The sequence below is a fragment of the Pseudarthrobacter lactosi genome (assembly GCF_055412785.1).
On the sequence record NZ_JBVAYS010000001.1, the window covers coordinates 114,579 to 172,249 of the forward strand.

Consider the following 57,671-nt stretch of genomic DNA (forward strand, 5'->3'; position numbering starts at 1 on the left):
TCCGGGACAGCATGCTAAACGCCGAGATGGTCTTCCGCGGCAGCAGCGTCGGGCCCGCGCCGGAGGACCAAGGTCCCGCGCCCTTAGCAATGTCGGCGGAGTCCAGGGACCGGCTGCGTGCAGCCGAGGCGGCGTGGATGGTCCCGCTGGATCTCCGCCGGGGCAGCAGGGCACAGTTCGACGCGCTTCTTGACTCGTGGGAACTTCTGTTCCTTTCCGGCCAGTTTCCGGCCGACGTCCTCATCCAAGGTTTCCTCCGCGCATCACTCCGTGTACCTTCCTGGCGGGATGCAGTCCTAGTGATGGCCGCCGCGGGCAGGGCTGCCGCATGTGCTGGTGCGGACCAGTTTGGGATCTTCGACGCCAAATGCCAGCTGGCGCCTGTGTGTCCCCGGGGCGCTGGTGTCCAGGGAATCGGGTCCGGCACCGCGGTTGTCACGCCTGGTCCGGTGCCGGGTTACGGCGAGGTCCTGCTGGGGTTGGAGCCGCCCGTGCCGGACTGGACCAGCATGAACAGCCTGGACCGTGTCCTGGAGCTGTTGGCTGCCGGGGGAGGACAGGCCACGGCCGCGGCCCTGTCTGGACGAGGCTGGATTTCGTGGTGCCGCGGACGTGGCTCGTATGCTGCAGCGCATTTGGGGCAGGCGCTGGACGAGGAACCCGGCTACCGGCTCGCCGAACTCCTGCTCGAACTTGTCCGGCGCGGCACCCTCTGCGGCTGGGCATCACGCAAGGAAGCCGCCTGGCGGAAATTCGAACCGGATGCGGCCTGAGCAGTTCCAGCCTTACCAGTGGGGGACCGGGTCTGGGGCAGCCCTGAGGTCGGGTTTGGGAAAACCGTGAGACAATGGTTGCCGAGACCCGGTTGGGTCCGTGAATCAAGAGCACGTAATGAAGCCCAGTCGGGAACATTATGGCCGCCCCGGCAGTTCTACTTGTAGACTCTGCCGGCCGTGGTTGCACCTGATATTCATCACGGACTTGACAGGGTCATAGTGGTGTTGCCCGTATGGTGATTCCACAGACCGCCGCTAGAAAGGTTTTCTGTGACCCCGTCTTCCGCGAAGAAGGAACCCGCCGCCCAGGACGATTTGTCCCCTGAGGCGAAGCAGGCTGCAACGAACGCCAAGCGAGCAGCGACGCGGGCAGCCAATAAAGCCATCAAGGATGCCACCGGCGACACCGGTTTGGACGGCAAGCCTGAGCCCAAAAAGCGCGGGCCCAAGCCCGGCGCCAAAGCCGCGGCCGAAGCAGCCGGAAAATCCGCGCGCGGCGACGACGATGAGGACGTTGAGGAGGACCTCGACGACATCAATATCGCCGATGACAGCGAGATCAACGCAGCCAAGGCCGCCTCAGCAGCAACGGGCAAGGGCTTTGTCTACTCGGATGCCGATGACGACGACGCCCCTGTCCAGCAGGTAATGTCGGCCGGCGCCACGGCTGACCCTGTCAAGGACTACCTGAAGCAGATCGGTAAGGTTGCGCTGCTCAATGCCGAGCAGGAAGTCGACCTCGCCCTCCGGATCGAAGCCGGCCTCTTCGCCGAAGAGAAGATCAACGCCGACGACGGATCGATGGACCCCAAGTTCAAACGTGAACTTGAGTTCGTCATCCACGACGGCAAGCGCGCCAAGAACCACCTGCTCGAAGCCAACCTCCGCCTCGTGGTCTCACTGGCCAAGCGCTACACCGGCCGCGGCATGCTGTTCCTGGACCTCATCCAGGAAGGCAACCTGGGCCTGATCCGCGCTGTCGAGAAGTTCGACTACACCAAGGGCTTCAAGTTCTCCACGTACGCCACGTGGTGGATCCGCCAGGCCATCACCCGCGCCATGGCAGACCAGGCCCGCACCATCCGCATCCCGGTGCACATGGTCGAAGTCATCAACAAACTGGCCCGCGTGCAGCGCCAGATGCTCCAGGACCTAGGCCGCGAACCCACGCCTGAAGAGCTGGCCCTCGAACTGGACATGACTCCTGAAAAGGTGGTGGAAGTCCAGAAGTACGGCCGCGAACCGATCTCCCTGCACACCCCGCTGGGCGAAGACGGTGACTCCGAGTTCGGCGACCTCATCGAGGACTCCGAGGCCGTGGTTCCGGCTGATGCCGTGAGCTTTACGCTCCTGCAGGAACAGCTGCACTCCGTCCTGGACACCCTGTCCGAGCGCGAAGCCGGCGTGGTGGCCATGCGTTTCGGCCTGACCGACGGTCAGCCGAAGACTTTAGACGAAATCGGCAAGGTCTACGGCGTTACGCGTGAGCGTATCCGCCAGATCGAATCCAAGACGATGTCCAAGCTCCGCCACCCGTCACGGTCGCAGGTACTGCGGGACTACCTGGACTAAGCCGGAACTCAGGCAGCGCGGGTCGCCTTCCGCCCATCATCTTCGGATCGACGGGCGGGAAGGGGGCCCGCGTTTTCCTGTTTGGGATTCAGTGCCTAGTCTCCATAACAAGGAAGTCTCCATAACAAAGAAGAGGACCCCTCCGGCTGGAGGGGTCCTCTTCGAGGTGTACTGGTTGCGGGGTGCGCCTGGTCAGTCGACGGCTACGGGCGCCTTCTCGTGAAGCCTGCCCGTCTCGTCGTGCCAGTCGGAGCTCAACGGCCTCAGCTTGGCCTCGATTGCACGGGCATGGTGGCCGCAGAACAGCAGCTCACCGCCGGAGGACTCGAGTACAACGCGGACGTATGCCTGAGCTCCGCAGCGATCGCACCGGTCCAGTGCGTTGAGTGTGCGGTCTGCCACTGCTGTTGTCATGTCGGCCTCCTTAGTAGATCTGTATGTCTATATAACCAGTATTCGTACCAATCCCATCGCAAGGACGGGTCAAGTTCGCTGTCCGCGTAGCCACAAGAATTGATCAAGGCGCAGGTTTCCGTCACGGAAGGATAACGAGTGGCCCGTCCCATAGTCTCGGGCAAGTGTGGCAGCCACCCGTCAGCTGCCGCGCCGACTAGGCTTGATGGAGCGCCCGCAGCGCCAGCTGTTCCGTCACTGAAGGAGTTCACAACCCGTGGCACCAAGTTCTGATTACACCGCCAGGCATCTTTCTGTCCTGGAGGGCCTCGAAGCCGTCCGCAAGCGCCCCGGTATGTACATCGGTTCCACCGATTCGCGCGGGCTGATGCACTGCCTGTGGGAGATCATCGACAACTCGGTGGACGAAGCGCTTGCCGGCTTCGGGCACGACATCAAGATCATCCTGCACGCGGACAACTCGGTGGAAATTCACGACGACGGCCGCGGCATCCCCGTGGATGTGGAACCCAAGACAGGCCTCACCGGCGTTGAGGTGGTCTTCACCAAACTCCACGCGGGCGGCAAGTTCGGCGGCGGGTCCTACACGGCCTCCGGCGGGCTCCACGGTGTGGGCGCCTCCGTGGTGAACGCCCTGTCGGCTCGCCTGGACGTGGAAGTGGACCGTGGCAGCAAGACCTACAAAATGTCATTCCGGCGCGGCGAACCGGGGCGCTTCAAGGACCAGGGATCCAAGCTGGACCCCTCGGCCGTGTTCGCACCGTTTGTGGACGGTTCCGTGCTGGACGTGGTGGGCAAGGCGAAGCGTGGTGTGACCGGGACCCGGATCCGCTACTGGGCAGACCGCCAGATTTTCACTCCGGACGCCAAGTTCTCCTATGACGAACTGGCCGCACGGGCACGGCAGACCTCCTTCCTGGTGCCCGGGCTCAAGCTCACCGTCCGCGATGAGCGCAGGCTGGCAGGGACCCCCGGTGAAGTGGCGGGCCACGAAGAGGTGTTCCACCACGACGGCGGTCTGTCAGAGTTCGTCGAGTTCCTCGCCGCCGATCCCGCCGTGACCGACGTCTGGCGGCTGCACGGCTCCGGCAAATTCAAGGAAACTGTGCCGGTGCTCGACGAACGAGGGCACAGCCAGCTCGCCGAGGTTGAACGCGACTGTGAAGTGGACGTGGCGCTCCGCTGGGGCATCGGCTATGACAGCACCGTCCGCAGCTTCGTCAACATCATCGCCACGCCCAAGGGCGGAACCCACCAGTCCGGCTTCGAGCAGGCGCTGGTCAAGACGTTCCGGAAAGCAGTGGAGGCCAACGCCCGCAAGCTGAAGGCCGGCAACGACAAAATTGAGAAGGACGACATCTTCGCCGGGCTGACGGCTGTGCTGACGGTCCGGTTGGCCGAGCCGCAGTTCGAGGGCCAGACGAAGGAAATCCTGGGCACCTCCGCCGTCCGAGCCATCGTCGCGAAGGTGGTGGAGCAGGAGATCACCGCGAAGCTGAACTCAGCCAACCGGAACGACAAGGCGCACTCTGCGCTGCTGCTGGAAAAAATCGTCAGCGAGATGAAGTCCCGGATTTCCGCGCGGGTGCACAAGGAGACCCAGCGGCGCAAGAATGCCCTGGAAACTTCGTCCATGCCCACCAAGCTCGCCGACTGCCGGACGGACGACGTCGACCGTTCCGAACTCTTCATCGTGGAAGGCGACTCCGCGCTGGGAACTGCCAAGCTGGCGCGCTCCTCCGACTTCCAGGCGCTGCTGCCCATCCGCGGCAAGATCCTTAACGTGCAGAAGGCGTCCGTGGGGGACATGCTGTCCAACGCGGAGTGCGCTGCGCTGATCCAGGTGGTTGGCGCCGGTTCGGGCCGCAGCTTCGACATCAACGCGGCCCGGTACGGCAAGGTCATCCTGATGACCGACGCCGACGTGGACGGCGCCCACATCCGGACGCTGCTGCTGACGCTGTTCTTCCGGTACATGCGCCCCATGATCGACGCGGGACGGGTCTATGCTGCCGTGCCGCCGTTGCACCGGGTGGAGGTCATCAACGCCGGCCAGAAGGCCAACGACATGATCTACACGTACTCGGAGGCGGAACTGCACGTGCTCCTGGCCCGACTGGCCAAGGAAGGCAAGCGCTACAAGGAGCCGATCCAGCGGTACAAGGGCCTGGGCGAGATGGACGCCGGGCAGCTGGCGGAAACCACGATGGATCCGCGGCACCGGACACTGCGCAAGGTGGGCATCGAGAACGCCAAGCACGCGGAGGACACGTTCGACCTGCTGATGGGATCCGATGTTGCCCCCCGTAAAGACTTCATCATCGCCGGCGCCTCCAGCCTGGACCGGGAGCGGATCGACGCCTGACGCTGCGGGCAGTCAGTCAGCCCAGCAGGCCCGGCACGATCAGCAGGGCGGTGGGCAGGGCCAGTAGCAGGGCGCAGCCGGCAAGCACCATCCCTCGGGCGGCGGCAGGCAGCTGCGGCTGAGGGGAAAGCAGCCGGCTGACCCGGGACATAGTGGTCCGGGCAGAACCTGAGACGGTGCCGGCAGGCGCCTCGAGCCCGTTCAGTGCAAGGCCTGGGTGCGCGGCTGGCACGGCGGCGGCCACGCTTCCGGCAAGGCCCGGCCCCCGGCCCGCGGCCATACCTCCGGTGGGGCCGCTGGCCACGATGGCTATCGCTTTGATGAGCGTGGCTTTGCTTTCCGTCTTCAGCGCAACATCGTCCGCCAGCATTTCGATGAGCGAGTTCACCGCCTCCTGCGCGAGCCGGGTGGTGGGCAGCCAGGGGAGCGCCTGGCGCCACGCGGCAAACGCCCAGAGCAGGAGATGGTGGCGCTGGTTGAGGTGGGCATTCTCGTGGCTCAGGACGGCCCGTAGTTCAGCTGGCTCCAGGGCCGCCATCAGGCCGTCCGAGAGCACCGTGACGGAGCGGGCCCCGCCCGGCAGGCAATAGGCAACAGGTGAATCGTGGCTGATGACCACTGTGCGGGCCGCATCGACGGAGGGGGCGGCCAACAGGGACAGGAGCTCCCGGTGCCGACGCCGCTGCCGTTCGATCTTGTAGTACGTCAGCAAGAGGGTGAAGACCAGGTGGGCGGTGAGCAGCGCCGCGGCGGACAGGGCGAAGAGGTGCCAGAAGCCCAGTGCCGTGGTGGGCGCGTTGAAGAGGACCATAGCCGCCAGCCCGCGGAGCCCGGAAATGAGGTTGTCACCAATCGGTTCGAGCCCGTAGACCAGCATCGCGCCGATCATGGACAGTCCGCCGGCAAGTGCTATGGCCTGCCATAGCAGCATGGCCGTGAACGGTGACCGGGCAGGCCACGAGGCACGTGAAAGCAGGATAGGCACTGGCCACGCCAGGACTATCGCGAGGACCGCCAGCAGGTACGAGGTCCAGAACATGGTCCGCTAGATGTGGCCAAGCAGTTTGCGCAGTGTTTCCGCTTCGCTGTCCGTCACGGAGCCGATGAACCGTGCCAGCACGGCTTCGCGGTCAGGCGCCGAGCCCAGCACTTCATGCATCAGCTCCGCAGTGTGGTCTTCCCGGCTCGAAACAGCCTGGTATCGGTGCGGCCGCATACCGCGTTCCCGCTCCACCAGGCCCTTCTTCTCAAGCCGTGAGAGGACGGTCAGGACTGTTGTGACGGCGAGCTCCTTGCCCTCATGCCCAGCGGCATCCCCGCTTGCCTCGGTGGTGGTTGCCAGTTTGTCGCGCAGGGTATTCGCGGTGGCTGCTTCGTGGCCCGCCCAGAGCAGATCCATCACTGCCCGTTCCAGTTCGCCAAGACTTGCCATTGCGATACATCCTTCGATTTCCCCGCACCGGGCCGTTGGCGGCCGCGGTGACTGCTCCAGCCATACAGATACAAGAACAAATTTACCTGTTTTTCGCCTGAGTTTCTACGTACGGTAGAACACTCGGCGCGCCGCGGCCTTGTGGGCGCCACTTCCGCATGGAACTGTTGGTTTACAGTGCCTTCCGCATTGTTCTACACTCTGTAGAAGTCAAAGTTCTACGAATCGTAGAAAAGTTGCACCGCCAACCCGAGGGACTGCTGTGGAAGCTCTGGAAATCGCACGCTGGCAATTCGGCATCACCACCGTTTACCACTTCATGATGGTGCCCCTCACCATCGGGCTGGGCCTGGTGGTGGCCGTGATGCAGACACTCTGGCACCGCACCGGCAAGGTGGAGTACCTCCGGATGACCAAGTTCTGGGGCAAGCTCTTCCTGATCAACTTCATCATGGGCGTGGCCACCGGCATTGTGCAGGAATTCCAGTTCGGCATGGCCTGGAGCGAGTACAGCCGCTTTGTCGGAGACGTCTTCGGGGCGCCGCTGGCGCTGGAGTCGCTGCTGGCCTTCTTCGTTGAGTCCACGTTCCTGGGCCTGTGGATCTTCGGCTGGAAGCAGCTGAAGCCGGCCATCCACCTGGCCTGCCTCTGGGTAGCCGTGGTGGGATCTGTGTTCTCCGCTTACTTCATCATCGTGGCCAACAGCTGGATGCAGCATCCGGTGGGCGCAGAGATTATTGACGGCCGGCCGGTCATGACGGACGCCTGGGCCGTGTTCACCAACAACACCGCACTGGTGGCCTTCCCGCACACCCTGATGGGCGCACTGGCCGTTGCCGGCGGCTTCCTCCTCGGCATTGCCTGGTACCACCTCTGGCGCAGGCGCACCGACGGCATCGACATTGTCGGTACCGACGGGAAGGTGACTCCCGGCGAGGCGGCCATCCCCGGCCGTGACCGGACCGATTACAAAGTCTGGATCCGCTCGTTGCGGATCGGCGCCGTCGTCGCCATGATCTCGTTCGCCGGCACCGCCCTGACCGGCGACCTGCAGGGCAAACTCATGTTTGAGCAGCAGCCGATGAAGATGGCCGCCGCCGAGGCCGCCTGCCACGACGGCACCGGTTTCTCCGTGCTCAGTGTCGGGAACCTTGGCTCCAAAAACTGCGATGAGATTGTTGCACTGATCGAGGTGCCGGGCATCCTGTCCTTCCTGGCAAAGGGCGATTTCACGACCGAAGTCAAGGGGGTCAATAGCCTCCTGGACCAGTACAAAACCGACTACGGAACGCACCTGCCGGACAACCCGATCTACGGCGAGCGGGCCGGCCAGGAGATCCAGTACGTCCCGGTTATGGAAGTCACCTACTGGGGCTTCCGGATGATGATCGGCTTCGGCGGCCTTGCGGCACTGGCTGCGCTCATCGCGCTCTGGGTGACGCGGAAGGGCACCGTGCCCGCGTCCCGCTGGCTGATGCGCCTCGCAGTGTTCGGCATCCTTGCCCCGTTCGGCGCCAACGCAGCCGGCTGGATCTTCACCGAGATGGGCCGGCAGCCCTTTGTGGTGGCCCCCAACCCTGACCTGAACGGCATCGACCAGGTGTTTATGTTCACGGCGGCCGCAGTCTCACCCGGAGTGTCGGCCGGTGAGCTGCTGACGTCTCTGATCGTCCTGACGGCCGTCTACGCCGTGCTGCTGGTGGTTGAGGTCAAACTCCTGGTCAAGTTCATCCGGGGCGGCGTGGTGTCCGCGATGCCGGAACTTGCCCACACCCCCGACGAGGACAACGAGGAGCACGGGGACGCCCAAAAGGGCCCCGGCACTGGCAAGCCTGCCGACGACGTCCTGGCATTCGCCTACTAAGAAGAGCAGAGGATACTCGAGCATGGAACTGCTGCCCACCATCTGGTTCATCGTCATCGCAGTGCTTTGGACCGGTTACCTCTTCCTTGAAGGCTTTGACCTCGGCGTCGGAATGCTGATGAAGCTGTTTGCGCGGAACAACACCGAGCGCCGGCTGCTGTTGAGCACCGTTGGCCCGGTCTGGGACGGCAACGAGGTCTGGCTGATCACGGCCGGAGCCGCAACGTTCGCTGCGTTCCCGCTGTGGTACGCCTCGCTGTTTTCCGCCCTTTACCTCCCGCTCCTGGTGGTGCTGGTTGCCCTCATCTTCCGCGCCGTGGCATTCGAATACCGCGGCAAGGGTGACACAGATTCATGGCGGGCGCGCTGGGACTGGGCCATCGCCTTGGGCTCCTTCTTCGCCGCGTTCGGCGTCGGCGCGGCCTTGGCCCTGACCACCACCGGCCTGCCCCTGAACGCGAACGGTGACCGGGTAGGCGGTGCGTTCGCGTGGTTCAGCGGCTACGCCGTGCTGGGCGGGCTGGCAGTGGTGGGATTCTCCCTGCTGCACGCGCTGGCGTTCCTCGCTTTGAAGACCGACGGCGACATCCGCCACCGTGCGCGCCGCTGGTTCGTCCGGCTGCTTCCGGTCCTGCTGCTGCCCCTGGCCGGCTGGGCACTGATCCTCCAGTTCCTGGAGGGCAAGCCGTGGACCTGGGCGGCGGTGATCGTGGCCGTGGTGGCCGCAGCAGCCGCATGGCTCCTTGCCCGGCGGGGATCCGAAGGCAAGGCGTTTATGGCCATGGGAGTCTTCCTCCTCCTCGGCAGCGCGTCAATCTTCGGTGCAGTGTTCCCGGTAGTGCTTCCCTCCACCCTGGACCCTGCGTTTGACCTCACCATTGCTAACGCGTCGTCGTCCGATTACACGCTCGGGCTCATGAGTGTGGTGGCAGCCGTAGGCCTGCCCCTCGTGATCACCTACCAGGCGTGGACCTACTGGGTGTTCCGGCGGCGGGTCAGCGCGTCCCAGATCCCCGCAGCGCACAGCTTCCTGCCGGCCATTGCCGTCAGGGCGTTAACCACGAAGGGCTGACCGGCCGTGCGCCCGGATTTTCCGGCCGGACCGGCCACCCGTTCCGCCATCTACTGGCTTGGCCTGCTGGCAGCGCTCAAGGCGCTGTCGCTGGTCCTGATGGGGCAGGCTGTGGCTGCCATGCTGGCCGGCCTGGCCACGGGGAACGGGTCCTGGCCCGAGCAGTTGCCCTTGGGCCTGGCGGGGATTTTCCTGAGGTCCGCCACCGTGTGGGCCCAGGGCATCGCCGCGCGCCGCGCCGCGCTGGGCATCAAGGAAGAACTCCGCTCCGAACTGCTGGCCCGTGCCCTGCGGAACGGTGCACGCAGCACCGGCCCGGCCGATGGCGGGCTGGCCGTGCTGGCCACGCGCGGGCTGGACGCGCTGGACAGCTACTACACGCAGTTCCTCCCCGCCCTCGTGAACTGTGCCGCGATCCCGCTGCTGCTCGGCGCGCGCATCCTGTTCACCGACTGGGTCAGCGCGGTGGTGATTGTCCTGACGGTTCCGCTCGTCCCGCTGTTCATGGTGCTGATCGGCCGGTACACCGAGGACCATGTACGTGAGGCCCAGGAGACCCTGACCCGGCTGTCCGCCCACATGCTGGAGCTGGCGAAGGGCCTGCCGGTCCTGGTGGGACTGGGCCGCGCCACCGCGCAGCGCAAGGCCCTCGAGGAGATTTCGGAGGAATACCGCGCCAGGACCATGGGGACATTGCGCACCGCATTCCTGTCCGCACTGGCGCTGGAACTGATCGCTACGATTTCCGTCGCCGTGGTTGCCGTGTTCATCGGCGTTCGCCTGGTGCACGGCGAGATGCCGCTCGAAGCCGGCCTCCTGGCCCTGATCCTCGCACCGGACTGCTACCTGCCGCTCCGCGAGCTGGGCACGGCCCACCACGCAAGTGATGACGGGCGGGCCGCGCTCGCCGCGACCAGGAAGGTCACTGAAGCGTCCGAGCCGCGGCCGTTGCCTGCCACGGGACGCGATGCTGCCGCGTCCGACGGCGGCAGCCGGGGTTCCGTGCGCGGGTCCGGGGGAGTGACAGTCACCGGCCTCACGGTCACCTACTCCGGACGCTCCGCTCCCGCCGTCGGGCCCTTGACCTTCACCGCCCCGCACGGGCTGATCACCGCCCTGGACGGACCCAGCGGCGCCGGCAAGAGCACTGTCCTTGGTGTCCTGGCCGGAACCGTCGGGGACGGCGGCGGAACCACGGTATCCGGCCGCCTCTCCGGACTGGAGCGCGACGCCATCGCCTGGGTTCCGCAGCATCCGGTGATGGTGGCGGACTCCGTGCTCGACGAGGTCCTGCTGTACCTCAGCGGCGCAATGGACGCTGACTCTCCGGCGGCAGCCGCGGCGGCGAGGGATTGCCTGGCCACTGCTGCTGCCGGGCACCTCGCCAGCCACCATCCGGCCGAACTGAGCCCGGGCGAACTGCGGCGCGTTGCATTGGCGCGCGGCCTGGCCCGCATCAGGACCGGTGCCACCGTTCTGCTGCTCGACGAGCCCACAGCGCACCTTGACGCGGTATCGGCGGCCCACGTGCAGGACTCGATCCGTGCGCTCCGGGGCCAGGTGACCGTCATCCTGGTGGCCCACGACCAACAGACCCGGGAGCTGGCTGACCACCTGGTGCCTGTATCCGCCCGCGGCATCACGGCGCCAACGGACGCCTCAGCGGCGACCCTAACTGGCGCCGGGACCGAGGCGGTCATGAAGCCAGAGCATGCCACAGAAACCGCCGGGCTTGATCCGAGGACGCGCAAGCCCGCGGCCGGAGATCGCCGGCCAGGCCGCACTGCCCGCCTCCTGGCCGGCCTGCTCTCACCAGTGGCCGGCCGGTTCACCGGGGCTGCGGTGGTGGGCACTTTTGCCGCCATTTTCGCCGTGGCCCTGTCCGGCCTGTCCGGCTGGCTCATCATCCGGGCGAGCGAACAGCCGCCCATCCTGTACCTGCTCACAGCCATCGTCGGAGTGCGGTTCTTTGGTATCGGGCGCGCCGTCCTCCGCTACTGGGAACGGCTCCTGCTCCACGACGCCGTCTTCGGCGCCCTCACCCGGCTCCGCGGCCGGCTCTGGGAATCACTGAGCCGCAAGGCTCTCTCGATTCGGCGGCTCCTGCAGGGCGGCAACGTCCTGGGCACCGTGATTGACGACGTCGACACCGTCCGGGACCTGCTGCCGCGGGTTGTCCTGCCGCCCGTCACGGCGCTTGCCGTGGCCGGTTCGGCGCTGGTGGCAACCGCGCTGGTGGCGCCTGCCGCGCTGCCGGCCGTTGCCTTGGCAGCAGTGCTCAGCATGTTCCTGGCGCCGGCGGCGGCCCTGTGGGGGGACCGCCGCTCAGCCACAGCCGAGCAGAGCCTGCGGGCGGGCGTCCTGCGGCGCGTGTCGGCTGCACTGGATGCCCGGGCAGAGCTGCACGTGAACGGCGTCGCGGGAACCGTCCTGGACGCGCTGCGCTCCGAGGACCGCCGGGCCACACGTGCATCGCAGCGTTCCGCGTGGGCCGAAGGCCTCGGCCAAGCCATTACCGTCGCTGCCTGCGGAACCGCCGCCTTGGCCGCTGCCGCGCTGGCCGCACCCCAGGTACTGGCAGGAACCTTGGAGCCCGCCACTGCCGCCGTTGTTGTGTTGATGCAGCTGGCGCTCGTGGAACCGTACGCAGCGATGACGACGGCGGTGCGCCAGTACCCGGCACTTCGAAGCGTGATGCGCCGGGTCGGTAATACCGGCGTGCTGGACGGCGGCGCCACTGAAACCGCGGACGGCGACGGTCTGCATGTTGTCCCCGCACGTTCCGGCGCAGCAGCGGGCGTTGAACTGGAAAACGTCGGGGCGGCCTGGCCCGGTGGAGATCCTGTGTTCTCCGGGGTCTCCGCAACTGCCGGACCCGGCACCTGGCTGGCGGTCACCGGACCGTCCGGCGCGGGGAAATCCACGTTGCTCGCCGTCCTGCTGGGATTCCTGCCTGCCGCCACCGGCCGCGCAGCGGTGACCGGGAAGGCGGCCTGGTGCCCGCAGGAGGCCCACCTGTTCGATTCGACGCTGCGGGGCAACCTGATGCTGGGCGCACCCGCCGCCGGAGCGGTGCCGGGCGTTTCAGCCGCTCGCGGCGATGCTGCGCCTGCCGCGGGTGACGCCGCGCTGGAAGCGGCGCTGGCCGCCGTCGGCCTCAGCGCCCTGGTGTCGCGGCTACCGGCCGGGCTCGATACCCGGATCGGGCCGGGCGGTTCCTTCCTCAGCGGCGGCGAGCGGCAACGGCTGGCCGTGGCGCGGACCCTGCTGACGGGGGCCGAGGTCATCCTGCTCGACGAGCCCACGGCTCATCTGGACGCTCAGTCGGGACGGGAAATGCTGGCAGACCTCCGCACCGGCCTGAAAGACCGCACAGTGGTCATGGTCACCCACAATCCTGCGGACATCCAACCCGATGACGCCCGGCTGGAGCTCCCGGCAGCATCCCGGGCGGGCACGGCTGCTTCGCTGGTGGGGTGAGTCTCCTCAGCCGTCCACATCGTGGAGGTGATGGACGACGTCGTGCAGGAAGTACTGGGCAAGTGTCAGGACCGTAAACTCGGAACCGTTGCTGCGCAGGCCCCGGCGCCCCCACTCTGCCTCGCGGACGCCGGCGAAGGACTCGGCGATCTGTTCACCCTCCGCCGTCAGCTCCGCACTGACCACGGTGGGATCGGCGTTGGCGTAGTCCTTTTCGACGGCGGTGAGGTCCTGGTCCCAGTTCTCAAATTGGGCGTCGTCGGCGTCGAGCATAAGGTTCAGCCGCTGGTCGAACAGCGTAAAGACGTCACGGACGTGGCAGGCGTATTCTAGGGCCGACCATGTCCTGTCATCCGGGCGTTCGGCCACCTCGGGCCTGCGGAGGACGGACCGCCAGCGCGGCAGCATGTTTTCCACGCTGCCCGGCACCGTGGCCGGTGTGGCGGTGGAAGCGTCGAAGGAGCACTCGGGACAGGGCCGGGACAGGACCCAGGTCCAGTCCTTTTCATCAGGAATGATAGGCATGGCAGCAGTCTAGGACGGATCGCTCCAGGCCATGGCCGGACCCACCGCGTCCACGGCCTGGGACAGCGGAATGCCTGAACCGTCCCGCCGGCCGTGCTCCTGCGGCAGCGACCTGGCAATGCCGGCCAGCGATGAGGCCTTCGCGGGTCCGTGCCCCGCCCAAGCCAGCAGCAGCGTGTCTTCGCCCTTGAGGAACCTGTGGGCGCGGACGCCTGCTGTTGCACGGCCCTTGGCAGGGTATTCGGCGAAGGACGTCACCTTCGCCGCACCTGGCGCGGTGCCCGGCAGGGCGCCGTTGGTGCCGGCAATGGTGACCACCACGGCGGCGTCGTCGGCGGCGGTGACTGCCCCGAAGAACAGCACCTGGTCCCCGGCACCGAGTTTGATGCCCACCATGCCGCCGGCTGTCCTGCCTTGGGCCCGGACCGTGGCGGCGCTGAAACGGAGCAATTGAGCCTCACGGGTCAGGAACACCAAGTCGGTCTCCTCAGACCCGGCCGGCGCCACACCCACCACCTCGTCCTTGTCCTTGAGCGCAATGACTTCCCAGTCCTCGCGGTTCAGGGGGTAATCGGGCTGGACCCGCTTGACCACGCCCTGGGCGGTGCCGATGGCCAGCACTTCATCCAGCGGGGCGAACGCCACCAGCGTTTCGTTCTTCAGCAGCGTGATGAAGTCCTTGGCGGGGACACCGCCGGCGAGGTTGGGCAGTCCGGACATGGGCGGCAGTACCGGCATGTCCATGACCTGAAGCCGCAGCATCCGTCCCTGTGAAGTGACCGCGGCTATTTCGCCGCGGGCAGAGGTCTTGACCACTGAGCGGAAAACGTCGTGTTTGGCCCGCGGCCCGGACTCGGCGAGGGGTTCCTGGTTGGATGTGCGCGCGATCTGGCCCGATGCCGTCAGGATGGCCCAGCAGGGATCGTCCGAGATCTCCAGGGCCAGCGGCGCTGCCTTGCCTTTGCCGTTAGGGGCAGCAGCGAGGGCTGCAGCCACGGTGGGGGAGACAGCCTCGGATTCGAGCAGGACTGTCCGCCGGGGCGTGCCGTATTTCTCGGCGATTTCGCCGAGTTCGGAGGACACGAGTCCGCGCAACCGCTCCTCGGAGCCGAGGATGGCTTCCAGCTCCGCGATTTCGCGGCGCAGCTCCTCCTGCTCCTTTTCAAGCTCGATCCGGGAGTACTTGGTCAGCTGCCGCAGCCGCAGTTCCAGGATGTAGTTGGCTTGGATCTCGGAAAGATCGTAGATGGACATCAGCCGGACCCTGGCCGCCGCCACCTCTTCCGAGGAACGGATGATCTGGATGACCTCATCGATGTCCACGATGGCGATCAGCAGTCCCTCCACCAGGTGCAGGCGGTCCTTCTTCTTGCCCAGCCGGAACGAGGTCCGCCGGCGCACCACATCGATCCGGTGCTCCACGTAGACGGAGAGCAGCTTCACCAGGCCGAGGGTCTGCGGCTGGCCGTCCACCAGGGTCACGTTGTTGATGCCGAAGGAATCCTCCATCGGCGAGTAGCGGTAAAGCTGCTGGAGGACGGCGTTCGGGTTGAACCCGTTCTTCAGTTCGATGACCAGGCGCAGGCCATGCTGGCGGTCCGTCAGGTCGACGATGTCACTGATCCCGGTCAGTTTCTTGCTGTTGACCGCGTCCTTGATCTTCTCGATCACCTTTTCGGGGCCCACCATGTACGGCAGTTCGGTGACCACCAGGCCGGTGCGACGGGCCGAGAGCTGCTCGATCTCCACCTTCGCCCGGGTCTTGAAGGAACCACGCCCGGTTGCGTAGGCGTCCCGGATGCCGTCCAATCCCACGATCCGGCCGCCCGTGGGCAGGTCCGGCCCCGGCACAAAGCGCATCAGGTCATCGAGGGTCGCGTCGGGGTGGGCAATCAGGTGCCGCGCCGCGGAAATGACCTCCACCAGGTTATGCGGGGCCATGTTGGTGGCCATCCCGACAGCGATGCCCGTGGCGCCGTTGACCAGCAGGTTGGGGAACGCGGCCGGCAGGACGTCCGGCTGGGTCAGCTGGTTGTCGTAGTTGGGGACAAAGTCCACTACGTCTTCGTCGAGGTGGTCGGTGAGCGTCAGGGCCGCCGCCGCGAGCCTTGCCTCCGTGTACCGGGGTGCCGCGGGACCGTCGTCGAGGGAGCCGAAGTTGCCGTGGCCGTCAATCAGCGGCAGGCGCAGCGAGAAGTCCTGGGCCATCCGGACCATGGCGTCGTAGATGGCGGTATCACCGTGCGGGTGGAGCTTGCCCATGACCTCGCCCACCACGCGCGCGCTCTTGACGTGGCCGCGGTCCGGACGCAGGCCCATCTCGCTCATCATGTACAGGATCCGGCGCTGGACCGGCTTGAGCCCGTCCCGGGCATCAGGCAGGGCCCTGGAGTAGATCACCGAGTACGCATACTCCAGGAAGGAGCCTTCCATCTCGGACGTGACATCAATGTCCACGATGTTCTCGACGAAATCCTGGGGGGCGTCCCCGGCGGGGGCTGGGCTTTGGCGGCGGGCCATGGGGCTGGTGGATCCTTCTGCGTGACTGGTGTTGCTGTGGTCTGGGTGCAGGTGTGGAGGGATGATATCCGGGCACACGGCCTGCGCGGTCAGTTTGTGGTTAGGCTAAGCCTATGGTGGATCAGCCCGGGGACGGCGAATATCCGGAACATTGGGAAGCCGATGTCGTGCTTCGCGACGGTGGTACCGCCCATTTGAGGCCCATCCACCCCAGCGATGCGGACGCGGTCCAGGCTTTCCACGTCGGGCAGTCGCAGAACTCAATCTACATGCGCTTCTTCGCGTTCAAGGCCCGGCTGTCCAGCAAGGAGCTCAAGCGCTTCACCGAAGTGGACTACAAGGACCGGGTTGCCCTGGTGATTACGTTCGGCGGCGAAATCCTGGGGATCGGCCGCTACGACAGGCTGGATGACCCCCTCGAGGCCGAAGTGGCGTTCAACATCGCCGACGCCCACCAGGGCCGGGGCATCGGCTCAATCCTGCTCGAACACCTTGCCACGGCGGCCCACGAAAACGGGATCCGCCGCTTCAGCGCCGAAGTGCTGCCCGAAAACCGCAAAATGCTGATGGTGTTCGCCGACGCCGGCTACGACGTCAAACGCCACTTCGACGACGGCGTGGTCAGCCTGGAGTTCAACATCGACCCCACCGAAAAGTCCCGGGCGGTGATGGAATCACGCGAGCACCGCGCCGAGGCGAGGAGCGTCCGGGACCTGCTGGCGCCGTCGTCCATTGCCGTTATCGGGGCGAGCCGCAAGTGGGGGACCGTGGGGTACCAGCTCCTGGAACACATCATCGAAGGCGGCTTTTCCGGGCAGGTATACGCCATCAACCCGGAGGCGTTGGAGCTCGCAGGCATGTTGTCATTCGGCAGGATTTCCGAGGTTCCGGAGCCGGTGGGCCTCGCCGTGATCGCCGTTCCGTATGAGGAAGTGGCCACGGTGGTTGACCAGTGCGCCGCGGCCGGGGTCAAGGGGCTGGTGATCGCCTCCGCAGGCTTCGCGGACGACGGCGAACGCGGCCTCGCCCGCCAGCGCAACCTGGTCCGCAAGGCCAGGGCCAACGGCATGAGGGTGATTGGGCCCGCATCCCTGGGGATCGTGAACACCCATCCCGACGTGAGGCTGAACGCGTCCATGGCGCCGTCACTGCCGCGCCGGGGTGGACTGGGCCTGTTCAGCCAGTCGGCGGCGATCGGTGTTTCCCTCTACGCGGCGTCACACCGCCGCCGGCTGGGCGTTTCCACGTTTCTGTCGGCCGGCAACCGCGCTGACGTCTCAGGTAACGACATGATGCAGTTCTGGGAGGACGACGCCGACACCACCGCCGTGGGCCTCTACCTGGAGTCGATCGGGAACCCCCGCAAATTCTCCCGGATCGCCCGGCGGCTTGCCCGCACCAAGCCCGTGGTGGTGGCCAAATCGGAAACCATGGGCCTGCGGCTGCCGCCTGGCCACGCCGTCCGGACCACTCAGGCGCCCGCCGGTGCGCTGGACGCCATGATGCGCCAGGCCGGCGTCATCCGGGTCGAGACCATCGAACAGCTGATGGACATCACCCAGATAGTGTCCGGCCAGCCGCTCCCGGCGGGGCCCGGACTGGCCATCTTCAGCAACTCCCTGGCGCTGGGCAAAGTGGTGGCGGACAGTGCCGAGGCACACGGCCTGACCGTAGATGGCATCGTCACCGAGGTGGATCTCGACGCCGGCATGTCCCTGGCGCTGCCGGCCCTCCGCCGCAGCCTCCAGGACACCCTCGCATCCGACGCCGTCCACGCCGTGGTGGCCGCGCTGCTGCCGGTGCGCGGCCTGACGGTGGACCACATCGCCGAGGTCCTGGCCGAATGCTCGGCCGCCGCCGGAAAGCCGGTAGTCGCTGCCTTCACAGGCATCCTCGACCCCTCTATCTACGTGGAGGGCATGGTGGGGGCCGAACAGCACACAGTGCCCTGCTTCTCCAACGCCGGTTCGGCTGTGGCTGCGCTCGCCGCCGTGGTGCGCTACGCGGAATGGGTGGCCCGGGACCCCGGCCACTTTGTCCAACCCGAAGGCTGCGATCCGGACGGCGCACGGATCCTGCTGGATCAGCTTCTGCACGATGTCCACGGGGAGCAACTCAAGACACTGGAACCGGCGTCCGCGGCAGGGCTGCTGGCGCACTACGGCATTGCGGTGCTGCCGTCCGCCGGGTTCGACTCAGAAGATGAGGCCGTTGCCGCCGCCGACAGGCTGGGCTGGCCGGTCGCGCTGAAAACTACGGACCCGGCACTTCGCCACCGCCTCGACCTGGGCGGAGTCCGCCTCGACATCGAGGACCCGGATTCCCTGCGCCGCAACATTGCGCAGATGCGGCGCTCGCTGACTCCTTACGGTTCCCGGGCACTGGAGGTGCAGTCCATGGCTCCCGTGGGGCAGGCGTGCACGTTCCGGGCCATTGAGGATCCGCTGTTGGGGCCGGTGGTCTCCTTCGGGCTGGCCGGGGACGCCGTCAACCTGCTGGATGACTGGGCGCACCGGGTGCCTCCACTGTCCGCCGCCGACGTGGAGGACTTCATCCGTGGACCCCGTGCTGCCCGTAAACTCTTCGGCTACCAGGGCCTTCCCGCCGTGGATATTGACGCTTTGGAGGAGGTTGCCGCGCGGCTGGCCTGGATGAAGGACAACCATCCGGAGATAGCACTGGTGGAATTCAACCCTGTTCTCTGCGGGGCCCAGGGTGTGTCCATCCTGGCCGCAGATATCCGGATCGGCAACGCGGCCCAGCGCACGGACAGTGCCCGCAGGGCCATGCTCGGCTGACCGCGGTTAGCATGTCCCCGGCCGATCTGTGAAAATGGGGGAATGAGCTCACAGCCTTCCCCGTCGACGCCTTCCACTTCCGGCAGTGACAACCAGGCAACCCGCCCCCACAGCTCACACAGCCACACGCCCCAGGGCCAGAGCCTGGACGGTGCGCTCCAGAAGGCCGGTTTCTACCCGCGCCTGGTGGCCGACGTCGTTGACGACGCCCTGGACGGCCGCGAATGCATGGCCCACCTGGTGCACTTGGAAACCCACTTTGACCGGGCCGAGGTCCGCCGCCACATCACCGTGCTGGTCCTGACCGCGGACATGCTGGTGATCACCCACGTCGATGACCAGCAGCTGGATGACGCCGGCGAACAGATCGTGGCCCAGATTTCCACCGAATCCGTGCCCGTCGCGCAGATCCGCTCCGTGGTCCTGAGCTACATGTACTCCCAGCCGCAGGACTACAAGCCCTCGGATCCGGTCCGGGAAGTCACCCTCGCCATTGCCTGGTCCGGCGGCCAGCGGCTGGACATGGGGCCCGCGAGCTGCGGAGACCCGCAGTGCGAGGCAGACCACGGCTACAGCGGCACCATTGCCCAGGAGGACATCGTCCTCCGAATCAGCGCTGAAGCCGACGGTCCGCAGGCCGTCCAGGACGCCAAACTCTTCGCCCGCGCCCTGCGGGCCGTGAACACCGGCTCCACCGCTCCGGTGGCGCACGCCGGACAGACGCTCCCGCCCCGGCCCCGGACAGGTGTGTTCGGAAACAGGCTCAGCCGCGGGCACCAGCAGCGCTGAGATGCCGGACAAAGGGAAAGCAACAGTCTCCTCGGGCGCTTCCGCAGCGGTTTCCCAAGGGGCCGCCGCGCAACTGAGCATGCCGCCGGCGCCCGCCTTTGGCCGGCGGTCCATCGCTGACGTCCTCACCAGCGCGGCCGCAAGCCTCGGTGTAGAGGGTTTCACTAACACCCTGGGCCTTCCGCCTGCGTCTCGCGTCTGCGTGGTCCTGGCTGACGGCCTGGGACGGAACCTGCTGAAACAGAAGTCCGCCCACACCCCGTTCCTGCGCTCCGTTATGCAGTCCGGTCAGGGGGAAGTTCCGGTATGGCTGGACTCCACGTTCCCCTCAACCACGGCCGCTGCCCTGGCCAGCTTCGGCACGGGCCTCCCGCCAGGCCAGCACGGGATGGTGGGCTACGACGTCCTGGACCCGGACCAGGACAAGGTGGTCAACATGCTCGGCAACTGGGATGCCAAGGTGGACCCCGCTCAGTGGCAGCCGTTCCCTACCGTCCTCGAACGGGCCGCCGAATCCGTTAATGTGACCACCGTCAGCCTGCCGCAGTTCGGCGACTCGCCCATGACCCAGGCGGCCCTCCGCGGCGGGAATTTCATCCCGGGGGTGACTGCCCACGCCCGCACGGCTGCTGCCGCTGAAGCCATGGATATCGCCGGAAAGTCCCTGATGTACTTCTACGTCAACGAACTGGATAAGGCAGGCCACCGGCACGGCTGCCAGTCTGAACAGTGGGAACACCAGCTCGAAGAGCTCGACGCAACCGTCAAACGGCTCCACGCCTCGCTTCCGGCCGGGACCACAGTGCTGCTCACGGCGGACCATGGGATGCTCGACGTCCCCGAACAGCAGCGGATCGACTTCTCCGCGGACGCGTCGCTAATTGACGGTGTGCGGCATACAGCAGGGGAGCCCCGGATGGTCCACCTCTACCTTGAGGATCCTGCGGACACCGCAGGCCGGGAGCGCTTGTTGGGCGCGTGGCGTGCCCGTTTCGGCGACAGGATCTGGGCCTTCACCCGGGAGGATGCCATCGCCGCCGGACTGTTCGGAAACCTGCGCCCCGCCGTCGGGCCCCGGATTGGCGACATCATGATTGCCGCGCGAGATGCCCTGGCGCTCTACGACACCCGCCGCGGGCGCCCCGCCGCCATGGAAGTGGTGGGCCAGCACGGCTCGCTGACGAAAGCGGAGCGCGAAGTACCGCTGCTGTGTTTTGCGGCCGAAGGCAGGCCACGGCGACGCTGAGGCGTCAGTCCCGCTTGGTCCCGAAGACGATCTCGTCCCAGCTGGGAACAGTGGACCGCTTCGGTTTCGCGGGCTGCCGTTCAGGCTGGTCCGCGTCATGGTCGTGGTGCTGGCCGGATCCTGCGTCATCGGGGCCGGCCGTGTAGGCTGCCCGGCGCGGGCTTCCGCCGCCCAGCAGTTCGTCAAGGCCAACGTTCGGCGCGGGACGCCCCGAACCGGACTCGCCGGGGGCACCCTGTCCTGCAGGACGGAGCGGGGACGCCACAATGGTGATTTCCCTCGTGTCGGTGCTGACGCCGTCGTGCAGTTTCAGGACGTCATCATCGTCAGAGTCCCGGTGCGGCGGAATGAGGCTCAGCCGGGACAACATTGACGGCCGGGCGTCGCGCTTGCGGGTGAGGGGATCTGGAGTGGCGGCAGGCGCGGCGTCGTCCGTCGCGCTGGACTCGGCGGGAGCTGCCTCGCGGATTTCGGGCTCGCGATATTTCTGGTCCCTGGATTCCGGTTCCGGGACTACCTCCGAAGGGCGTGGATGGGCGGCCGGCACACCGTGGGTCAGTAGCAGTGCCAGAGCGTCGTCCGCGTCTTCGTCGACTCCAAGACGCTGGCCGCGGCGTGAACGGAGCATATCGAGGAGACCGTCGGATTCCCTGGCCGGCGGGACGGCTTGCGGACCGGCCGAATTGCGGGCGGCCGCAGCTTCCGCATCGGTTTCAAAGTCGAATGGCCGGTCCGAGACTGCAGTGAGGCGGCGGGCCGGGACGGGACCGTCCAGCGGCTCCAGTTCACTGAGCTGCTGAGCCCAGCGGTTGGCGTTCTGCAGCGACTTGCGGACCGGACTGAACGTCCATTGGGCAGGCGGGTCCTCGCCGATGCCGGCGGTGCCGTCCCTTTTGGTTTCAAAACGGGCCACCACGGTCCAGTTGCCGTCCTGCCGACGCCAGGAATCCCATTCCACCGTGGAAGGCTCAACCCCGTGGGCTGAGAGCCGGTGGTTGACCATTTCCTGGAGGGACGCCGGGTTGTCGCCAAAAACGGAGCGGTAGGTGTCATGGCCGGGGGAGGGCGAAGCGACTTCGACCTTCCGGGCCTGCTGCGCGACATACTCCCGCTCGGCAAGGACAGGGCCCTCATACCGCTCTACTTTTGCGAGGGGCAGCCCGGAAAGCTCAGCGACGTCCGCTGCGGTGGCGCCGCTGCGGATCCGTGCCTGGATGTCCCGCGGGGACATGGCAATGGGCGCGGCCGCGGAAGCGGTCTTCGCCGAAGACCGGCTGGCCGCCCGCAGTGCTTCATCGACTGGCAGCTGGAACATCTCGCCGCCGGCACCGCTCAACAGGAGATGCTCCCCGTCGTCGTGTACGCCTACAAGCCGTAGATCCTGCATACAAATCCTCCACCCTGGCATTACTATCAATCGAAACTCTGCCACTCACCGGCACCTATTTGGGTTAGGAGCGAGGGCGCGCCGCGATATTCCGGCACTTTCGGACATCGTTGCGGCCGGCGGCACGCGTTTCAGGAGTACTGGCCGTCCGGACCCGCGCGGAAGTCTGGATATTGGTACCTGTCCGGCGAAAGTTGCGCCCCCCCGCGCGGGGCGCAGACCGCACCGAGGAGACGCTGGAGAATCTGGAAACCCGGCGATCTGAGAACCCGACGGCCGCTACGACTGCAAGGAGTGCGAGGGCCAATCTTGGGCGCTTCTTTCCGCTGGGGTGCCTGTTTCCGCCGGGGTGCCTATTTCCGCGAAAGCGCGGCTGTGAGTTCCTCGGGCCGCTTGGACGACGTCAGCCAATAGGGGGTCCGGTCTGACGGGTCGGTAATTTCTATCCGCACCACCGGGTCGATCCAGCCGCGGATGCACAGGTAGGCGAGGCCGTTGAGTCGGGTGCCGCGCTGGGCCGTGGCGTCCTTGCCGCGAAACGCGGCCACTTCACCAACATGGCGGCGCTCGATCGTGGCACGTCCTACCGTCACCGCGTCACTGGTGACAATGATGGCTGGGGTGGAGAGCACCAGCAGGACAGCCATGATCGTGAACAGGACGCCGGCGGCCGTGTAGCCGGCAGCCATGCTGATCGGGGCGAAAACGAGGATCCCGGCACCGGAGATCCCCGCCGCGATAACCCAGATCCATACGTTCGGCCACAGCCTCTCCCGGAAAACTGCCGGGGTGCCGGCAGAGGGGGCGTCAGGGGTGGGCGCGGTGGAGCTGGATTCGGGCATGCCAACAGCTTTCCACCTTTGGCTGGCTATTTCATCTTGGGCCCACCCTGCCTCGGCCTGCCGTCCCACTGAAGCTAGGACGGAACTGCGGCTGGGCGTTAGAGTGAGTGACTGTGACTGACGAACTTGCCACTGTTGAAACCGTTCCTGCCAATGAGCTGTCCGGCTCTGCGCCGGATACAGCCGCAGCCTACGGGGCCCCGACGCTGCAGGTGCAGCTGAAAATGCTCGACGCCGGGCTGGAGGCACCGTCCTATGCCCACCCTGGCGATGCCGGGGCTGACCTGCGGGCCCGCGAAGATGTGGTCCTGGAGCCGGGGGAGCGGAAGCTGGTGGCGACGGGCGTTTCCATCGCACTGCCGGACGGCTTTGTTGCCCTGATCCACCCGCGCTCCGGACTGGCCACGAAGCACGGGCTGACCATCGTCAATGCGCCGGGCACCGTGGACGCCGGTTATCGCGGGGAGATTTCGGTGACCCTCCTCAACACCGATTCCGGGAACGCCATCGAGCTCCGGCGCGGCGATAGAATTGCACAGATGGTGATCCAGCGGGTGGAATATGCGCAGTTTGTCCCCGTCAACGAATTGAGTGAATCGGTGCGGGGAGCCGGCGGATTCGGTTCCACCGGCGGCTTCACCCCGCCAAACGCCTGACACCCGCCGATGACGGCAACCAGCGGTGGTTGCCCGTGGCAGCTACGACTTCCGACGGGACCTCCGGGCCGGCGAGTCACTTTCACAACTAAGGAGACAAACCCCATGGTTTTTGGGCTCGGCAGGAAATCCAAGAAGGACCAATCGGCCAGCCCGGACGAATCCCAGGCTTCGGCGGAATCAACGGATTCCGCTGAGATGGCCTCGGCGGACGCCGGGCGTCGGGCCGCAGGCCCCTTTGATGTTTCCGAGGTGTCCAGCCGCGACGGCTACGTCGACCTCGGTGCGCTGCTGATCGCCCCGAGCGAGGGGCTCCAGCTTCGGCTCGAAGTTGAGGAAGCCACGCAGCGCGTGGTCGCGGTGACAATGGACCTGAACGGCTCCAGCCTTCAGCTGCAGGCGTTCGCTGCGCCCAAGACCGAGGGACTGTGGGACGAAATCCGCGAACAGATCGGTCAGTCCGTGGGAAGCCAGGGCGGACAGGTTGAAGAAGTCCAGGGTGGCTTCGGAACCGAACTGATCGCCAAACTGCCTGCCGGTGCGCAGGACGGCAGCCAGGGCTACCGGGTGGCGCGCTTCATCGGCATCGACGGTCCCCGATGGTTCCTGCGTGGCGTCCTGGGCGGCCCGGCAGCGATGGAGCGCGAGGCTGCGGCACCGCTTGAGTCCCTGTTCCGCCAGATTGTGGTTATCCGGGGTGACAGCCCCATGCCGCCCCGGGACCTGCTGCAGCTGCGCCTGCCCAAGGACGCCAGCGTCACCCCGCCGCCTGGTGCCCCGGAATTTAATGCCCTCGAGTTCAAGGGCCCCGAACGTGGTCCGGAAACCACCCAGATTGGCTGATTCCCGCCAAGGTCCTGCGGAGTCCTCCCCGGTCGGGGGGATGCAGGTCAGCAGGCTGCCGAAACGGGGGAGGGTGGTGTGCCACGGGCACATCGAATCGGTCACCTACATGCCCGCGGACCAGAACGCGGCCTTCACCGCCATCGTCTCGGACCCCGACTTTCGCCAGTCCGGCGCCAAACCGGCCCAAGGAAAGGGCAGCCGCCTGCGTGTTGTTTGGCTGGGGCGGCGCAAGGTGCCGGGCATCGAAGCCGGGACCGAAGTCCGCCTTGAGGGCATGCTGTCCCAAAGCCACGGCCTGCCCACCATGTTCAATCCCCGCTATGAAATACTTTCCCGCCAGGAGCACGAATGACCTCGCCCCAGCAGCCCGAGCCTGCCAACCAGCCCGAGCCGTCCGCCGTGAAGGGTCTCGCTGAGGGCTATGCGGCCAAGGCCGGCCTGCACCGCACCCATGACGGCCGGATCGATGTCCTCAAAAGCGCTGGCGGACTGCAGGGCATCGCCGAGAGCATTGTCCCCGGCCTGGTTTTCCTGATCGCGTTCACTGTCACCCGGGACCTGACACCGTCGCTGGTGGCCGCGCTGGCCTCCGCCGCAGCTTTTACGGTGGTGCGCCTCGTCCAGCGGCGCCCGCTGACCCAGGCCCTCGCCGGAGTGGTGGGGGTGGCCATCTCGGCCTGGCTCGCCAACACCACGGGCAAGGCCGAGGATTTCTACCTCCCGGGCTTCTTCACCAACACTGCCTACATCGTTGCCATGGTCATTTCCATCGCGATCAAGTGGCCGGTGGCCGGCCTGCTGTTCGGGATCATCCGCAACGAAGGGTTGGACTGGCGCAAGGACCCTGCGCGGCTTAAGGCGTACCGCCTGGGCACGTGGATCATCGTGGCGGTCCTGGTACTTCGGCTGATCGTCCAGGTTCCCCTGTACCTCATGGGCGAGGACGGACTGGCCGCCTTGGCCACCACCCGCCTGATCATGGGGGCGCCGCTGTACATCCTTGGCGTCTGGATCGCTTGGCTTGTCACCCGGCCCGTACCGGCCGACGCAACGGCCCCGCCGTCGGATCAGCCATCGAAGCCGTCGTCTTCTGACGCCTGAGTTTCGGCAGGCTGCACGCCTTCGGACTCACCGGCGCGCTCCTCCTCCGACTCCTCTGCTGATTCGGGCGAGAGCAGCGCACGCAACTCGTCCTCTGCCGCGATGGTGGTGACGAAAAACAGTTCGTCGCCGCCATCAATGACATCGTCACGGCTGGGAGTGATGGGCGCGTGGTCCCGGAGGATTGCCACCAGCGTGGCGTCCTCGGGCCAGTGGATGCCGCCCACCGTCAGTCCGATGACGTGGGAATCGTGCGGGACCGTGAACTCCACCAGTGAGGCGACGCCGGTCTGCAGCGTCAGGAGCCGGACCAGGTCGCCGATCTCCACCGCTTCCTCCACAAGCGCCGTCATCAGCTGGGGGGTGTTGACGGCGACGTCCACGCCCCAGGAGTCGTTGAACATCCAGTCGTTCTTGGGGTTGTTGACCCGGCCCACTGTGCGGCCCACCCCGAATTCGGTCTTGGCCAGGAGCGAGACCACCAGGTTCACCTTGTCATCGCCCGTGGCTGAAACAACGACGTCGGCATCCTCCACTTTCGCTCCCTGCAGGGTGCTGAGCTCGCAGGCGTCGCCCACCAGCCAATGCGCGCCGCGCAGCCCGCTGCGGCCGATGACCTCAGGTTTGAGGTCGATCAGCAGGATTTCGTGCTTGTGGGCCAGCAGTTCCCGGGCGATCGATGACCCGACGCTGCCAGCGCCGACGATAACAACTTTCACTACAACTCCTTGGCAGGTGCTTTGGCCAGGATCTGGGCGACCTGGGAACTGCGGTCCACCGGCAGCATGGCATGGACGGTGTCGCCGTCCTGGTAGGAAGTCCCGGATTCGGGAAGCATGCCCTCGCCGAACCGCGTGAGGTATGCCACCCGGATATCGGCAGCCTTTTCGACCTCGCTGATCCGGTGGCCGATCCAGCTTGCATCCAGGTCCACTTCGGCGAGGACCAACCGCCCCGAAGGTTCACGGAAATCGCCGGCGAGGTGCTGCTCGGGCAGGATGCGGCGCAATACCTGGTCCGCGCTCCACCGGACGGCGGCAACGGTGGGGATGCCGAGCCGCTGATAGATCTCTGCGCGGCCAGGGTCGTAGATCCTGGCCACCACGTGGGGGACATGGAACGTTTCGCGCGCCACACGGGTGGCCAGGATATTGGAGTTATCACCGCTGGAAACGGCGGCGAAGGCGTAGGCCTCGGCCACGCCGGCCTGCTGGAGGGTGTCCCGGTCGAAGCCCACCCCGGTGACTTTGCGTCCGGTGAAGCCCTGCCGAAGCCGGCGGAACGCACGGTCGTCCTGGTCGATGATGGCGACGGAATGACCGGCGTCCTCCAGCGTATGCGCCAGGGTGGCCCCCACCCGGCCACATCCCATGATCACGAAATGCGCCACCGTGTCTCCCTAACTTCCGTAGCCTGTTGCTGCTCCTAGAACTCTACCGGCAGCGCACGTGCTCCAGCCGCCCGGACGCCGTCATGACATGGGCGGGGAATCAGACTAGCTTTGTGGAGTGCTGACAATATTGAATGCCGTGAAACGGGTCCTGGTGGGCAGGCCCTTCAGGAATGACAGGCTCGCCCATACGCTGCTTCCCAAACGGATTGCACTTCCGGTCTTCGCTTCCGACGCACTGTCCTCGGTGGCCTACGCGCCCGACGAAATCCTGCTCACCCTGGCCCTGGCCGGCGTGAGTGCAGTGGCCTTTTCGCCGTGGGTGGGCCTGGCCGTCATGGTGGTCCTCCTCACGGTGGTGGCGTCCTACCGGCAGAACGTCCACGCTTACCCTTCCGGCGGCGGAGACTACGAGATCGCCAACGAAAACCTCGGCAAGTTTTCCGGGCTGACTGTGGCCTCGGCGCTCCTGGTGGACTACGTCCTGACGGTGGCCGTCTCCATGTCCTCCGCGGCCACCTACCTCACCACGGCTGTGCCTGCCCTGCATGGGCAACAGGCCCTGTTCGCCACCATCGGCGTCGTGATCCTTGCCCTTGTCAACCTCCGCGGCATCAAGGAGGCCGGCAGTGTTTTCGCCGTGCCCACCTACATTTTTATGGCGGCGATCCTCGGCATGACAGCGGTGGGCATCTTCCAGGCCGCCACCGGCCAGCTGGGCGAAGCGCCGTCGGCGGCCTTCGAGATTGTGCCGGCACCCGGTTTCGATGAAGGGCTGGTGGGCCTGGCCGGTGCCTTCCTCCTGTTGCGGGCGTTCTCGTCCGGCGCCGCTGCCCTGACGGGAGTAGAAGCCATCAGCAACGGCGTGCCCAACTTCAAGGTGCCCAAGAGCAAAAACGCGGCCACAACACTGCTGCTGCTCGGCGTCATAGGAGCCACAATGCTGGCGGGCATTATGTACCTCGCCAACGCCACCAAGGTCCACATCGTGCTGGACCCGGCCACGGAATTCCTGAAGGACGGGCTGCCGCTGCCCGAGGGCTATATCCAGAGCCCGGCCATCAGCCAGATCGCGCAGACCGTATTCGGGCCGGGGTCCATCGCCTTCTTCATCGTGGTGGCCGCCACGGGTGTGATCCTGGTGTTTGCCTCGAACACCGCCTTCAACGGCTTTCCCGTACTCGGTTCCATCCTCGCCCAGGACGGCTACCTGCCGCGCCAGCTGCGGACCAGGGGGGACCGCCTGGCGTTCAGCAACGGTGTCCTGGCCCTGGCCGCCGGTGCGCTGGTGCTGATCCTCGCGTTCAACGCCGATGTCACCAAACTGATCCAGCTCTACATCGTGGGCGTCTTTATCTCCTTCACCCTCAGCCAACTGGGCATGATCCGGCACTGGGGGAGGCACCTCAAACTCGCCAAGGACAAAGCCACCCGACGCCGGATGGTGAAGTCCCGCACCATCAATACCATCGGGTTCGGCATGACGGCCCTCGTGCTGGTGATTGTCCTGATCACGAAATTCCAGCAAGGCGCATGGATTGCCCTGCTGGCCATGCTGGTGCTGTTCCTGATCATGTGGAGCATCCGGGCGCACTATGACAATGTGGCCAAGGAGCTGGCCGTGGACGAGGATTCGTCGCCGCGGGCCCTGCCCACCAGGGTGCACGCGGTACTGTTGGTATCCCACGTGCGCAAGCCTGTGTTGCGCGCCCTGGCCTACGCACGGGCCTCGCGGCCGTCGCGGCTGGACGCCATCACGGTGGACATCGACGCAACGGAAACCGCGCAGACGGTTGCCGACTGGGAAAAGCTGGAAATCCCCGTGCCGCTGACCGTGCTCGCCAGCCCCTACCGCGAAACCATTACACCCATCATGGAATACGTAAAGAACATGCGCCGTGATTCCCCCCGCGACCTGATCGTGGTCTACATCCCCGAATACGTGGTCGGTAAGTGGTGGGAACAGCTGGTTCACAACCAGACAGCGCTGCGCATCAAAACCCGGCTGCACTTCGAACCTGGCGTGATGGTGGCCAGTGTCCCGTGGCAGTTGAAATCGTCCGAAGAAGCCAAAAACATGCAGGATATCCGATGAACCCCCAGACCCAGGCCCACTCCGCAGCTGCCACGCCAGCCCCCACCGAACTGGTGCTCGACGTCGGTCCGGTGGCGCACGGCGGCCATTGCGTGGCCCGCCACGAGGGCAGGGTGATCTTTGTCCGGCACGGCATCCCCGGCGAAAAAGTACGCGTCCGCCTCACTGACGCGGGGGAGTCGGCCAAGTTCTGGCGCGCCGACGTTGTTGAGGTGCTCGAGGCCTCCCCGGACCGGGTGGAGCACTTCTGGCGTCCGGCGGACTCCCTCCGCGCCTGGGCCCACGGGCATCCGCCGGTGGGCGGCGCCGAATTTGGCCACATCTCACTGACCCGCCAGCGCGCGCTCAAGTCGGCGGTACTGGCCGAACAGCTTCAGCGGCTCGCCGCCGTCGAACGCTTGCCCGGTGGACATGGCCATGGCCATGGCCATGACACAGTAAACCTCGTTGAGGCTGTGGACCGGAGCGGGGCGGATTCCGGCCAGGGGACGGAGTCAACGTACGACGCCGGCACTGGCCTGGGGTGGCGGACGCGCGCCAGCTTTTCGGTGACCCCGGGCGGCAAGCTTGGCATGCATGCGCACCGATCCGACCACATTATTGCTGTCCGGGAGATGCCGCTCGCAACGGAGGGCATCAACAGGCTGCGCTTGTGGGACCTCGACCTGACAGGCATCGAACGCGTGGAGGTGGCGGCGCCGTCGAACGGTTCACGCCCGCTGGTACTGCTGGCTCCTGCTCCGGGAACCAAGCCCAAGCGGCTCAGCGCCATCGCGGCCCAGCTTCCGGACGACGTTTCGGTGGCCACTTTCGACCCCCTGACCGGGGAGGTCGCGCAGCTGAAGGGCCGGACCTGGGTCCAGGAGACCGCGGCCGGCCACGACTACCGCGTCAGCGGCGCAGGTTTCTGGCAGATCCACCGCGACGCGCCCGGGACGCTTGTGGGGGCCATCACAGAATTTCTCCACACCGGCGGATTCCTGGAGCCGGGTTCCGTAGTGGCGGACCTCTACGCAGGCGCCGGGCTGTTCACCGCTCCGCTGGCCGACGCCGTGGGGGAGACCGGGTCAGTTCTCTCGGTCGAAGGTGCGCCGGGAGCCAGCCGGGACGCCCGCAAGAACCTTCACGGTGCGCCGCAGGTGGAGATCGAGCACGGCCGGGTGGAACGAGTCCTCCGCCAAAAGCCGCGGAATTTCGACGCCATCGTGCTGGATCCGCCCCGGGCCGGCGCCGGGAAGCCCGTGGTCAGCCAGCTGATCGCGGCCGGCCCCCGCGCTATCGCCTACGTATCCTGTGATCCGGCATCGTTTGCCCGGGATGTGGGGTACTTCCAGCAGGCAGGCTGGTCCCTGGCGGGCCTGCGGGCCTTCGATCTCTATCCGCACACCCACCACTTGGAGACGGTGGCCTTGCTGACGCCGGGTCCATGATGCTACTAGGATGGCGGTAGTAATCCCACGTCGCGCACCGTGTTAACGGTTGAGTATTCACGGCTGACCTCCTGCATTTTTTGTGGCCAGCACTAATTAGGCCTGCCTAACTAGAAAGCGGTCTACCGCGCGACAAAGATGAAACTGTTGCGAGAGGAGTCCTGCGATGAGCACAGTGGACAGCTTCGGTTCAAAAGGCAAACTTAATGTAGCCGGAACCGAATACGAAATTTTCCGGTTGAACTCCGTTGAAGGTGCAGAAAACCTTCCGTTCAGCCTCAAGGTATTGCTTGAAAACCTGTTGAGGACCGAGGACGGCGCGAACATCACGGCCGATCACGTGCGTGCCTTGGCTGGCTGGGATCCCAATGCCCAGCCCGATACAGAAATCCAGTTCACGCCTGCCCGCGTGATCATGCAGGACTTCACCGGCGTCCCCTGCGTGGTGGACCTGGCGACAATGCGTGAAGCGGTCAAGGAACTCGGCGGCGACCCCAAGCGGGTCAACCCCCTCGCTCCGGCGGAAATGGTCATTGACCACTCCGTGCAGATCGACGCTTTCGGTAACTCCGGCGCACTGGAGCGCAACATGGAGATCGAATACCAGCGCAACGGCGAGCGTTACCAGTTCCTTCGTTGGGGCCAGACCGCATTCGATGACTTCAAGGTTGTTCCTCCGGGAACCGGCATTGTGCACCAGGTCAACATCGAGTACCTGGCGCGCACGGTCATGACCCGTGAAATCGACGGCGTTCTCCGGGCCTACCCGGATACCTGCGTCGGCACCGACTCGCACACCACCATGGTTAATGGCCTGGGTGTCCTGGGTTGGGGCGTTGGCGGCATCGAAGCCGAAGCGGCCATGCTGGGACAGCCTGTCTCGATGCTCATCCCGCGTGTTGTGGGCTTCAAGCTGACCGGGTCTATCCCGGCCGGCGCCACCGCCACGGACGTGGTGCTGACCATCACCGAGCAGCTGCGCAAGCACGGTGTTGTGGGCAAGTTCGTCGAGTTCTACGGCGAAGGCGTCGCGGCTGTGCCGCTGGCCAACCGCGCCACCATCGGCAACATGAGCCCGGAATTCGGCTCCACCGCCGCAATGTTCCCCATCGACGACGTCACATTGGACTACCTGCGCCTCACCGGCCGCTCGGACGAAAATGTGGCACTCGTGGAGTCCTACGCCAAGGAACAGGGCCTCTGGCACGATGCTTCCCGCGAGATCAAGTTCTCCGAGTACCTCGAGCTGGACCTGTCCACGGTTGTTCCCTCCATCTCCGGCCCCAAGCGTCCCCAGGACCGCATTGAGCTGACGGATGCCAAGGAACAGTTCCGCAAGGACATCCACAACTACGTCGCCATCGAAGACGGCAGTGTGGACGAGTCCCTGGACGAATCCTTCCCGGCATCGGACGCTCCGTCGTTCACGCACGCCGACTCGCACACCACCGAAACCGGCCGTGTTGTCTCCGCAGCGAACGGCGCCCACGGGCGTCCGTCCAACCCGGTGCACATCAAGACTGAAGACGGCCGCGAATTCGAACTGGACCACGGAGCGGTATCCATCGCCTCGATCACGTCCTGCACCAACACGTCCAACCCCTCGGTGATGCTGGCCGCAGCGCTGCTGGCCCGCAACGCCGTCGACAAGGGCCTGACCTCGAAGCCGTGGGTCAAGACCTCCGTGGCTCCCGGGTCCAAGGTTGTCACCGACTACTACAACAAGTCGGGCCTCACCCCGTACTTGGAGAAGCTCGGCTTCTACATCGTGGGCTACGGCTGCGCCACCTGCATCGGCAACTCCGGCCCGCTGGACGCCGAAATCTCCGAGGCCATCCAGGCCAACGACCTTTCCGTCACAGCGGTGCTTTCCGGTAACCGCAACTTCGAAGGCCGGATCAACCCGGACGTGAAGATGAACTACCTGGCCTCCCCGCCGCTGGTCATCGCTTACGCCCTGGCTGGTTCCATGGACTTCGACTTCGACACCGATTCCCTGGGCAAGGACGAAGCCGGCAACGACGTCTTCCTGAAGGACATCTGGCCCAACCCGGTTGAGGTCCAGCAGGTCATCGATTCCTCGATCGACAAGGACATGTTCGCCCGCGGCTACGAGGGCGTCTTTGAGGGCGACGCGCGCTGGAAGGCGCTCGACACCCCGGCCGGCGACACCTTCGCCTGGGATCCGAACTCCACCTACGTCCGGAAGCCCCCGTACTTCGATGGCATCAAGGCGCAGCCGGAACCCGTCCAGGACATCTCCGGCGCACGCGTGCTGCTGAAGCTGGGCGATTCGGTCACCACCGACCACATCTCCCCGGCCGGTTCCTTCAAGTCGGACACCCCCGCCGGCCAGTACCTGCTGGCCAACGGTGTGGAGCGCAAGGACTTCAACTCCTACGGCTCACGCCGTGGCAACCACGAAGTCATGATCCGCGGCACCTTCGCGAACATCCGCATCAAGAACCAGATCCTGGACGGCGTCGAAGGTGGCTTCACCCGCGACTTCACCCAGGCTGACGGCCCGCAGGCATATGTCTACGACGCCGCCCAGAACTACCAGGCAGCCGGCACGCCGCTGGTGGTCCTGGCAGGCAAGGAATACGGTTCCGGATCCTCGCGTGACTGGGCAGCGAAGGGCACCGCCCTCCTGGGCGTCAAGGCCGTCGTCGCCGAGAGCTACGAGCGTATCCACCGCTCCAACCTGATCGGCATGGGCGTCCTGCCCCTGCAGTTTCCGGCGGGAGAATCCGCAGCCACCCTGGGCCTGACCGGCACGGAAACCTTCGCGGTTGAGGGCGTCACTGCCCTGAACGAAGGCACCACGCCCAAGACCCTCAAGGTCACCGCCACAGCAGAAGACGGCTCCGCCAAGTCCTTCGATGCAGTACTCCGCATCGATACTCCGGGCGAAGCCGACTACTACCGCAACGGCGGCATCCTGCAGTACGTCCTGCGCCAGATCTCCGCTAACTAGCCGGAATCTGAACCCACGCAGCACTCCTTCGAAGCCCCGGCCGGTCACCGACCAGCCGGGGCTTCGGCTTTGCATTTTCCGCGAGGCGTTAGAGTTAACAGGCACGTCTACCACCCGAAGGAGGGGTCATTGGGAATCTTGGACACCATCCGGAATCCGCAGGACCTGAACCAGCTGACACAAGAGCAGCTCGAACAGCTGGCCGCTGAGGTCAGGAGTTTCCTGATCACCAACGTCTCCCAGACAGGTGGACACCTCGGCCCCAACCTCGGCGTTGTGGAACTGACCCTGGCCGTGCACCGCATCTTCGACTCGCCCCGGGACAGCATCGTGTTCGATACGGGCCACCAGTCCTACGTGCACAAGCTCCTCACCGGCCGCCAGGACTTCAGTACCCTGCGACAGCAGGGCGGAATGTCCGGCTACCCGTCCCGCGCCGAGTCCGAGCACGACATTGTGGAAAGCTCCCACGCGTCCTCCTCCCTGTCCTGGGCGGACGGCATCTCCCGCGCCAGGCAGCTGACCGGGGAAGGCGACCGCTACACCGTCGCAGTTGTGGGCGACGGCGCCCTGACCGGCGGCATGGCCTGGGAAGCCATCAACAACATTGCGGCGGACAAGCGCCGCCGCGTGGTGATCGTTGTCAACGACAACGGCCGCTCCTACGCCCCCACGGTGGGCGGCTTCGCGGACTATCTGGCCTCATTGCGTCCCACCATCGACTCGTTCCGCGCAGCCCCTGCCTATGAGGGCACGCTGGACTGGTGGAAGAAGAAGCTTCAGAACGGCGGCCCCGTCGGCCAGTTCACTTACAAGAGCCTGCATGCCATGAAAAAGGGCATCAAGGACTGGTGGGCACCGCAGGGCATGTTCGAAGACCTCGGCATGAAGTACATCGGCCCGGTTGACGGCCACAACCTGCAGGCCATGGAGCACGCACTGTCCACAGCCAGGAACTATGCCGGCCCGGTGATTGTCCACGCCATGACCGAAAAAGGCCACGGCTACGCGCCCGCCCGGGCCCATGAAGCGGACCAGTTCCACGCCGTCGGTATCATCGATCCGGAGACGGGCGAACCGACGGGAGTTTCCGGGGCACAGTCCTGGACGTCCGTTTTTGCCGACGAGATCGCGAAGATCGCCGATGAACGCCCCGACATTGTGGGCATCACCGGGGCCATGCTCATTCCCGTGGGCCTGCACAAGTTCGCGGCCAAGCACCCGGACCGGGTGATCGACGTCGGCATCGCCGAGCAGCATGCGCTGACGTCCGCCGCAGGCATGGCGTTCGGCGGGCTCCACCCAGTGGTGGCCGTGTATGCCACCTTCCTGAATCGCGCCTTTGACCAGCTCCTGATGGACGTGGCACTGCACAAAGCCGGTGTCACCATCGTCCTGGACCGTGCCGGCGTCACCGGCCCGGACGGCGCCAGCCACCATGGCATGTGGGACATGGCCATGGTCCAGATTGTGCCCGGACTCCACCTCGCGGCACCCCGCGACGCCTCCCGCCTGCGCGAAGAACTCCGCGAGGCCGTGGCCATCGGCGATGCCCCCACCGTGGTGCGCTTCTCCAAGGGCACCGTGGGCGCCGAAGTGGAGGCCATCGAACGGCTGGGCGACGGCGTTGACGTGCTGGCCCGCCGGCCGGCCGGGTCCACCGAAAACGACGTCCTGATCGTCAGCGTCGGAGCCATGTCCGAACTGGCGCTCGACGTCTCCAACCGACTGGGCGCCCAAGGCATCAGCACCACCGTGGTGGACCCGCGCTGGGTGTTGCCCGTACGGAGTTCCATCATTGCGCTGGCCTCCCACCACCGGCTGGTCATCTGCATCGAGGACGGCGTCAGGGCAGGCGGCGTCGGATCGCGCATCCGCCAGGAAATGCGCGCAGCCGGCGTTGACACCGCGCTGAACGAGGTGGGGCTTCCTGCAGAGTTCCTGGACCACGGCACGCGGAGCCAGGTGCTGGAACGCGTCGGGCTGACGGCCCAGCAGATCACGCACGACGTCGTCGCCCAGGTTCTGGGCACAAAGGTCCCCTTCGCGCGCCCCCTGCCAGGCCAGGAGCACCCCACCACCGGCAGCCTGCCCATCCTGTGAGGGAAGAAGACGCACTGAAGTATCCGGCCGCCGTCGGGGATTCACACCCGGCGCGGCATACCAGCACTACCCGCGTCCCCGCGGGACTGCAGCCAGGCCAGCTGGTGGTGGCCCGGAACCGGAAATGGAACGGGAAAGCCCACTGGGTGGTCCCGGGACGGTACCTCGGCGAGGACCGGCACGGCTGGTGGATTTTCCAGGGAACCAACGAATTCTGTTCGCGCCCCGGCGCTGCCTTCTACACCGCGTCCGACGCCGTGCTCCTGGTGCCGCGGTCCGGAGACTGGGTGGCCACGTTCTACGACGACGCCCATCCCAGCGGGGTCAGGGTCTACGTTGACCTCGCCGTCGCCCACGAGTGGACGGACATCCGGCCGGCGGTCACCGAGTTCCATGTGATCGACATGGACCTGGACGTGATCCGCATGGCCGGCCGGGGTGTCTTCATCGATGACCAGGACGAGTTCGCCGAGCACCGCGTCGCCATGAATTACCCGGATCGGCTGGTGGATGACATCCAGGCAGCCGCGGATGAGCTATATCAGGCCGTCAAGGCACAGCACGCACCATTCGACGGAACAGACGTTGAATGGTTCACGAAGGGACGGTCATGAGCGGAATCATCAGGGTCTACAAACGGGACGACGAAGGAACACTGCACTTCCGTGAAGGCTGGTTCGACGAGGACTACAGCCAGTTTGTGATGAACTACGGCGTGGTGGGGCACCAGAGCAAAACCGAAGAGACCGATGTGGCCGATGCCGCCGCGGTGGAGGGCCTCATGGACGCCTTTGCCGTGCAGTGCGCGGAGGACGGCTTCGCCGAGATCCCCGACGAGGACCAGTTCTGGGTGGTGGCCCAGTTTGCCCTGAAAACCAAGCAGGGCACCGACCGTGACCGCTACCTTGAGGAAAAAGCGAAAGACGCCATCATCAGCCACCTGGCCTGGCGTGGCCTCGGGACCGTGGAACGCTCGGAGTTCAGCGACTACAAACTGAACATCTTCTGCCTCTGCCCCGACGTGAACAAGGCCGTCAGCGCCATCAAGGTCTGCAGCCGCGGCGAAGATCTCGACTTCACCAAGCTGAGCATCGGGGCAGCCTCCTACGGCGAACCGGACAACTTCAAGCTCAAGCACTCCGCGAAGCCTGCCAACACCTTCAGCCTCTAGAGGGGACAACATGCCTGACTACCGACGCCTGGGAAACTCCGGGCTGACCGTCTCCGTCGTGGGGCTCGGCTGCAACAACCTGGGCCGCGCCAACACGGTGACCGAATCGCAGGCAGGGACTGACGCCGTCGTCCATGCCGCCCTCGACGCCGGGGTGACGCTTTTCGACGTCGCCGACAACTACGGGCGCGAGCCCGGACTCAGCGAGACGATGCTCGGCAAGGCGCTGGCCGGCAAGCGGGACGACGCGGTGGTAGCCACCAAATTCGGCATGGATGTCCGGGGTGCCAACGGCAATGACTTCGGAGCCAGAGGGTCCCGCCGCTACATTGTGCGTGCGGTGGAGGCCTCGCTGCGGCGGCTGGGCACGGACTGGATCGACCTTTACCAATTCCACACGCCGGACTCCCTGACCCCCATCGAGGAGACGCTGGGCGCCCTCGATGACCTGGTCACGAGCGGAAAGGTCCGCTACATCGGACACTCCAACCGCGCCGGCTGGCAGATTGCCGAGGCCGAATTTGTGGCGCGGGCCGCCGGCGGCACGCGGTTCATCTCCACCCAGAACCACTACAACCTCCTGGACCGGCGCGCGGAGCAGGAGGTCACGCCGGCAGCCGAGGCGTACGGTATCGGGGTCCTGCCCTATTTCCCGCTGGCCAATGGCCTGCTGACGGGCAAGTATTCGCCGGGCGCGGCTCCCGCCGGCTCGAGGTTGAGCCATACACGCACCCACATGGTGCACGACGCCGACTGGGACCAGCTCCAGCGCTTCAGTTCCTTCGCCGCAGAACGCGACCTGACCGAGATCCAGGTGGCCTTCTCCTGGCTCGCGGCCCAGCCTGCCGTCAGCAGCGTGATCGCCGGGGCCACCAGGCCGGAGCAGATCCGCGAAAATGCGGCCGCCGTCGCCTGGGTGCCTTCGCCCGCGGAGCTCGCGGAACTGGATGCGATCTTCCCGAAGGTCCCCCAAGTGGCGCTCTTCTAGGAACCCCGCCGATGACCAGGCTGCTGCTGGACGTGGATACCGGGATCGACGATGCCCTGGCCCTGGCGTATCTGGCGTCCTTGCCGGAGGTGGAATTCGTGGCCGTGACGGCGTCCCCGGGAAACGTGGCTGCCCACCAGGTGGCGAGCAACACCCTCGCGCTGCTGGAGCTGTGCGGCCGGCCCAACGTGGAAGTCGCCGTCGGCGCCCTGGCCCCACTGGGCATCCCGCTGGTGACAACGCCGGAAACCCACGGCCCGCAGGGCATTGGCCACGCCGTCCTGCCGCCGCCGTCGGGCACGGTGTCGGCACGGCACGCCGCCGACGTCTGGGTGGACGCCGGCCACGCCCACCCGGGGGAGCTGACAGCCCTGATCACGGCACCACTCACCAATTTCGCCCTCGCCATCCGGCGCGAACCGCGGCTGCCCGAACTGCTGGGCAAGGTGGTCATCATGGGCGGCAGCTTCTACCACCAGGGGAACACCACCCCCACCGCCGAATGGAACACACACGTTGATCCGCAGGCGGCCAAGGAAGTCTATGCGGCCTACCGCGGGTTGCCCATGGACCGCCTGCCCATCGTCTGCTCCCTGGACACCACCGAGCGGATGGAGATGCGCCCGGAGCATGTGCGGCGGCTGGCCGCGGCGGCAGGCTGCGCCGTGGAGGAACTCGTGCTGCAGGAACAGGCCGAAGGGCTCAGGAGCACGTCCGATAACACCCTGGTGCGGCACCTGTCCGATGCGCTGCGCTTCTACTTCGAATTCCACCGGCGCTATGACCAGGGCTACCTGGCGCACGTCCACGACTACTTCGCCGCCGGCGTGGCAGCCGGCACCCTGGAATACAGCACCCGGCCGGCCACGGTGGACGTGGAGGTTGAGTCGGCCATGCTGATGGGGACCACCGTGGCGGACTACCGGAACCTGTGGAACCGGCCGCACAATGCCCGGATCGTCTCCGACAACAACCCGGCGCAGGCGTTCGACGAACTGGTGGGTTCCCTCGGGCGCCTTGCCCGCAGGGTCGGCTAAGACCCAGCCTTACAGCGGCGCGTCTTCGGGCACCTCAACGTCTAGGGCAAGCAGGGCGTTCTCCACCACCTCGGTCAGGGCCGGGTGGATCCAGTAAGGACCCCGCGCGAGCTGGTGGACAGACACGTTCGTGACAATCGCCTGGACCAGCGGCTGGATCAGGAGCGAGGCCTCGTGGCCCATGATGTGCGCGCCGAGCAGCCGGCCGGTGGACCGTTCCGCCACAAGCTTGACCACACCCTCTTCGTCCTCCATGGCCCAGCCGTAGGCAGTGGAGCCGTAGTCCTGGACTGCTGTGACAACGTCCGCCCCTGCTGCGGCCTGCCGGGCATCATGCTCGGTCAGGCCCACGGAGGCCACCTGCGGATTGCTGAACACCGCAAACGGCACGGCCGTGTAATCGATGGTCCGGGGCCGGTCCGGGTGTTCCAGGTTGTGCGCCACCACCCGGGCCTCCCGGTTCGCGACGTGCTTGAGCTGGTAGCTGTTGGCGATGTCGCCCAGGGCATAAACGCCGTCAACGGGCCTGCCGCCGGCAAGGACCCTGAGGTTCGCGTCCACGGACAGGGTGTGGTCCCCGTCCAGGTCAAAGCCGGCGGCGTCCACACCCAGCCGGTCCGTGTTCGGCACCCGCCCGGTGGCCATCAGAACGATGTCTGCCGCGACCCGCAGCTGCTTGCCGTCGCCGTCCGCGAATACCACGGTGACGCTGCCGTCGCCGTTGTCCTCCACCGCCTGGAGCGAGTAGCCAAGCTTGAGCTTCCAGCGGCCGGCCGCGGCTGCGGCGAAGCGCCCGGCGATTTCGGCGTCGTTTCCGCGCAGCAGCCGCTGCGAACGGTTCACCTGGGTCACCTCGGCGCCGAAACCGTGGAACACGGCAGCGAACTCGGCGGCGATGTACCCGCCGCCAACCACCACCACCCGTTCGGGCGGACCATCGATGCGCATCACGGTGTCCGAGGTATGCACCTGCGGCAGGCCGATCCCGGGCACATCGGGGAGCACAGCCCGGGAACCCGCGGCCACCACTACCCGGTCCGCGGTGAGCTCCACGCCGGAATCAGTGCTGAGGGTCCGGGGCCCGGTGAACCGGACGTGCTCCTGGTATAGGTCAACATGGGCCAGTTCATCGGCCCGGTACCGCCGGCCGGACTCGGAAATCGCGTCGATCCGGCCAAAGATCCTGTCCCGCAGCTCATTCCAGCGCACCTTGTTTAGGCTCAGGTCCACGCCCAGCCGGGCGGCTTCCCTGGGTGCGGCGGCCAACGAGGCCGGGTAGACCAACATCTTGGTGGGGATGCAGCCGACGTTCAGGCACGTGCCGCCGAACACGCCGCCGTCGATCATGGCCACCTTCCTGTCGTCCCAGAACGGGGTGATCAGCGAATTGCCGGATCCGGATCCGATGATGGCCAGGTCGTAGTGGGGCATTTGTGCCTTTCGTGATGTCCAGGCGGGCAGGCGGCGGTTGACGGGCCCACTCCACATCGTACGACCGGACGGCTGCCCGCGGCATCATGGTGGTTTCCCACATGATGGCGGGGCTGCCCAAGGACGGGCATGGCGTGCGAATTTCGGCCGGTAGACTGGGCCGCGGACCCGGGCCAGCGCAGACGCCCCCGGCTGCCGCCGAGGTGACATAGGCGGCGTTCCGCACCGCCCGGTCAGTTCCGGGCGGCAGAGCCTGCATCCCCAGAAGGAAAGCCATGTCATCGCCCTCCCTCACACTGCCGCCACAATTGCCAGCCACGGCGCGCAACCGCCGACTGCTGGAAATCCTCGGAGCGGTGGCCATTGCCGGCACGTACGTCTACCTGGTCCTGAACCAGCCTGCGGACATCACTGGCGGCCCGGGGAGCGCCTCGGCCCTGATCGCCCTGTCCGGCTTCCTCGTGGGCGCCGTGCTGCTGATCGTCGGCGTCCTGCCCACGCTGCCAGTGTCCACGCTGGTGCTGATTCCGGTTGCATTGGTTCTGAATATTGTCCTGGGCCAGTTCGTCGGAAGCACGTTGGTCCCGTTCTACCTTGATGCCATCGGCACTGTCCTGATCGCTGTTCTGGCCGGACCGGCTGCTGGAGCAGCCACGGGCGCCCTCAGCAGCATCGTCTGGTCATTCTTCAACCCGACGGTCCTGCCGTTCGCCGCCGGTGCAGCCCTGATCGGCTTCCTGGCCGGCATCGCCGCACGCCACGGCCTGTTCCGGCGCTTCTACCTGGCACCGGTGGCGGGCTTCGTGGCCGGCATCATCGGAGGTGTGGTCTCAGCTCCCGTTGCCGCGTTCGTCTTCGGCGGCACCTCCGGCCTGGCCACCGGGGCCATTGTCAGCGCCTTCCGCTCCATGGGTGACACCCTCCTGGCGGCAATCACCAAACAGGCCCTGATCTCGGACCCCATGGACAAGGCCATCGTCTTCACCCTCGTAGCCGTCCTCGTGTACGCGTTGCCGCGCCGCACCCGCCTGCAGTTCCCCTTTGTCCGGCAGTACCGCGTGCTCGCGGGAACAGCCATCAGCCAGCCCACCGACGAGTCCAGCCGCCATTCCACCAGCCAGGACGCCTGACCCACCCCCGATGCGCCTTCACCCCTTCACCTCACTGGCCGTTGCGGGCAGCACAGCAGTTATCACAACGGCGGCCGCCAGCTGGCCGCTGTCCCTCACCGTGATCGCCGCGGCCGCGGGATTGTCGGTCGCCGGGGGAGCGGCGCGCCGGATGCTGCCGGCCGCGGCGGTCATCCTGGTTCCGCTGGTGCTGTCGCTGCTTGCCCTGCATGGACTGTTCTTTCCTGAGGGCACCACCGTGCTGGCGGAGTGGGGACCGGCGCGCGTCACAGCCCAAGGCCTGCAGTTTGCGCTCGAGCGGGCGGCTCAGCTTTCCGCAGCAGTGCTCGTGCTGCTGCTGTATTCCTTCATTGTCAGCGTTCCGGACCTGGTGGCTGCCCTGTCCACCCGCGGCGTCCACGCGCGGTTCGGATTCGTGGTTGCGTCCACTCTGACGCTGCTGCCGGCCATCAGCTCCAGGCTGGGGCGGATCCGGCAGGCCCAGGAAGCCCGTGGCCTGGTGATCAGGCCCGGAATTCCGGGGCGGGCTGCCGCGTTCCGGTGGCAGGCGGTACCCCTGATGCTGTCCCTCCTGGAGGAAGCCGGCACCCGCGCGGCTGCCCTGCAAGCGCGAGGTTTCGGTAGTGCCGGTCCAACCACCAGTTACCGTCAGGTGCAGGATTCTCCGGTGCAGCGGTGGGTGCGCCTGCTCCTGCTGCTCGCGGCGCTGGCGGCCATCGCCGCCCGCCTTTGGCAGCCGACGGCGGGTGCCTAGCAATGGTGCAGACCCCACAGGCGCTGGCTGCCGGCATCGAAAAATTTGTCTTCCCCGGCGAAAACGAACCCGTCCTGGCGAGCATAGACCTGACCTTGGCTCCAGGATCACTGACAGCGGTCCTGGGCGGTTCCGGCAGCGGCAAATCAACATTGGGCCGCCTCCTCGCCGGCTGGTTGCTGCCCGGCGACGGCGGGACACTCACGGGTTTTCTTGAGCTTGCCGGCACGCGCGTGCGGTTCGCCGGGACAGCTGCCGATCCGCGGATCGATCCCGGCAGCTGGGGCCGCCACGTGGGCTATGTGCCGCAGGATCCCGCCGCTGCCTTGTCCACGGTCCGGGCCACCGTGGCCGAGGAACTGGCTTTCGGGCTGGAAAACGCGGGGGTTGACCGTGAGAGCATGGCCGGCGCCGTCCGGCACACGGCAGCGCTGACCGGCCTGGCCCAACTGGTGGACCGGGATCCTGCCACCCTTTCCGGTGGACAGTTGCGCCGCCTGGCCATCGGCTGCGCGGTCATTTCCCGCCCCGCAGTTCTCATCATGGATGAGCCCTTCGCCTCCCTCGACACCGACGGAGCCACCGACGTCGCTGCCTTGGTACGGAACCTCGTACAGGACGGCACCGCCGTCGTGATCCTGAGCCAGCGGGCCGATCCCTTCCTGCACAATGCCGACAGGTGGCTGGTCCTCGTCAGCGGGACGGTAGCTGCGGCTGGCGCGCCGGCAGAAATCCTGGCTGCCGGTGCCCTTGAACCGGCAGGCGTGGTTTACCCGCGCCCGCTTACAGGCCGCCGGAGGCCGACCGAAGCAGGCTACCCAGCCGCCGTCGACAGTGCGCCGGCCTTGGAACTGCGTGACGTCTCGTTCACGTACCGCCAGATGCAGCGCAGAGGTTGGTTCAGGCCACAACCGGGCCCGCCGGCTGCCGCGGTACTGCACGGACTCAGCCTGACGGTCCGCGCGGGCGAGATCCTGGCGGTGACGGGTCCCAACGGTGCCGGAAAGTCGACGCTGCTGAGGCACCTCAACGGCTTGCTCCAACCAACCGCGGGCAGCGTGCTGGTCAACGGGCGGAACATCGGCGGGCACCCGGCGGGACAAGTGGCCCACGACGTTGGGCTCCTCTTCCAGCAGCCCCGGGACCAGCTGTTCGAGCGGACCGTGGAACGGGAAGTACGCTTCGGACTCGTCCGCCACGGGCCGGCAGCGGACCATGCGGTGCAGCACGCCCTCGCCGCCGTCGGCCTGGAGCACCTTGCCGGACGGCACCCGGCTGAACTGCCTGCGTCCCGGCAGCGGCTTCTGGCCCTGGCCACAGTGCTGGCCCGGCGTCCTTCAGTGCTTGCGCTGGACGAGCCCACCGTTTCGCTGGACGGCCCTGGGCTGGCCGCGCTGGACCGGGTGGTACGCAGCACGACGGCGGAGGGCACCGCCGTCGTGCTGGTCACCCACGACCTGGAGTACGCCCGCTCCATCGCGCACCGGCTGCTGCGCCTCGAGGCCGGCCGCCTGCTACCCGCGGACTGATTCCGGGGTAGCTGCATCCGCGCTGGCTGATTCGGACGACCGACCCGACAGGCCCGACGCGACGCCGGGCGCGAGGAACCGTTTCCCGTTAGCACGTTCCGCGGCGCCCACCCGGTCCAGGTATGGCGTGATGCCGCCCAGGAACATCGGCCAGCCGGCGCCGAGGATCATGCAGAGGTCGATGTCTTCAGGACCGGCCACCACGCCCTCATCCAGCATCAGCCCGATCTCCTCGGCCAGGGCATCCTGGACCCGGCGCAGCACCTGGTCACCGGTGGAGGGCGACGTGCCGAAGGACATCAGCGACAGGGTGGACTCCGGGATCTCCTGGGAGCCGTCGGCGGCCGGGGCCCAGAGAGATTTCACGCCGTTCTCGATGAGTTTCTGAAGGTTCGTGGACACGGCGAAGCGGTCTCCGAAGGCGGCGTTCAGGGACTCCTGGACGTGTTGCGCCACTGGCAGTCCCACCATGGCGCCCAGCGTAAACGGGGTCATCGGCAGGCCCATGGGCCGCAGGGCGTTGTCGGCAACGTCGGCGGGGGTTCCTTCGTCGAAGGCTGCGGTGACTTCGCCCATCAGCCGCAGCAGGATCCGGTTGACCACAAAGGCCGGCGCATCTTTGACCAGGACCGCAGTCTTTTTCAGGCCCTTGGCGAGCTCAAAAGCGGTGGCCAGCACGGCGTCGTCGGTCTTGGGGGCGCGAACGATTTCGAGCAGGGGCATCACGGCAACCGGGTTGAAGAAGTGGAAGCCCACCAGCCGTTCCGGGTGCGCGAGGTCTTCGGCCATTGCCGTGACGGACAGCGAGGACGTATTGGTGGCGAGGATGCAGTCCGGCGAGACGATTGCTTCCACCTCGGCGAAGACCTGCTTCTTGACGTTCAGCTCCTCGAAGACCGCCTCGATGACAAAATCGGCGTCCGCGAACGCCTCCTTGGAGACCGATCCCGTGACCAGGGCCTTGGTTCGGTTGGCTGCGTCCGGGCTGATCCGTTTTTTGCCGAGGAGCTTGTCCACTTCTGCATGGACGTAGCCCACACCCTTGTCCACCCGGGCCTGGTCGATGTCCGTCATCACCACGGGAACCTTGAGCTGGCGGGCGAACAGGAGGGCAAGCTGGCTGGCCATGAGGCCCGCACCCACAACGCCGATCTTGCTGACCGGACGGGCGAGCTTGCGGTCCGGTGCGCCGGCAGGCCGCTTGGAACGCTTCTGGACCAGGTCCAGGAATGCGTAGACCGTGGCGCGGAACTCGTCGGTCTGCATCAGGCCGGCGAGGGTATCGCATTCGAGGGCGGCGGATTCGGCCTGGGACATGGTCCGGTTGGCTTCGAGGATGTCCAGGACCTTGGCCGGTGCAGGGGAGGCGTTGGAGGTCTTGGCCTCCACGAACGTCCGCCCTGCGGCGACGGCTGCGGACCAGCGGCCGGCAACACCGGGATCAGCCGGGTCCACGGCGTTGGCCCGCTCCGGGACCGTCTCGCCGGTGATGACCGTGGCCGCCCAGGCGAGGGACTGTTCCAAGAAGTCTGCCGGCTCGAACAGGGCGTCGGCGATGCCCAGCTGGAAGGCCTGCGGCCCGTTGAGCGTCCGGTTGTTGCTGAGCGGGTTCTCGATCATCACCTTGACCGCGTTCTCGGGTCCGATCAGGCGCGGCAGGATGTAGACGCCGCCCCAGCCGGGGACCAAGCCGATGAAGGCCTCGGGGAGCGCCAGTGCACCGGCGCCGGTGGATACCGTGCGGTACGTGGACTGCAGGGCGATCTCCAAGCCGCCGCCCAGGGCAACGCCGTTGATGAACGCGAAGCTGGGGACGCCGAGGTTGGCCAGTGTGGCATAAACGTCATGCCCGAGCTGCGCCATCCACAGGCCATGATCGCGGTTCTCCAGCGACTTCACCGCGGACAGGTCGGCGCCGGCCACGAGGAAGTACGGCTTGCCGGTCACGCCTACGCCCACGATCTCGCCGCGGGCTGCACGCTCCTTCAGGCCCTCGAGGATTGTGCCCAGTTCCACCAGGGTATTGGGGCCCAGCGTGGTGGGTTTGGAATGGTCCAGGCCGTTGTCCAGCGTGATCAGCGCGAACACCCCAGGGCTCTGCTGGCCGGGGGCGGCAGGCAGCTTGATGTCCTGGACGTACGAGTGGGTCACGGTTTCGTCGGGGAAGAGCTCGGCAAGCTTGGTGAAATCGGCGGCGCTCATGCAGCGGCTCCTTCGGTGGTTGCTTCTGTGACTGCTTCTGTGACTGCTTCGCTGCCCGCTGCTGCGACGGCACCGCTGTAATCGGGATGATGCGGGTTTTCCCAGATGACGGTGGCTCCCATGCCCAAGCCTATGCACATGGTGGTGATCCCGTACCGGACCGAGTGATCTTCTTCGAACTGCCGGGCAAGCTGGTTCATCAGCCTGACGCCGGAGGACGCGAGGGGGTGGCCAACCGCGATGGCGCCGCCGTAGCGGTTGATGCGGGAGTCGTCGTCGGAAATTCCAAAGTGGTCCAGGAAACTCAGGACCTGCACGGCAAACGCTTCGTTGATCTCGAAAAGTCCGATGTCCTCAATGCCGAGGCCGGCGTTCTTCAGTGCTTTTTCGGTCGCGGGCACGGGGCCGATGCCCATGACCTCGGGTTCGACGCCGGCGTAGGCGTAGCTGACCAGCCGCATCTTGACCGGCAGACCCAGTTCCGCGGCAGCTTCCGAGGATGCCAGGACGGCGGCCGTGGCGCCGTCGTTCAGGCCGGCGGCATTGCCTGCCGTCACGCGGCCGTGGGCGCGGAAGGGAGTCCGCAGGGCTGCCAGGTCCTCGAGCGTGGTGCCCGGCCGGGGCGGCTCATCAACGCTGTTCACCGTCCAGCCCTGACCTGGCTTCAGGGTAGCCACAGGAACAAGGTCCGGCTGGATCTGACCCTGTGCGTAAGCGGCAGCGAGTTTGTCCTGCGAGGCAACGGCGTAGGCGTCCGTGCGTTCCTTGGTGATGGCGGGAAAACGGTCGTGCAGGTTTTCGGCCGTGTTGCCCATGTTCAGGGCGGCAGGATCAACCAGCCGCTCGGACATAAAGCGCGGGTTCGGATCGGCGCCGGAGCCCATCGGGTGGTTGCCCATGTGCTCCACACCGCCGGCAATCACGACATCGTAGGCGCCGAAACCGATGCCGCTCGCCGTTGTGGTGACTGCGGTCATGGCGCCGGCGCACATGCGGTCGATGGCGAATCCGGGGACGGTCCTGGGGAGCCCGGCCAGGAGGGCGGCCGTGCGGCCGAGGGTCAGGCCCTGATCGCCGGTCTGGGTGGTGGCGGCGACTGCGACTTCGTCGATCCTGGCCGGGGGCAGGGTGGGGTTGCGGCGCAGAAGTTCGCGGATGCACTTCACCATCAGGTCATCGGCGCGGGTTCCGGCGTAGATGCCTTTCTCGCCGGCCCGGCCGAAAGGTGTGCGGACGCCGTCAACAAAAACGACGTCGCGGACAGTTCGCGGGGATCCGCTGCTGTGTTCTCCGCTGTGACGGGCTTGGCTCACGTTTACTCCTCATCGAGACGTTGGCGCCGTCCGGAGGCCAAAGGGCAGCGCTCGGCGGGACGGCAGTGCACACTATGTTACTCGTCAGTAACATAGTGTGCAAGGCTCGGTGACGGGGCGTTTACTCGGTGGCTGCGGTTGCATTGGTTTCCTTGGCCGGCAGCGGTTTCGGGTTGAGGAAAGCGTCAGTGAGAAGCGGCGCGATCAGGCCGATCTGCCATTCGCGGGCACCGAGGGTGCGCAGCTCGGTGGCCACTGCTTCTTCGGTAACGTCCGACGGCGGACGCCACGCCACGCGGCGCAGGTAGTCCGGCGTCAGCAGGTTCTCCACGGGAAGGTTCAGTTCCTCCGCCTTCGCCTGCAGCAGCGGGCGGGCGGTGGACAGGCGTGCCGCGGCCTCGGGGTCGCGGTCGGACCACACCCGCGGCGGGGGTGGTGCGTTGGTGGGCAGGTGCAGCGGTGGAAGGTCCTCAAGGTCGCGGGCAGCGGCGATGCAGCGGAGCCACCGGGGCGCCTCACGCTGTGCCGCACGGCCATGGAAGCCCTTGGTGCCAAGCAGCTGGGGAACGGTGGACGGCATAGCTTTGGCAGCGGACACCAGGGCGGAATCCGGGATCAGCCGGCCCGGCGCCACATCGCGTTTCTGTGCCAGGGAATCGCGCTCCAGCCACATTTCGCGGACCGCGGCCAGCTGGCGCCGGTCGCGGATCTGGTGCAGGCCGGAAGTCTTGCGCCAGGGGTCAACCCGGGGAGGGGCAACGCCGGCGGCAAGGATCGCGGCAAACTCCTGCTCCGCGTAGTCCAGCTTGCCGTCGGCCTGCAGGAGTTCGATGAGTTCTTCACGCAGTTCGGTCAGGACTTCCACGTCCAGGGCGGCGTAGCGCAGCCAGGGCTCGGGCAGGGGCCGGGTGGACCAGTCGGCGGCCGAATGTTCCTTCGCCAGGCCAAAGCCGAGCAGCTGTTCGATGACGGCGGCCAGGCCAACGCGTGGCAGACCGGCCAGCCGGGCGGCGAGCTCCGTGTCGAAGAGCTTGTCCGGCCACATGCCCAGCTCGAGCAGGCAGGGCAGGTCCTGGCTGGCTGCGTGCAAGATCCATTCCACCCCCTGGAGCGCATCGTTGATGATGGACAGGTTCTCGAACGGTTCAGGATCGATCAGCCAGGTACCGGAGCCTTCGCGCCGGATCTGCACCAGGAACGCGCGCTGGCCGTAGCGGAATCCTGAGGCCCGTTCTGCATCAACCCCTGCGGGCCCTGTTCCGGCGGCGATGGCTGCCGCACACCGCTCCAGCCCGGACTGCGATTCGATGACCAGCGGCACGCCGTCGCGCGGAGCATCGAGGTCAATGACTACGGGGACCTGGCTGTCGAAGCCTTCCACCGTGATGTGGGGAGTGGTATCAGCAGCCGGAGCGCCGGCCGTGGTGTTTTCCGGAATATGAGGGGTCATGATGCCTTCAGTTTACCGACAAGGGGCAGTCCTAGTTCCGGCGCCGGCGCGGAAGGGCCGCGACGCCGTCGGGCAGAGGGGGGAGGCCGGCGAACGTACAGACCATGTCTGACCATGCCTCCAGGTGGGCGGCGACGTCCGACGACGCCGGAGTCCAGGAGGCGCGCAGCTCGATGTCGATCGACCCGGGCCGGTCAGAGAGTGTTCCAAAGCTCTCCGACAGGACGCGGGTGGCGGTCCCGCCAGCCGCCCGGTAGGGGGCCTTGTGATTCTCCAGGGCCTCCACCAGCCAGGTCCAGGCGACGGTGCCCAGCATTTCGTCGTTGCCCATTTCGGGTTCAAGCTGGGCCCGGATATAGGTGACAATCCGGAATTCGCCGTCCCAGACCGCTGAACCGTCGGGGTCGTGCAGCAGGATGAAACGGCCAGTGGCGAGCTCGGTGTCGTCGTCGTCCTCGGTGCCGGACGCCGCGGCCAGGGCCATGGCGGCGGGCCCGTGAACGGGAGTGGTGCCGCTGCCCGGTCCGGACGCCATGACCTCTGCCCCGAGTGCCACGGCGAACGGGGCCAGGCGAGCCGGGGCGGGAATTTCCGCCAGGCGTAGCTCACTGCGGCATTGGGCCTTCCTGAGGGTTCCCAAGGCGTGGAGAAATTCCGGGGGAACCGCGGCTAGTGCGTTCACCTTCGCAGATTACGCAACAGCGGGGGGCGGGCAGTGCAGGCTCGCCGTCGGCCGGTCCATGCTATCCGGCTTGCGTGCCCGCGTGGTGGGCCGCAAGTTCCCGTCGGATCGCGGCCACAAAGGCGTCGACGTCGTCTTCGCTCGTGTCGAACGAGCACATCCAGCGGACCTCGCGGGCGGCTTCATCCCAGTCATAGAAGCGGAAAGAGTCGCGTAGCCGGTCAGCTATGCCGGCGGGCAGGACGGCGAACACGCCGTTGGACTCGGTCTTCTGCGTGGGCTCCACGCCCTCGATCGTGTCCACAGCGGCGCGGAGGCGGGCGGCCATGGCGTTGGCGTGCGACGCCGAACGGAGCCACAGATCGCCTTCCAGCAGGGCGATGAACTGGGCTGACAGGAAACGCATTTTGGAGGCGAGCTGCATGTTCATCTTGCGCAGGAATTTCAGGCCGTGGGCCGCTTCAGGGTTCAGTGCCACCACCACCTCGCCGTACAGCAGCCCGTTTTTGGTGCCGCCGAAGGAGAGGATGTCCACCCCGGCGTCGCGCGTGAAAGCCCGCAGCGGCACGTTCAGGTGCGCGGCGGCGTTGGCCAGCCGCGCGCCGTCCATGTGGAGTTTCATGCCCTTGGCGTGGGCATGCTCCGCGATGGCCCGGACCTCATCCGGGGTGTAGCAGGTGCCAAGCTCGGTGGTCTGGGTAATGGACACCGCCAGCGGCTGGGCCCGGTGTTCGTCGCCCCAGCCCCACGCCTCGCGGTCGATCAGTTCCGGCGTCAGCTTGCCGTCGGGGGTGGGGACGTGCAGGAGTTTGATCCCGCCGATCCGTTCCGGAGCGCCGTTTTCGTCCATGTTGATGTGTGCGGTCGAAGCGCACACCACAGCACCCCAGCGCGGGAGCAGCGACTGCAGGGACAGCACGTTGGCCCCGGTGCCGTTGAACACGGGGAAGCATTCGATGCCGGCGCCGAAGTGCTCCTCCATCAGCACTTGCAGCCGTGCCGTGTAGTCGTCCTCGCCGTAGGACACCTGATGGCCCTCGTTGGCGGCCGCGAGGGCGGCTAAAACCTCGGGGTGCACACCGGAGTAGTTGTCCGAGGCGAAACCGCGGACGGACGCGTCATGCAGCCGGGCGGTGGGAGTTTCAAGCCGGGGGGCGGCATCTGCCGTTGTTGTCATTGCTTTGCTCACGTTCTCAGTCTAGGGAGGGCGGGTCCGGCCGGTCAGGGGGCCAGGCCGTCAGGGGATGTTGCGGTCAGAGGGTCAGAGGATCAGGAGCAGGCGCCGGCCGTTCAGTTCGGCCGCGGGGCGGCTGAACAGGCCGACGACGGCGGCGGCCAGGTCCTCGACGTCGGTGGCGCCGGGGAAGGTCCGTTCCGGGTGCGCCTTCCGGAGTTCTGCGTCCACCAGCGCTTTGACCACCAGGACGACGGCGGCGCCGCGCAAGGCGGTGCCCTCATCCGCGGCCCCGCGGGCCAGTCCCTCCGCCATGGCAAGTGTCCAGGTCTCCGCGGCGGCTTTCACCGCCACGTAGCTGGCCGTCGCGGCAGTGGGCTTGTCCACCGCGGTGGAGGAAACCATGGCAAACCGTCCGGTTCCAGCTGCGGCCAGGTCGGCGTAGAAGGCCCGGGAGACGTTCCTGAGCGTGGTGATGGCGCCGCGCTCCAGGAAGTCCCAGTCGGCGTCGCTCTGGTCCGTAATGCCCGCAGCCCCGCGCCAGCCACCCACAAGGTGGATAACTCCGTCCATCGATCCGGCGGTGCCCGCCAGGGTTTTCCGGAGGGCCTGAACGTCAGCGGGATCCGCGAGATCGCACACCAGGGGAGTGACGCCGTCGCCCGCCTTGGTTGCGGCGGCATCGATGCGCGTCCTGTCGGAGCCGACCGTGAACACCCGGAACCCTGCCTCGTGCAATGCCCGGGCCACCGCGATCCCGGACGGTCCGCTACCGCCCGTTACCAGGACGTTCAGTGCTGGGGCGAGGTCCGGAACAGGAAGAACGGGCGGGCCGCCGGGTTCGCTCACAGCGCGGACGCTCCGGTGATGCCGGCAGTGGATTCAATGACCGGTCGCATTTTCTTCTCCAAGGCTTCGTAGAACATGGACAGCGGAAATTCGTCATCCAGTACCTGGTCCGTCAGGCCGCGCGGCGGACCGGCAACAGGGAGCGCGTCGGGGCCTTTGGCCCAGGCTGATGCGGGGTTGGGCGTGACTGTGGCGGAGATCAGCTGGTACGCGGCAAGCCAATGGGCCATCTTCGGCCGGTCAATGGAGCGCCAGTAGAGCTCGTCGATCGACGCGCCGAGGGCGATCACCGCGTCCGCCACCTGGTCCCAGTCGATGCTCAGCCGGCTGTCGGTCCAGTGCAGGACGTGGTGCTGGTGCAGCCAGGCGAAGAGCAGTTGCCCGCCGAGGCCGTCGTAGTTGCGCACGCGGTTGCCGGTGATCGCAAAGCGGAAGATCCGGTCGAAGATGATGGCGTACTGGACCAGTTTCGCGTGCCGTCGTGCTTCGGGCCCGGCTTCTTCGTCCTGTTCGATCCGGACGGATTCCCGGAATGCTGTGAGGTCGCAGCGCAGTTCTTCCAGCGAATACAGGAAGTAAGGCATCCGCTGTTTGATCATAAACGGGTCAAAGGGCAGGTCGCCGCGCATGTGGGTCCGGTCATGGATCAGGTCCCACATCACAAACGTGGCCTCGGTCAGTTCCTGGTCCGCCAGGAGTTCCGCGGCACCCGCGGGCAGCTCCAGGGAAGTGATGTCCGCGGCCGCCTGCAAGACGCGGCGGAACCGGGCAGCTTCACGGTCCGCAAAAATTGCGCCCCAGGTGAAGGTGGGTGTTTGCCGGACGGCCACGGTTTCGGGGAACAGCACCGCAGAGTTGGTGTTGTAGCCGCGGGTGAAGTCCAGGAACCGGATGGGCACAAAGAGCTTGTTGGAATACTCCCCGGCCTCAAGGCCGGCCACAAAATCGGGCCAGATGACCTCGATCAGCACGGCCTCCACCAGCCGGCTGCTGCTTCCGTTCTGCGTGTACATGGGGAAGATGACAACATGCTGCAGGCCATCCTGGCGCTGCAGTTGTGGCTGGAACGCCAGCAGGGACGCCAAGAAGTCGGGCACACCGAACCCCGCCTTGGCCCACGCCTGGAAATCAGCGACGACGGCGTCAAGGTAGGCCGCGTCGTGCGGGAACAGCGGTGCCAGTTCGGTGAGGGACTCCGTGATCTCGGCAACCTCGGCCGTTGCGGCTGCGTGGTGGTCCGCGTCAGGGACGGAGCCGTCCTGGATCTGCAGCTCCTGCAGGGACTCGGTGGCGCTCCGGAGGCGGAGCCAGGCGGAATTTTCGGCGGTGATCCTTGGTGGGGCGCCGGTCACGGTGACGGTCATGGTGCGACTGCCTTTCTCATTGCTTGGGGCATCTACGGCGAGCGTAGCAAGCAACCAGAGTCCCTAACTCAAATAGCGCCTGAGCATAAGAAACTCTCGGGCTCGAGGCGTCCCGTGGCTCCGCCAGATGTAGGCGGAGCCACGGCTGGTGGACCTAGGACCCCGTGGATTCTTCCCCCGCAGCGCCGCGCGGCACCAGCTTCAGGGACACGGAATTTATGCAGAAGCGCTGGTCCGTGGGTGTGCCGTAGCCTTCACCCTCGAATACGTGGCCCAGGTGCGAGTCACAGTGCGCGCACCGTACTTCCACGCGCTTCATGCCGAGCGTCCGGTCGTGGATGTAGCGGACGGTGCCTTCGGCCAGCGGTGCCCAGAAGGACGGCCACCCGCAATGCGAGTCGAACTTTTCGTTGCTCCTGAAGAGCTCGGTTCCGCAGGCACGGCACTGGTAGACACCCTCCGTATGGGTGTCCACGTACTCGCCGGTGAAGGGGCGCTCCGTACCGGCCTGCCGCAGCACGTGGTACTCCTCCGGCGTGAGTTCCTGCCGCCACTCGGCGTCGGATTTCCGGTATGCGGGTTCCTCAGCGGCGGCGTCGGCGGCCGGATCCGGGACCGAATCCGCGGCCTTGATCTCGAAGATGTTCTTACCAAAGATGCTCATAGTCAGCTCAACGCTCAGGAGTCGCCGATAAATCCCGAACCGGCGTACAGGTGGAGAACGGGGAGCCCCAGCTGGTCCTGGGCTTTGTTGGCCCAGTCGGTGTGGAACGTATCCGCAACTGCGTGCGGCCGGGTGATCACCACAGCCTGGGCTGCGCCGAGCTCCTTGACCTTGGCCACGAGGCCTTTGACGGCGCCACCGTCCACTACCTGGCCCGTGACTCCGGCGCCCAGCCCACCCAGGGCAGCCAGCGAGACGGCCAGCGTCTCTGCAGCCTCGGCCCGTTCAACGGAGGGGTCCGGAGAGTGGGCGGTCAGTTCGCGGAACGCCTTAACTACGTCCAGCAGGGAGAGATTCTCAAGAAAATCCACCAGCAGATGCCGTTCAGTGTTCCCTGGAACCAGTAGGACAAGGGGCGTGTCCTGGCCGTCCACCAGGCGTTCTATGTTGACGCGGTCATCCGCGCCCAGGGGTTCTTCGGTCAGGATGACGATTGGATCGCTCATGGGATCAGCCTAGTCGTGTGCACCGGCGCCTGCATCCATTTGGGCAGCCCAGTGGTTGCGGCGCGGTGCGCGGTGTACTCGGGGCCAGCAGAATTCAAGCGCCACGTGCCGGACGGAATATGGTCAACCCGCCTGCGGCAGTAAGAATGGTTCCATGGCACCTTCCACGCGCACCCCCACGTTGACGGCGGCAGTTCCGATCCAGGCCGACGGCCGAATGTCGTTGCGCGCCAAATGGGCGCTCGGCGGCATCATTGGCGGCGGGGCCCTTGCCGGCCTCCTGGCCACAGGCTCCTCCGCGCTGGCGCTGTACTTTGCCAGGCGCGTGATCACTCCCGTCCGGCAGCGGACGTCGGACCAGGAGGTCCTGGCTGTGCTCCGGGAAGGCGGCGGCCGGCAGGTCATCCTGAAAGCCACACCGGAGACCACGGTGGCAGGTGTCTATGGCTTGTTTTTCGACGGCGGCAAGGGGCACGCGCGGATCGGTCGGATCGTGTCCTATGCGCCCGCAGACGGCACCGTCCTGCGCGAAGTGGAAGCAGTCTATGCCGGCGATCTCGATACGGCCCGCCGCGGCTGGTGGAGCGGCGCGCTCTATCCGGATCCCGCCACCGCCGGCTTTGATGCCGAGGACGTGCTGATCGACGTCGACGGCGGTACGGCACCGGCGTGGCTGGTCCGGGCCGGCGGTACGGCCCGGACCTGGGCAGTCATGGTTCACGGCCGCGGCGCAACCCGCCAGGAGGCTCTCCGGGCGGTCGGACCCGCCCTGGAACTGGGGCTTACCAGCCTGTTGGTTTCTTACCGGAACGACGGGTTGGCGCCGTCGGCCGAAGATGGCCGGTACGGCCTGGGATCCACGGAATGGCATGACGTGGAGGCCGCCATCGAGTTCGCCCTGGCCAACGGCGCAGAGGAAATTGTCCTCTTCGGCTGGTCCATGGGCGGCGCCATCTGCCTGCAGACGGCCGATCTCTCCCCGCACCGTCACCTGATCCGGGCCATGGTCCTGGACGCGCCCGTCATCAACTGGGTCAATGTGCTGGCCCACCACGCGCAGATCAACCGCATTCCGTCCCTGGTGGGCCGATACGGGCAGCTGATGCTGGGCCACCCCGTGGGCAGGAGGCTCACCGGATTGGCCGCACCCGTGGACCTCAAAGCCATGGACTGGGTGGCGCGCGCCGTGGAAGTCCGGACACCCACGCTGATCATCCACAGCGTTGATGACGAGTACGTGCCCTACGAACCATCCGCCCTGCTGGCGGAGCGGAATCCGGACATGGTCACGTTCGAAACGTTCAACCATGCCAGGCACACCAAGGAATGGAACGTGGATCCCGAGCGCTGGGAGAACCTGATCAAGGCCTGGCTCCGGCCCCAGTTGGCTCCGCGGCTTAACCCCGGCCAGAACCGCCCGGAGGAAACCCAGCCGTCGAGGTAACTAGCGTGTGCGGGTGCCGATCGCGGCCGTCACGGCTGCTGTCAGCCGGATGAGGTCGGCCGGCGCCAGCTCAACGTCCAGCCCGCGCTTGCCACCGGACACCAGCATGGTCCCCAGCTCCAGGGCGCTGCTGTCCACCACCGTGGGTGATGACTGGCGCTGGCCCAGCGGCGAGATCCCGCCAAGGACGTAGCCGGTGCGGCGTTCCGCGGCCACGGGGTCTGCCATCGAGGCCTTCTTGGCGCCCACGGCGGCGGCGAATGCCTTCAGGTCAAGGTTGCCGCTGACCGGCACCACCCCCACAGCCAGCCGACCTTCCACTTCCACCATGAGGGTCTTGAAGACCTTCTCCGGAGCGATTCCCAACGCTTCGGCCGCTTCGGCGCCGTAGCTGGGTGCCGAAGGATCGTGGGCATACGGATGCAGCACAAAAGGAACGCCGGCCGCAGCCAGTGCGGCTGTGGCCGGCGTTCCTGTCGAAGAACTCTTGCGTCCCAAAGCGCTCAGTTATCGGTTCGGGGAGCGGGGATCAGGACGCGGGCCGGGACGTCGCGGCGACCTTGCGCTTGATCCGTCCCAGCATGGCGGTCATGCCGCGCATCCGCAGTGGCGTGATGGCCCGCGTCAGGCCGAGCAGCTCCGGCATATCGTCCGGCACACCCAGGATTTCAGCCGCGCTGAGTCCGTCGAGTCCCTCATGCAGCACGCCGGCGAAACCCCGCGTGGTGGGGGCTTCCGGTGGCGCCTTGAAGTAGAGCCGGAACGCATCGGCCGTGCCGGCGTCGTTCTTTTCCGTCTCGATGGTCAGGAACAGCGGCGACTGGCATTCCACCACCTGCTCCAGGAGTTCGGGGTGGTCCTTCAGCCGGTCAGGCAATTCCGGTAGTTCGCGCGAGAACTCAAGAAGCAACTGAAGCCGATCATGTTCGGTCAGGGCCTGGAAGTCATCGACGATTTCCGCCAGCGCGGCGGGCAGGTCATGTGTAGTCATCTGTTCCAGTTTACGCCGGGACCGTGCCGCGCTCCGCGCCCTTGGCGATGGGAACCCGGACGGCGTTGCCCCACTCAGTCCAGGAACCGTCGTAGTTCCGGACAGTTTCAAAGCCCAGCAGGTACTTGAGCGCGAACCAGGTGTGGCTGGAACGCTCGCCGATGCGGCAGTAGGCCACCACGTCGTCGCCTGCGGTCAGGCCGGCCTCACCCAGGTAAAGGGCTTCGAGCTCGTCCCGGCTGCGGTAGGTTCCGTCCGGCGCAGCGGCACGTGCCCAGGGAATGGATGCTGCCGTGGGAATGTGGCCGCCGCGGAGTGCACCTTCTTCCGGGTAGGCCGGCATGTGGGTCCGCTGGCCGGTGTATTCCTCGGGGGAGCGTACATCGATCAGCGGCTTGCCGAAGTGTGCCAGGACATCATCCTTGAACGCCCGGATGGGGGCGTCGTTGCGCTCCACCAGTGGGTAGTCGCCGGGCACCGGGGCAGTCCGGTCCGTGGTCAGGTCGCGTCCTTCGGCAATCCACTTGTCCCGGCCGCCGTCGAGCAGCCGGACATCCTCGTGCCCGAACAGCGTGAAGACCCAGAGGGCATAGGCGGCCCACCAGTTGGACTTGTCCCCGTAGATGACCACCGTGCTGTCGCGGGAGATGCCCTTGGCAGCGGCCAGGGCTGCGAATGCCTCGCCGTTGACGTAATCGCGCGTCACTTCATCATTAAGGTCCGTGTGCCAGTCAATTTTGACGGATCCAGGGATGTGGCCGGTCTCGTAAAGGAGGACGTCCTCATCGGACTCGACCACCACCAGCTTTCCGTCCCCCAGTGCGCCGGCCTCAAGTGCGGCGGCAAGCCACTCTGTGGATACCAGACGCTCCGGATTGGCGTAGGCGGCGAACTTCTCGTTTTGTTCAACTGCGTAGGACATGTATTGGCCTTTCACTGAGACACAGGGCGGATCTGCTGAAGAAGGAAAACCTGCCTCTCACCCTAGCCACGGGCGGCGGCCCTGTCCGCCTCCTTGTTAACAGTGGGAAATATGGCCTTCGTCACGCAATGGCCTGTGCCGGCTTGATGGCGGGGGAGGCCCGGGCCATTGCCGGTATTCTTTCTGGGGACAACCCACCAGCAGAACGGACCACCTTGGTACAGATCGAACAGCTTGCCGCCCGCACTCCGGCGGTTTCGGTGGATGAACTCCTCAAGGGTTTTTATCCGTCCCCACGGTTTGGCCAGGTCTCCTTTGCCAGTTACCGGCCCGACCCGAACCAGCCGTCCCAGGCGGCGGCGGTCAAGGCCCTGGAAGCGTTCGCCGGAG

The 57,671-nt window shown here is 66.4% G+C and carries 48 protein-coding genes (2 of these 48 cut by a window edge); 26 read left to right on the forward strand and 22 right to left on the reverse strand.

Features of this window, described 5'->3' with window-relative positions; translation table 11 throughout:
- Together ACZY0Q_RS00510 and ACZY0Q_RS00515 are read left to right on the forward strand one after the other, a co-directional pair.
- Nucleotides 1-773, forward strand: partial view of a DUF4192 domain-containing protein gene (locus ACZY0Q_RS00510; RefSeq protein ID WP_463913376.1) — the 3' portion only. Its footprint begins 433 nt before the window's first position; only the last 773 of its 1,206 coding nucleotides appear in the window; its start codon lies off the left edge, out of view; it ends in the stop codon at nucleotides 771-773.
- A gap of 273 nt (nucleotides 774-1,046) precedes the next feature.
- Complete coding sequence (locus ACZY0Q_RS00515) at nucleotides 1,047-2,348, forward strand: RNA polymerase sigma factor (protein WP_463913379.1); 1,302 nt, start codon at nucleotides 1,047-1,049, stop codon at nucleotides 2,346-2,348.
- A 192-nt stretch (nucleotides 2,349-2,540) separates the two neighbouring features.
- On the opposite strand, the gene ACZY0Q_RS00520 is transcribed toward ACZY0Q_RS00515, so the two are convergent.
- Nucleotides 2,541-2,762, reverse strand: coding sequence for a DUF7455 domain-containing protein (locus tag ACZY0Q_RS00520; protein ID WP_463913381.1), 222 nt, complete (start codon nucleotides 2,760-2,762; stop codon nucleotides 2,541-2,543).
- A gap of 256 nt (nucleotides 2,763-3,018) precedes the next feature.
- On the opposite strand from ACZY0Q_RS00520, the gene ACZY0Q_RS00525 reads away from it, so the two are divergent.
- The gene (locus ACZY0Q_RS00525) at nucleotides 3,019-5,127 is read left to right on the forward strand and encodes a DNA gyrase/topoisomerase IV subunit B (protein WP_463913384.1); all 2,109 of its coding nucleotides are present in this window, start codon (nucleotides 3,019-3,021) and stop codon (nucleotides 5,125-5,127) included.
- Between the two features lie 16 nt (nucleotides 5,128-5,143).
- Here ACZY0Q_RS00525 and ACZY0Q_RS00530 read toward each other — a convergent pair whose 3' ends face one another.
- Nucleotides 5,144-6,166, reverse strand: coding sequence for a M56 family metallopeptidase (locus ACZY0Q_RS00530; RefSeq protein ID WP_463913386.1), 1,023 nt, complete (start codon nucleotides 6,164-6,166; stop codon nucleotides 5,144-5,146).
- A gap of 6 nt (nucleotides 6,167-6,172) precedes the next feature.
- Entirely contained in the window at nucleotides 6,173-6,559 is a 387-nt protein-coding gene (locus tag ACZY0Q_RS00535) for a BlaI/MecI/CopY family transcriptional regulator (protein ID WP_254750072.1), read from the reverse strand.
- Between the two features lie 262 nt (nucleotides 6,560-6,821).
- On the opposite strand from ACZY0Q_RS00535, the gene ACZY0Q_RS00540 reads away from it, so the two are divergent.
- Genes ACZY0Q_RS00540 through cydD form a run of 3 tightly spaced genes read left to right on the forward strand, consistent with a single transcriptional unit; the run spans nucleotide 6,822 to nucleotide 12,975 of the window.
- Nucleotides 6,822-8,423 (forward strand): cytochrome ubiquinol oxidase subunit I, encoded by a 1,602-nt coding sequence (locus ACZY0Q_RS00540; protein ID WP_463913389.1) that lies wholly within the window; start codon nucleotides 6,822-6,824, stop codon nucleotides 8,421-8,423.
- 22 nt (nucleotides 8,424-8,445) lie between these two features.
- Nucleotides 8,446-9,495 carry a cytochrome d ubiquinol oxidase subunit II gene (gene cydB / locus ACZY0Q_RS00545; RefSeq protein WP_463913392.1) on the forward strand — a complete coding sequence of 350 codons (1,050 nt, stop codon included), beginning with the start codon at nucleotides 8,446-8,448 and terminating at the stop codon, nucleotides 9,493-9,495.
- Between the two features lie 6 nt (nucleotides 9,496-9,501).
- Nucleotides 9,502-12,975, forward strand: coding sequence for a thiol reductant ABC exporter subunit CydD (cydD, locus tag ACZY0Q_RS00550; RefSeq protein ID WP_463913395.1), 3,474 nt, complete (start codon nucleotides 9,502-9,504; stop codon nucleotides 12,973-12,975).
- Between the two features lie 6 nt (nucleotides 12,976-12,981).
- Here cydD and ACZY0Q_RS00555 read toward each other — a convergent pair whose 3' ends face one another.
- Together ACZY0Q_RS00555 and ACZY0Q_RS00560 are read right to left on the reverse strand one after the other, a co-directional pair.
- The gene (locus tag ACZY0Q_RS00555) at nucleotides 12,982-13,500 is read right to left on the reverse strand and encodes a DinB family protein (RefSeq protein WP_463913398.1); all 519 of its coding nucleotides are present in this window, start codon (nucleotides 13,498-13,500) and stop codon (nucleotides 12,982-12,984) included.
- A 9-nt stretch (nucleotides 13,501-13,509) separates the two neighbouring features.
- A complete protein-coding gene (locus ACZY0Q_RS00560; RefSeq protein WP_463913402.1) occupies nucleotides 13,510-16,020 on the reverse strand; it encodes a DNA gyrase/topoisomerase IV subunit A in 2,511 nt (836 codons plus the stop codon).
- Nucleotides 16,021-16,133: 113 nt separating this feature from the next.
- Between ACZY0Q_RS00560 and ACZY0Q_RS00565 the strand changes: the two genes are divergently transcribed.
- The 3 genes from ACZY0Q_RS00565 (at nucleotide 16,134) to ACZY0Q_RS00575 (ending at nucleotide 20,853) form a co-directional block, all read left to right on the forward strand.
- Nucleotides 16,134-18,818, forward strand: a complete 2,685-nt coding sequence (locus tag ACZY0Q_RS00565; protein WP_463913405.1) for a bifunctional acetate--CoA ligase family protein/GNAT family N-acetyltransferase — start codon at nucleotides 16,134-16,136, stop codon at nucleotides 18,816-18,818.
- A 42-nt stretch (nucleotides 18,819-18,860) separates the two neighbouring features.
- A complete protein-coding gene (locus ACZY0Q_RS00570; protein WP_463913408.1) occupies nucleotides 18,861-19,607 on the forward strand; it encodes a DUF5998 family protein in 747 nt (248 codons plus the stop codon).
- A 79-nt stretch (nucleotides 19,608-19,686) separates the two neighbouring features.
- Nucleotides 19,687-20,853 (forward strand): alkaline phosphatase family protein, encoded by a 1,167-nt coding sequence (locus ACZY0Q_RS00575; RefSeq protein ID WP_463916198.1) that lies wholly within the window; start codon nucleotides 19,687-19,689, stop codon nucleotides 20,851-20,853.
- 4 nt (nucleotides 20,854-20,857) lie between these two features.
- Here ACZY0Q_RS00575 and sepH read toward each other — a convergent pair whose 3' ends face one another.
- Nucleotides 20,858-22,240, reverse strand: coding sequence for a septation protein SepH (gene sepH, locus ACZY0Q_RS00580; RefSeq protein ID WP_463913411.1), 1,383 nt, complete (start codon nucleotides 22,238-22,240; stop codon nucleotides 20,858-20,860).
- A gap of 353 nt (nucleotides 22,241-22,593) precedes the next feature.
- Nucleotides 22,594-23,082, reverse strand: coding sequence for a DUF3093 domain-containing protein (locus ACZY0Q_RS00585; RefSeq protein WP_463913414.1), 489 nt, complete (start codon nucleotides 23,080-23,082; stop codon nucleotides 22,594-22,596).
- A gap of 113 nt (nucleotides 23,083-23,195) precedes the next feature.
- Here ACZY0Q_RS00585 and dut point away from each other — a divergent pair, with 113 nt between their 5' ends.
- From dut to ACZY0Q_RS00605, 4 genes are all read left to right on the forward strand, one after another.
- The gene (gene dut, locus ACZY0Q_RS00590; protein WP_463913417.1) at nucleotides 23,196-23,738 is read left to right on the forward strand and encodes a dUTP diphosphatase; all 543 of its coding nucleotides are present in this window, start codon (nucleotides 23,196-23,198) and stop codon (nucleotides 23,736-23,738) included.
- A gap of 105 nt (nucleotides 23,739-23,843) precedes the next feature.
- On the forward strand, nucleotides 23,844-24,581 hold the full coding sequence (locus tag ACZY0Q_RS00595; RefSeq protein WP_463913420.1) for a DUF3710 domain-containing protein: 738 nt from the start codon (nucleotides 23,844-23,846) through the stop codon (nucleotides 24,579-24,581).
- Nucleotides 24,574-24,936, forward strand: a complete 363-nt coding sequence (locus tag ACZY0Q_RS00600) for a single stranded DNA-binding domain-containing protein (protein WP_463913422.1) — start codon at nucleotides 24,574-24,576, stop codon at nucleotides 24,934-24,936. Before ACZY0Q_RS00595 ends, ACZY0Q_RS00600 begins: the two co-directional genes overlap by 8 nt.
- Nucleotides 24,933-25,685 (forward strand): DUF3159 domain-containing protein, encoded by a 753-nt coding sequence (locus ACZY0Q_RS00605; protein WP_463913424.1) that lies wholly within the window; start codon nucleotides 24,933-24,935, stop codon nucleotides 25,683-25,685. Before ACZY0Q_RS00600 ends, ACZY0Q_RS00605 begins: the two co-directional genes overlap by 4 nt.
- Here ACZY0Q_RS00605 and ACZY0Q_RS00610 read toward each other — a convergent pair.
- Entirely contained in the window at nucleotides 25,652-26,404 is a 753-nt protein-coding gene (locus tag ACZY0Q_RS00610) for a potassium channel family protein (RefSeq protein ID WP_463913427.1), read from the reverse strand. The two genes, ACZY0Q_RS00605 and ACZY0Q_RS00610, sit on opposite strands and share 34 nt — an antisense overlap.
- A complete protein-coding gene (locus tag ACZY0Q_RS00615; protein ID WP_463913429.1) occupies nucleotides 26,404-27,075 on the reverse strand; it encodes a potassium channel family protein in 672 nt (223 codons plus the stop codon). Before ACZY0Q_RS00615 ends, ACZY0Q_RS00610 begins: the two co-directional genes overlap by 1 nt.
- Nucleotides 27,076-27,193: 118 nt before the next feature.
- Between ACZY0Q_RS00615 and ACZY0Q_RS00620 the strand changes: the two genes are divergently transcribed.
- From ACZY0Q_RS00620 to ACZY0Q_RS00655, 8 genes are all read left to right on the forward strand, one after another.
- Nucleotides 27,194-29,170 (forward strand): APC family permease, encoded by a 1,977-nt coding sequence (locus ACZY0Q_RS00620; RefSeq protein WP_463913432.1) that lies wholly within the window; start codon nucleotides 27,194-27,196, stop codon nucleotides 29,168-29,170.
- Complete coding sequence (locus tag ACZY0Q_RS00625; protein ID WP_463913435.1) at nucleotides 29,167-30,600, forward strand: class I SAM-dependent RNA methyltransferase; 1,434 nt, start codon at nucleotides 29,167-29,169, stop codon at nucleotides 30,598-30,600. Before ACZY0Q_RS00620 ends, ACZY0Q_RS00625 begins: the two co-directional genes overlap by 4 nt.
- Before the next feature lie 166 nt (nucleotides 30,601-30,766).
- Nucleotides 30,767-33,577, forward strand: coding sequence for an aconitate hydratase AcnA (gene acnA / locus ACZY0Q_RS00630; protein WP_463913437.1), 2,811 nt, complete (start codon nucleotides 30,767-30,769; stop codon nucleotides 33,575-33,577).
- 129 nt (nucleotides 33,578-33,706) lie between these two features.
- A complete protein-coding gene (gene dxs / locus ACZY0Q_RS00635; RefSeq protein ID WP_463913439.1) occupies nucleotides 33,707-35,680 on the forward strand; it encodes a 1-deoxy-D-xylulose-5-phosphate synthase in 1,974 nt (657 codons plus the stop codon).
- On the forward strand, nucleotides 35,677-36,294 hold the full coding sequence (locus tag ACZY0Q_RS00640; RefSeq protein WP_463913442.1) for a DUF402 domain-containing protein: 618 nt from the start codon (nucleotides 35,677-35,679) through the stop codon (nucleotides 36,292-36,294). The genes dxs and ACZY0Q_RS00640 overlap by 4 nt, the downstream gene beginning before the upstream one ends.
- Nucleotides 36,291-36,851: a hypothetical protein gene (locus tag ACZY0Q_RS00645; RefSeq protein WP_463913445.1), complete on the forward strand. Its 561-nt coding sequence runs from the start codon at nucleotides 36,291-36,293 to the stop codon at nucleotides 36,849-36,851. The genes ACZY0Q_RS00640 and ACZY0Q_RS00645 overlap by 4 nt, the downstream gene beginning before the upstream one ends.
- A gap of 10 nt (nucleotides 36,852-36,861) precedes the next feature.
- On the forward strand, nucleotides 36,862-37,839 hold the full coding sequence (locus ACZY0Q_RS00650; RefSeq protein WP_463913448.1) for an aldo/keto reductase: 978 nt from the start codon (nucleotides 36,862-36,864) through the stop codon (nucleotides 37,837-37,839).
- 11 nt (nucleotides 37,840-37,850) lie between these two features.
- Complete coding sequence (locus tag ACZY0Q_RS00655; protein ID WP_463913450.1) at nucleotides 37,851-38,876, forward strand: nucleoside hydrolase; 1,026 nt, start codon at nucleotides 37,851-37,853, stop codon at nucleotides 38,874-38,876.
- Nucleotides 38,877-38,885: 9 nt separating this feature from the next.
- On the opposite strand, the gene ACZY0Q_RS00660 is transcribed toward ACZY0Q_RS00655, so the two are convergent.
- Nucleotides 38,886-40,307, reverse strand: coding sequence for a mycothione reductase (locus tag ACZY0Q_RS00660; protein ID WP_463913452.1), 1,422 nt, complete (start codon nucleotides 40,305-40,307; stop codon nucleotides 38,886-38,888).
- Between the two features lie 275 nt (nucleotides 40,308-40,582).
- On the opposite strand from ACZY0Q_RS00660, the gene ACZY0Q_RS00665 reads away from it, so the two are divergent.
- Genes ACZY0Q_RS00665 through ACZY0Q_RS00675 form a run of 3 tightly spaced genes read left to right on the forward strand, consistent with a single transcriptional unit; the run spans nucleotide 40,583 to nucleotide 43,720 of the window.
- Nucleotides 40,583-41,437 carry an ECF transporter S component gene (locus ACZY0Q_RS00665; RefSeq protein WP_463913455.1) on the forward strand — a complete coding sequence of 285 codons (855 nt, stop codon included), beginning with the start codon at nucleotides 40,583-40,585 and terminating at the stop codon, nucleotides 41,435-41,437.
- 10 nt (nucleotides 41,438-41,447) lie between these two features.
- Nucleotides 41,448-42,191 (forward strand): energy-coupling factor transporter transmembrane component T, encoded by a 744-nt coding sequence (locus tag ACZY0Q_RS00670; RefSeq protein ID WP_463913458.1) that lies wholly within the window; start codon nucleotides 41,448-41,450, stop codon nucleotides 42,189-42,191.
- A 2-nt stretch (nucleotides 42,192-42,193) separates the two neighbouring features.
- Complete coding sequence (locus tag ACZY0Q_RS00675) at nucleotides 42,194-43,720, forward strand: ABC transporter ATP-binding protein (protein ID WP_463913461.1); 1,527 nt, start codon at nucleotides 42,194-42,196, stop codon at nucleotides 43,718-43,720.
- On the opposite strand, the gene ACZY0Q_RS00680 is transcribed toward ACZY0Q_RS00675, so the two are convergent.
- The 9 genes from ACZY0Q_RS00680 to ACZY0Q_RS00720 form a co-directional block, all read right to left on the reverse strand.
- Nucleotides 43,706-45,922, reverse strand: a complete 2,217-nt coding sequence (locus ACZY0Q_RS00680) for a 3-hydroxyacyl-CoA dehydrogenase NAD-binding domain-containing protein (protein WP_463913463.1) — start codon at nucleotides 45,920-45,922, stop codon at nucleotides 43,706-43,708. The two genes, ACZY0Q_RS00675 and ACZY0Q_RS00680, sit on opposite strands and share 15 nt — an antisense overlap.
- Entirely contained in the window at nucleotides 45,919-47,235 is a 1,317-nt protein-coding gene (locus tag ACZY0Q_RS00685) for a thiolase family protein (protein ID WP_463913466.1), read from the reverse strand. Before ACZY0Q_RS00685 ends, ACZY0Q_RS00680 begins: the two co-directional genes overlap by 4 nt.
- Nucleotides 47,236-47,356: 121 nt before the next feature.
- On the reverse strand, nucleotides 47,357-48,685 hold the full coding sequence (locus ACZY0Q_RS00690; RefSeq protein WP_463913469.1) for an HRDC domain-containing protein: 1,329 nt from the start codon (nucleotides 48,683-48,685) through the stop codon (nucleotides 47,357-47,359).
- A gap of 31 nt (nucleotides 48,686-48,716) precedes the next feature.
- On the reverse strand, nucleotides 48,717-49,367 hold the full coding sequence (locus ACZY0Q_RS00695; protein ID WP_463913472.1) for a DUF3000 domain-containing protein: 651 nt from the start codon (nucleotides 49,365-49,367) through the stop codon (nucleotides 48,717-48,719).
- 61 nt (nucleotides 49,368-49,428) lie between these two features.
- Nucleotides 49,429-50,544, reverse strand: coding sequence for a threonine aldolase family protein (locus ACZY0Q_RS00700; RefSeq protein WP_463916199.1), 1,116 nt, complete (start codon nucleotides 50,542-50,544; stop codon nucleotides 49,429-49,431).
- An 84-nt stretch (nucleotides 50,545-50,628) separates the two neighbouring features.
- Nucleotides 50,629-51,390 carry an SDR family oxidoreductase gene (locus ACZY0Q_RS00705; protein ID WP_463913475.1) on the reverse strand — a complete coding sequence of 254 codons (762 nt, stop codon included), beginning with the start codon at nucleotides 51,388-51,390 and terminating at the stop codon, nucleotides 50,629-50,631.
- The gene (locus ACZY0Q_RS00710; RefSeq protein WP_463913478.1) at nucleotides 51,387-52,754 is read right to left on the reverse strand and encodes a DUF6421 family protein; all 1,368 of its coding nucleotides are present in this window, start codon (nucleotides 52,752-52,754) and stop codon (nucleotides 51,387-51,389) included. Before ACZY0Q_RS00710 ends, ACZY0Q_RS00705 begins: the two co-directional genes overlap by 4 nt.
- Before the next feature lie 154 nt (nucleotides 52,755-52,908).
- The gene (gene msrB / locus ACZY0Q_RS00715; protein ID WP_463913481.1) at nucleotides 52,909-53,418 is read right to left on the reverse strand and encodes a peptide-methionine (R)-S-oxide reductase MsrB; all 510 of its coding nucleotides are present in this window, start codon (nucleotides 53,416-53,418) and stop codon (nucleotides 52,909-52,911) included.
- 14 nt (nucleotides 53,419-53,432) lie between these two features.
- Entirely contained in the window at nucleotides 53,433-53,924 is a 492-nt protein-coding gene (locus tag ACZY0Q_RS00720) for a hypothetical protein (RefSeq protein ID WP_463913484.1), read from the reverse strand.
- Nucleotides 53,925-54,078: 154 nt separating this feature from the next.
- Here ACZY0Q_RS00720 and ACZY0Q_RS00725 point away from each other — a divergent pair, with 154 nt between their 5' ends.
- Complete coding sequence (locus tag ACZY0Q_RS00725; protein WP_463913487.1) at nucleotides 54,079-55,368, forward strand: alpha/beta hydrolase family protein; 1,290 nt, start codon at nucleotides 54,079-54,081, stop codon at nucleotides 55,366-55,368.
- Here ACZY0Q_RS00725 and ybaK read toward each other — a convergent pair whose 3' ends face one another.
- The 3 genes from ybaK to ACZY0Q_RS00740 are packed head-to-tail and all read right to left on the reverse strand — an operon-like array spanning nucleotide 55,369 to nucleotide 57,281.
- Nucleotides 55,369-55,866 (reverse strand): Cys-tRNA(Pro) deacylase, encoded by a 498-nt coding sequence (ybaK, locus tag ACZY0Q_RS00730; RefSeq protein ID WP_463913490.1) that lies wholly within the window; start codon nucleotides 55,864-55,866, stop codon nucleotides 55,369-55,371.
- 31 nt (nucleotides 55,867-55,897) lie between these two features.
- Entirely contained in the window at nucleotides 55,898-56,359 is a 462-nt protein-coding gene (locus ACZY0Q_RS00735) for a SufE family protein (RefSeq protein ID WP_463913493.1), read from the reverse strand.
- 10 nt (nucleotides 56,360-56,369) lie between these two features.
- Nucleotides 56,370-57,281 carry a sulfurtransferase gene (locus ACZY0Q_RS00740; RefSeq protein WP_463913495.1) on the reverse strand — a complete coding sequence of 304 codons (912 nt, stop codon included), beginning with the start codon at nucleotides 57,279-57,281 and terminating at the stop codon, nucleotides 56,370-56,372.
- Nucleotides 57,282-57,496: 215 nt separating this feature from the next.
- On the opposite strand from ACZY0Q_RS00740, the gene zapE reads away from it, so the two are divergent.
- Nucleotides 57,497-57,671 carry the beginning of a cell division protein ZapE gene (zapE, locus tag ACZY0Q_RS00745; RefSeq protein WP_463913497.1) on the forward strand. Its footprint extends 866 nt past the window's final position, so 175 of the gene's 1,041 nt are visible here — the first part of the coding sequence; its start codon is at nucleotides 57,497-57,499; its stop codon lies beyond the right edge, outside the window.

Bases quoted from the DNA above. Each gene is read 5' to 3' on its own strand.
- ACZY0Q_RS00520 (WP_463913381.1), bottom strand. From the start codon at position 2,762: ATGACAACAGCAGTGGCAGACCGCACACTCAACGCACTGGACCGGTGC.
- ACZY0Q_RS00530 (WP_463913386.1), bottom strand. From the start codon at position 6,166: ATGTTCTGGACCTCGTACCTGCTGGCGGTCCTCGCGATAGTCCTGGCG.
- ACZY0Q_RS00535 (WP_254750072.1), bottom strand. From the start codon at position 6,559: ATGGCAAGTCTTGGCGAACTGGAACGGGCAGTGATGGATCTGCTCTGG.
- cydB (WP_463913392.1), top strand. From the start codon at position 8,446: ATGGAACTGCTGCCCACCATCTGGTTCATCGTCATCGCAGTGCTTTGG.
- ACZY0Q_RS00555 (WP_463913398.1), bottom strand. From the start codon at position 13,500: ATGCCTATCATTCCTGATGAAAAGGACTGGACCTGGGTCCTGTCCCGG.
- ACZY0Q_RS00560 (WP_463913402.1), bottom strand. From the start codon at position 16,020: ATGGCCCGCCGCCAAAGCCCAGCCCCCGCCGGGGACGCCCCCCAGGAT.
- ACZY0Q_RS00565 (WP_463913405.1), top strand. From the start codon at position 16,134: ATGGTGGATCAGCCCGGGGACGGCGAATATCCGGAACATTGGGAAGCC.
- ACZY0Q_RS00570 (WP_463913408.1), top strand. From the start codon at position 18,861: ATGAGCTCACAGCCTTCCCCGTCGACGCCTTCCACTTCCGGCAGTGAC.
- ACZY0Q_RS00575 (WP_463916198.1), top strand. From the start codon at position 19,687: ATGCCGCCGGCGCCCGCCTTTGGCCGGCGGTCCATCGCTGACGTCCTC.
- sepH (WP_463913411.1), bottom strand. From the start codon at position 22,240: ATGCAGGATCTACGGCTTGTAGGCGTACACGACGACGGGGAGCATCTC.
- ACZY0Q_RS00585 (WP_463913414.1), bottom strand. From the start codon at position 23,082: ATGCCCGAATCCAGCTCCACCGCGCCCACCCCTGACGCCCCCTCTGCC.
- ACZY0Q_RS00595 (WP_463913420.1), top strand. From the start codon at position 23,844: ATGGTTTTTGGGCTCGGCAGGAAATCCAAGAAGGACCAATCGGCCAGC.
- ACZY0Q_RS00605 (WP_463913424.1), top strand. From the start codon at position 24,933: ATGACCTCGCCCCAGCAGCCCGAGCCTGCCAACCAGCCCGAGCCGTCC.
- ACZY0Q_RS00625 (WP_463913435.1), top strand. From the start codon at position 29,167: ATGAACCCCCAGACCCAGGCCCACTCCGCAGCTGCCACGCCAGCCCCC.
- acnA (WP_463913437.1), top strand. From the start codon at position 30,767: ATGAGCACAGTGGACAGCTTCGGTTCAAAAGGCAAACTTAATGTAGCC.
- ACZY0Q_RS00645 (WP_463913445.1), top strand. From the start codon at position 36,291: ATGAGCGGAATCATCAGGGTCTACAAACGGGACGACGAAGGAACACTG.
- ACZY0Q_RS00650 (WP_463913448.1), top strand. From the start codon at position 36,862: ATGCCTGACTACCGACGCCTGGGAAACTCCGGGCTGACCGTCTCCGTC.
- ACZY0Q_RS00655 (WP_463913450.1), top strand. From the start codon at position 37,851: ATGACCAGGCTGCTGCTGGACGTGGATACCGGGATCGACGATGCCCTG.
- ACZY0Q_RS00660 (WP_463913452.1), bottom strand. From the start codon at position 40,307: ATGCCCCACTACGACCTGGCCATCATCGGATCCGGATCCGGCAATTCG.
- ACZY0Q_RS00665 (WP_463913455.1), top strand. From the start codon at position 40,583: ATGTCATCGCCCTCCCTCACACTGCCGCCACAATTGCCAGCCACGGCG.
- ACZY0Q_RS00670 (WP_463913458.1), top strand. From the start codon at position 41,448: ATGCGCCTTCACCCCTTCACCTCACTGGCCGTTGCGGGCAGCACAGCA.
- ACZY0Q_RS00675 (WP_463913461.1), top strand. From the start codon at position 42,194: ATGGTGCAGACCCCACAGGCGCTGGCTGCCGGCATCGAAAAATTTGTC.
- ACZY0Q_RS00680 (WP_463913463.1), bottom strand. From the start codon at position 45,922: ATGAGCGCCGCCGATTTCACCAAGCTTGCCGAGCTCTTCCCCGACGAA.
- ACZY0Q_RS00690 (WP_463913469.1), bottom strand. From the start codon at position 48,685: ATGACCCCTCATATTCCGGAAAACACCACGGCCGGCGCTCCGGCTGCT.
- ACZY0Q_RS00700 (WP_463916199.1), bottom strand. From the start codon at position 50,544: ATGACAACAACGGCAGATGCCGCCCCCCGGCTTGAAACTCCCACCGCC.
- ACZY0Q_RS00710 (WP_463913478.1), bottom strand. From the start codon at position 52,754: ATGACCGTCACCGTGACCGGCGCCCCACCAAGGATCACCGCCGAAAAT.
- msrB (WP_463913481.1), bottom strand. From the start codon at position 53,418: ATGAGCATCTTTGGTAAGAACATCTTCGAGATCAAGGCCGCGGATTCG.
- ACZY0Q_RS00720 (WP_463913484.1), bottom strand. From the start codon at position 53,924: ATGAGCGATCCAATCGTCATCCTGACCGAAGAACCCCTGGGCGCGGAT.
- ACZY0Q_RS00725 (WP_463913487.1), top strand. From the start codon at position 54,079: ATGGCACCTTCCACGCGCACCCCCACGTTGACGGCGGCAGTTCCGATC.
- ACZY0Q_RS00735 (WP_463913493.1), bottom strand. From the start codon at position 56,359: ATGACTACACATGACCTGCCCGCCGCGCTGGCGGAAATCGTCGATGAC.
- ACZY0Q_RS00740 (WP_463913495.1), bottom strand. From the start codon at position 57,281: ATGTCCTACGCAGTTGAACAAAACGAGAAGTTCGCCGCCTACGCCAAT.